Annotated in this window: 47 protein-coding genes (1 of these 47 running past the window's edge); 7 read left to right on the top strand and 40 right to left on the bottom strand. The window is 41.4% G+C overall.

Annotated features, from left to right (window positions below; translation table 11 throughout):
* From QR40_RS15160 to argC, 16 genes are all read right to left on the bottom strand, one after another.
* On the bottom strand, window positions 1-283 hold the beginning of the coding sequence (locus QR40_RS15160) for a sensor histidine kinase (RefSeq protein WP_330373775.1). 1,103 nt of this gene lie to the left of the window's left edge; the window shows 283 of its 1,386 coding nt (coding positions 1-283); it begins with the start codon at window positions 281-283; its stop codon lies off the left edge, out of view.
* Window positions 284-442: 159 nt separating this feature from the next.
* Window positions 443-1,132 (bottom strand): response regulator transcription factor, encoded by a 690-nt coding sequence (locus QR40_RS15155; RefSeq protein ID WP_027294344.1) that lies wholly within the window; start codon window positions 1,130-1,132, stop codon window positions 443-445.
* Window positions 1,133-1,147: 15 nt separating this feature from the next.
* Window positions 1,148-1,768 carry a ComEA family DNA-binding protein gene (locus QR40_RS15150; protein WP_044295908.1) on the bottom strand — a complete coding sequence of 207 codons (621 nt, stop codon included), beginning with the start codon at window positions 1,766-1,768 and terminating at the stop codon, window positions 1,148-1,150.
* A gap of 99 nt (window positions 1,769-1,867) precedes the next feature.
* Window positions 1,868-2,296, bottom strand: a complete 429-nt coding sequence (locus QR40_RS15145) for a DMT family transporter (protein ID WP_027294346.1) — start codon at window positions 2,294-2,296, stop codon at window positions 1,868-1,870.
* A gap of 88 nt (window positions 2,297-2,384) precedes the next feature.
* Window positions 2,385-2,807: a potassium channel family protein gene (locus QR40_RS15140; RefSeq protein WP_027294347.1), complete on the bottom strand. Its 423-nt coding sequence runs from the start codon at window positions 2,805-2,807 to the stop codon at window positions 2,385-2,387.
* A 153-nt stretch (window positions 2,808-2,960) separates the two neighbouring features.
* The gene (locus tag QR40_RS15135; protein WP_044295907.1) at window positions 2,961-3,641 is read right to left on the bottom strand and encodes a D-lyxose/D-mannose family sugar isomerase; all 681 of its coding nucleotides are present in this window, start codon (window positions 3,639-3,641) and stop codon (window positions 2,961-2,963) included.
* A gap of 97 nt (window positions 3,642-3,738) precedes the next feature.
* Complete coding sequence (locus QR40_RS15130; protein ID WP_044289402.1) at window positions 3,739-4,704, bottom strand: ABC transporter permease; 966 nt, start codon at window positions 4,702-4,704, stop codon at window positions 3,739-3,741.
* A 78-nt stretch (window positions 4,705-4,782) separates the two neighbouring features.
* Window positions 4,783-6,267, bottom strand: coding sequence for a sugar ABC transporter ATP-binding protein (locus QR40_RS15125; protein ID WP_044295906.1), 1,485 nt, complete (start codon window positions 6,265-6,267; stop codon window positions 4,783-4,785).
* Window positions 6,268-6,329: 62 nt separating this feature from the next.
* Window positions 6,330-7,394 carry a sugar ABC transporter substrate-binding protein gene (locus tag QR40_RS15120; protein WP_044295905.1) on the bottom strand — a complete coding sequence of 355 codons (1,065 nt, stop codon included), beginning with the start codon at window positions 7,392-7,394 and terminating at the stop codon, window positions 6,330-6,332.
* Between the two features lie 164 nt (window positions 7,395-7,558).
* Window positions 7,559-8,392, bottom strand: coding sequence for a PocR ligand-binding domain-containing protein (locus QR40_RS15115; RefSeq protein ID WP_027294352.1), 834 nt, complete (start codon window positions 8,390-8,392; stop codon window positions 7,559-7,561).
* 189 nt (window positions 8,393-8,581) lie between these two features.
* The gene (locus QR40_RS15110) at window positions 8,582-9,649 is read right to left on the bottom strand and encodes a HAMP domain-containing protein (RefSeq protein WP_044295904.1); all 1,068 of its coding nucleotides are present in this window, start codon (window positions 9,647-9,649) and stop codon (window positions 8,582-8,584) included.
* A 156-nt stretch (window positions 9,650-9,805) separates the two neighbouring features.
* On the bottom strand, window positions 9,806-12,706 hold the full coding sequence (locus QR40_RS15105) for a penicillin-binding transpeptidase domain-containing protein (protein WP_044295903.1): 2,901 nt from the start codon (window positions 12,704-12,706) through the stop codon (window positions 9,806-9,808).
* A 244-nt stretch (window positions 12,707-12,950) separates the two neighbouring features.
* Window positions 12,951-14,150, bottom strand: coding sequence for an aspartate aminotransferase family protein (locus tag QR40_RS15100; protein WP_330373772.1), 1,200 nt, complete (start codon window positions 14,148-14,150; stop codon window positions 12,951-12,953).
* On the bottom strand, window positions 14,134-15,048 hold the full coding sequence (gene argB / locus QR40_RS15095; RefSeq protein ID WP_242858540.1) for an acetylglutamate kinase: 915 nt from the start codon (window positions 15,046-15,048) through the stop codon (window positions 14,134-14,136). The genes QR40_RS15100 and argB overlap by 17 nt, the downstream gene beginning before the upstream one ends.
* Before the next feature lie 140 nt (window positions 15,049-15,188).
* Entirely contained in the window at window positions 15,189-16,409 is a 1,221-nt protein-coding gene (gene argJ, locus QR40_RS15090; RefSeq protein WP_044295902.1) for a bifunctional ornithine acetyltransferase/N-acetylglutamate synthase, read from the bottom strand.
* A 64-nt stretch (window positions 16,410-16,473) separates the two neighbouring features.
* Window positions 16,474-17,514, bottom strand: coding sequence for an N-acetyl-gamma-glutamyl-phosphate reductase (gene argC / locus QR40_RS15085; protein ID WP_044295901.1), 1,041 nt, complete (start codon window positions 17,512-17,514; stop codon window positions 16,474-16,476).
* A gap of 555 nt (window positions 17,515-18,069) precedes the next feature.
* On the opposite strand from argC, the gene QR40_RS15080 reads away from it, so the two are divergent.
* Window positions 18,070-19,293, top strand: coding sequence for an argininosuccinate synthase (locus QR40_RS15080; RefSeq protein ID WP_027294364.1), 1,224 nt, complete (start codon window positions 18,070-18,072; stop codon window positions 19,291-19,293).
* A gap of 100 nt (window positions 19,294-19,393) precedes the next feature.
* Here QR40_RS15080 and QR40_RS15075 read toward each other — a convergent pair whose 3' ends face one another.
* The 5 genes from QR40_RS15075 to QR40_RS15055 all read right to left on the bottom strand — a co-directional run bounded on the left by QR40_RS15075 (window position 19,394) and on the right by QR40_RS15055 (window position 24,565).
* On the bottom strand, window positions 19,394-20,944 hold the full coding sequence (locus QR40_RS15075) for an ATP-binding protein (RefSeq protein ID WP_044295900.1): 1,551 nt from the start codon (window positions 20,942-20,944) through the stop codon (window positions 19,394-19,396).
* 15 nt (window positions 20,945-20,959) lie between these two features.
* Complete coding sequence (locus tag QR40_RS15070) at window positions 20,960-22,309, bottom strand: vWA domain-containing protein (protein ID WP_044295899.1); 1,350 nt, start codon at window positions 22,307-22,309, stop codon at window positions 20,960-20,962.
* Window positions 22,310-22,368: 59 nt separating this feature from the next.
* Window positions 22,369-23,277, bottom strand: coding sequence for a leucine-rich repeat domain-containing protein (locus tag QR40_RS15065; protein WP_052430878.1), 909 nt, complete (start codon window positions 23,275-23,277; stop codon window positions 22,369-22,371).
* Window positions 23,278-23,349: 72 nt separating this feature from the next.
* Entirely contained in the window at window positions 23,350-23,604 is a 255-nt protein-coding gene (locus QR40_RS15060; RefSeq protein ID WP_027294367.1) for a hypothetical protein, read from the bottom strand.
* Between the two features lie 121 nt (window positions 23,605-23,725).
* Window positions 23,726-24,565, bottom strand: a complete 840-nt coding sequence (locus tag QR40_RS15055) for a DegV family protein (protein ID WP_044295898.1) — start codon at window positions 24,563-24,565, stop codon at window positions 23,726-23,728.
* A 315-nt stretch (window positions 24,566-24,880) separates the two neighbouring features.
* On the opposite strand from QR40_RS15055, the gene QR40_RS15050 reads away from it, so the two are divergent.
* Together QR40_RS15050 and htpG are read left to right on the top strand one after the other, a co-directional pair.
* Entirely contained in the window at window positions 24,881-25,384 is a 504-nt protein-coding gene (locus QR40_RS15050) for a DUF5721 family protein (protein WP_044296054.1), read from the top strand.
* A gap of 203 nt (window positions 25,385-25,587) precedes the next feature.
* A complete protein-coding gene (gene htpG, locus QR40_RS15045) occupies window positions 25,588-27,663 on the top strand; it encodes a molecular chaperone HtpG (protein ID WP_044295897.1) in 2,076 nt (691 codons plus the stop codon).
* Window positions 27,664-27,739: 76 nt separating this feature from the next.
* Here the strand turns inward: htpG and QR40_RS15040 are convergent, their stop codons facing one another.
* The 3 genes from QR40_RS15040 to QR40_RS15030 are packed head-to-tail and all read right to left on the bottom strand — an operon-like array spanning window position 27,740 to window position 32,263.
* Window positions 27,740-28,996, bottom strand: a complete 1,257-nt coding sequence (locus QR40_RS15040; RefSeq protein ID WP_044295896.1) for an ABC transporter permease — start codon at window positions 28,994-28,996, stop codon at window positions 27,740-27,742.
* Window positions 28,996-29,664 (bottom strand): ABC transporter ATP-binding protein, encoded by a 669-nt coding sequence (locus QR40_RS15035; RefSeq protein WP_044296053.1) that lies wholly within the window; start codon window positions 29,662-29,664, stop codon window positions 28,996-28,998. Before QR40_RS15035 ends, QR40_RS15040 begins: the two co-directional genes overlap by 1 nt.
* A gap of 10 nt (window positions 29,665-29,674) precedes the next feature.
* Window positions 29,675-32,263 (bottom strand): efflux RND transporter periplasmic adaptor subunit, encoded by a 2,589-nt coding sequence (locus tag QR40_RS15030; protein ID WP_160295822.1) that lies wholly within the window; start codon window positions 32,261-32,263, stop codon window positions 29,675-29,677.
* A gap of 300 nt (window positions 32,264-32,563) precedes the next feature.
* Here QR40_RS15030 and QR40_RS15025 point away from each other — a divergent pair, with 300 nt between their 5' ends.
* Complete coding sequence (locus QR40_RS15025; RefSeq protein WP_027294374.1) at window positions 32,564-33,187, top strand: flavin reductase; 624 nt, start codon at window positions 32,564-32,566, stop codon at window positions 33,185-33,187.
* Between the two features lie 142 nt (window positions 33,188-33,329).
* On the opposite strand, the gene QR40_RS15020 is transcribed toward QR40_RS15025, so the two are convergent.
* On the bottom strand, window positions 33,330-33,716 hold the full coding sequence (locus tag QR40_RS15020; protein ID WP_027294375.1) for a DUF3783 domain-containing protein: 387 nt from the start codon (window positions 33,714-33,716) through the stop codon (window positions 33,330-33,332).
* 286 nt (window positions 33,717-34,002) lie between these two features.
* Window positions 34,003-36,093, bottom strand: coding sequence for an elongation factor G (locus QR40_RS15015; protein ID WP_044295894.1), 2,091 nt, complete (start codon window positions 36,091-36,093; stop codon window positions 34,003-34,005).
* A gap of 228 nt (window positions 36,094-36,321) precedes the next feature.
* Between QR40_RS15015 and aroF the strand changes: the two genes are divergently transcribed.
* The 3 genes from aroF to aroA are packed head-to-tail and all read left to right on the top strand — an operon-like array spanning window position 36,322 to window position 39,752.
* A complete protein-coding gene (gene aroF, locus QR40_RS15010) occupies window positions 36,322-37,338 on the top strand; it encodes a 3-deoxy-7-phosphoheptulonate synthase (RefSeq protein WP_027294377.1) in 1,017 nt (338 codons plus the stop codon).
* Entirely contained in the window at window positions 37,335-38,432 is a 1,098-nt protein-coding gene (locus QR40_RS15005; protein WP_027294378.1) for a prephenate dehydrogenase, read from the top strand. Before aroF ends, QR40_RS15005 begins: the two co-directional genes overlap by 4 nt.
* A 42-nt stretch (window positions 38,433-38,474) precedes the next feature.
* Entirely contained in the window at window positions 38,475-39,752 is a 1,278-nt protein-coding gene (aroA, locus tag QR40_RS15000; protein ID WP_044295892.1) for a 3-phosphoshikimate 1-carboxyvinyltransferase, read from the top strand.
* Between the two features lie 119 nt (window positions 39,753-39,871).
* Here the strand turns inward: aroA and QR40_RS14995 are convergent, their stop codons facing one another.
* From QR40_RS14995 to QR40_RS14930, 14 genes are all read right to left on the bottom strand, one after another.
* Entirely contained in the window at window positions 39,872-40,534 is a 663-nt protein-coding gene (locus tag QR40_RS14995) for a DUF1638 domain-containing protein (protein WP_027294380.1), read from the bottom strand.
* Between the two features lie 27 nt (window positions 40,535-40,561).
* Window positions 40,562-41,371, bottom strand: a complete 810-nt coding sequence (locus QR40_RS14990; protein WP_044295890.1) for a methyltetrahydrofolate cobalamin methyltransferase — start codon at window positions 41,369-41,371, stop codon at window positions 40,562-40,564.
* Between the two features lie 11 nt (window positions 41,372-41,382).
* Window positions 41,383-42,024, bottom strand: coding sequence for a cobalamin B12-binding domain-containing protein (locus QR40_RS14985; RefSeq protein ID WP_044295888.1), 642 nt, complete (start codon window positions 42,022-42,024; stop codon window positions 41,383-41,385).
* 58 nt (window positions 42,025-42,082) lie between these two features.
* Window positions 42,083-43,447, bottom strand: coding sequence for a uroporphyrinogen decarboxylase/cobalamine-independent methonine synthase family protein (locus tag QR40_RS14980; RefSeq protein ID WP_027294383.1), 1,365 nt, complete (start codon window positions 43,445-43,447; stop codon window positions 42,083-42,085).
* Between the two features lie 491 nt (window positions 43,448-43,938).
* Window positions 43,939-44,361: an acyl-CoA thioesterase gene (locus QR40_RS14975; RefSeq protein ID WP_044295886.1), complete on the bottom strand. Its 423-nt coding sequence runs from the start codon at window positions 44,359-44,361 to the stop codon at window positions 43,939-43,941.
* A gap of 31 nt (window positions 44,362-44,392) precedes the next feature.
* The gene (locus tag QR40_RS14970; RefSeq protein WP_242858538.1) at window positions 44,393-46,351 is read right to left on the bottom strand and encodes an EAL domain-containing protein; all 1,959 of its coding nucleotides are present in this window, start codon (window positions 46,349-46,351) and stop codon (window positions 44,393-44,395) included.
* A 203-nt stretch (window positions 46,352-46,554) separates the two neighbouring features.
* Window positions 46,555-47,580, bottom strand: coding sequence for a tRNA preQ1(34) S-adenosylmethionine ribosyltransferase-isomerase QueA (queA, locus tag QR40_RS14965; RefSeq protein WP_027294386.1), 1,026 nt, complete (start codon window positions 47,578-47,580; stop codon window positions 46,555-46,557).
* A gap of 148 nt (window positions 47,581-47,728) precedes the next feature.
* Window positions 47,729-48,460 carry an SIR2 family NAD-dependent protein deacylase gene (locus tag QR40_RS14960; RefSeq protein ID WP_138002472.1) on the bottom strand — a complete coding sequence of 244 codons (732 nt, stop codon included), beginning with the start codon at window positions 48,458-48,460 and terminating at the stop codon, window positions 47,729-47,731.
* Between the two features lie 205 nt (window positions 48,461-48,665).
* Window positions 48,666-50,060, bottom strand: coding sequence for an MATE family efflux transporter (locus QR40_RS14955; protein WP_044295882.1), 1,395 nt, complete (start codon window positions 50,058-50,060; stop codon window positions 48,666-48,668).
* A 466-nt stretch (window positions 50,061-50,526) separates the two neighbouring features.
* Complete coding sequence (locus QR40_RS14950) at window positions 50,527-51,729, bottom strand: class I SAM-dependent rRNA methyltransferase (protein ID WP_027294389.1); 1,203 nt, start codon at window positions 51,727-51,729, stop codon at window positions 50,527-50,529.
* 183 nt (window positions 51,730-51,912) lie between these two features.
* Window positions 51,913-53,580: an alpha-glucosidase gene (locus QR40_RS14945; RefSeq protein ID WP_044295881.1), complete on the bottom strand. Its 1,668-nt coding sequence runs from the start codon at window positions 53,578-53,580 to the stop codon at window positions 51,913-51,915.
* 4 nt (window positions 53,581-53,584) lie between these two features.
* Window positions 53,585-54,415, bottom strand: coding sequence for a carbohydrate ABC transporter permease (locus QR40_RS14940; RefSeq protein WP_027294391.1), 831 nt, complete (start codon window positions 54,413-54,415; stop codon window positions 53,585-53,587).
* On the bottom strand, window positions 54,415-55,311 hold the full coding sequence (locus QR40_RS14935; RefSeq protein ID WP_027294392.1) for a carbohydrate ABC transporter permease: 897 nt from the start codon (window positions 55,309-55,311) through the stop codon (window positions 54,415-54,417). The genes QR40_RS14940 and QR40_RS14935 overlap by 1 nt, the downstream gene beginning before the upstream one ends.
* A 1-nt stretch (window position 55,312) precedes the next feature.
* Window positions 55,313-56,782: an ABC transporter substrate-binding protein gene (locus tag QR40_RS14930; RefSeq protein WP_044296049.1), complete on the bottom strand. Its 1,470-nt coding sequence runs from the start codon at window positions 56,780-56,782 to the stop codon at window positions 55,313-55,315.
* Window positions 56,783-57,671: the final 889 nt, after the last annotated feature.

Genomic DNA, 57,671 nt, shown 5'->3' with positions numbered 1-57,671 from the left:
CAATCCCGTATGTATCTTTGATGACCCGCAGTTGATTATTTACAATCACCACACGTCCGCTGTACAGATTTGCCAGTTGTGCCAGTTCATTATCAATGACAGGCGATGAATTCCCCTGAAAATACATCGAATCGCTTAATTGGTCCGCAATATTATTGCACTGGTTTTGAACCATTTTCCCCCGTTGCTGAATAGACTGGTTTTCATAACTTTTCAGAATCCCGAATTTCAGGACCATAATCGGCAGCATTCCAACCAGACAGAAAATTACAAATATGCGCACTTGAAGGCTCTTGGCATATTTCTTGATAAATTTATTGTTAAAAATCCCTCGCACGTCTCATAATCCCCTCGTTTTTTCTAAGCAGGGACGATGCACACAGATGCCTCGTCCCCTCTTCACAGCCCTGCTCCAGAGCCTGTCTGAAAATGTGTCTGAAAACTAATGCTGAAAATAATAACCAACGCCCCACTTTGTGTGAACATACTTTGGCTCACTTGGATTTATCTCTATTTTTTCACGCAAACGTCTGATATGTACATCCACTGTTCTTACATCGCCCGGATATTCATATCCCCATACGATGTTCAGAAGATTTTCTCTGCTGTATACTTTGTTTGGGTTAAATACAAGCAGTTCCAGGACATCGAATTCTTTTGCCGTAAGATTAATTTCTTTCCCGGCTATGCTGACTCTTCTTCCTTCACAGTCTAATACCAGGTCACCTACTTCAACCATTCTGCCTCTGGTCGATGCCTCTGCCTTTTTAGCCGTACGCCTGATGATTGCCTTGATCCTTGCCTTTACCTCCAGAATATTAAACGGCTTTGTGATATAATCATCTGCTCCATATTCCAATCCCAGAATTTTATCCATATCGTCACCTTTTGCAGTTAGCATTACAATCGGAACACTGGAAAATTCCCTGACTTGCTGGCATACCTCAAATCCATCCAGCTTTGGAAGCATGACGTCTAAAAGCATAATATCATATTCATTCTCTCTTGCAAGTCTGACCGCTTCTTCTCCGTCATATGCACAATCTACATCCATGCCATCCTGCTCCAGACTGAAACGAATCCCTTTTACGATTAACTTTTCATCATCAACAACTAATACTTTCTTTCCCATGCTTCATTCTCCTTATTAAACCACTATTTTATCTTTTATTTTATTAAATACTGCGTCTTTGATTCCACTGATGTTCTTGATTTCTTCTATACTTTTAAAACCACCCTGTTCTGTTCGATATGCAATAATATCCTTCGCTTTTGCTTCTCCTATTCCGGGCAGTGTCATAAGTCCTGCCTCATCGGCTGTATTCAAATTCACAATACTGGTTTCTCCTGGTGCCCCGGGGGCTGCAGGTATCTCAGCCTGCGCCATTGTTTCGGCCTCTGCTGATGTATAAACTCTGATCTTCTGCCCGTCACTCAGCTTTTCTGCCTGATTCAGTGAGTCTTTATCTGCATCGGGAAGAAGTCCGCCGGCCTTTTCTATTGCTTCATAAATTCTGGCATCAGAAGGCAGCTCATAGACTCCGGGGTTTAAAACCGCCCCGCTCACATCTATATAAATTTCAGTCTTTATCTGTACGTCCGTATGCTGCTCTTCGCTTTGACGGTTACTCTGATCCTGACTGCCTGTCTCTTCTGTCCCTATGGTTTCTGTCTCCAGAACCAGAGGCATATCATTATCGTGACATCCGGTCAAAAGGAGTACACTCAGCAGGATGCAGGCGCCTAAGCGTTTGATTCTGAACTTCATATTACATAATCCCCTTTCATCATTTTGATGTAAGGGCCCCCTATGCAATCTCTTATATTTTAACGAACTTTCTCCCCGATTACAATAGCTATTTTTAAATTACCACTTAAATATTACAATTCCTACGATTGCGACGCCCATTCCTAAGAGCTTCCGCCATTCAAAAGGCTGCTTTTCCACACCGAAAATCCCCATCAATTCAATGACATATGCCACAATGAGCTGAGAAATTACAATCAGCATGGCTGCCTTTGCCGGTCCAAGGGAATCCATACTCTTAATTACAGTTATGGTGATAAAAGCTCCGATTACACCGCCCAGCAGAGCAAATTTATTCGGAACCTGTAAAATCGCCCCAAAGCTTTCCCGTCCGGTAAAAAACCAAGCAATCAGGCAAACAATTAATGCTGAAAACTGTACAAAGCTGGTTGCCACCCAAAGACTGCTATTTTTCGTTACGTCCGTATTAAAAACACCCTGTACGCTCATCAGGGCTCCGGATAAAAGTGCAATTAATATTCCCAACATAAAAAGAACTCCTTTTGTTTTTCTGCTTATTATGCACAAAAAGAGTTCTTTGTATGTATTTTATTAAAATTCGTTGCAAGACCCTCATTTATGATGCCGGTTTGCAGGTCAGATGATCATATTCTTTGATGGAAAGACTTACGGGACATATTACTTTAATTTTCATAAAATCCAGGAGGCATTGTTTTTTCATATCCTCCAGTCTTGCAAAAACAGTATCCACTTCATAGATCTGTTTTGCCATCTGTGCCACAATACAATTGATATTGTCGTCATTGGTAGCGGTAATTACCTGAATGGCATCTTTCATGCCCGCCTCTTCCAATATATCAGGATCTGCTGCATTTCCAAGCACCTGGACTCCATTAAAATCCAACGGCAGTTTTCGGAATGCTTCCGGATCCTGATCAATAATTACTACCTGGCTGCCTCCCCTGGACAGCTCCCCGGCAAGGCCAGCTCCGAAACGTCCGCATCCGGCAATTAAAATATTTTTTCTCTGCTTCCACATAACCATTATCTCCTATTTTTCTGTGATAAGAGGATTATATCATAACTTTTTTATTTGTCTTGCGTGGAAATGGAATTTTAAATCTGTTTTCATATGGAGCATGAGATTTTAATCTGTTTTTTATACAGGATGCAAAAATTTCTGCCAATAGTTTCAAATCTTGCTATAATCATTAAAGATCAAATATTTTGCAGGTTCATCCTCTTCAATCTCAGGCAGTCTTCCGGCAGCCGTGTGAAACCGGTTATCGACACGGTCATCATTCACAGATGAAACCTCAAATAACAGCACATCACCGGTTCCGGGTATACCCTGCCAGGTATGATACTGCCCCGTCTTCAGGGTAATACTCTGCCCCGGCTTTAAAATCACATTTCCACCAGCCGGTACGACCTTTTTTTGTCCGTCAATTGTCACTAATACATCTGTATCCGCAAACGCTTCATCTTCATTGGAGTTATAAAGTGTCAGCACAAGATCGCCTCCTCCGCGGTTAATAATATCCTCCATCTTGCTCCAGTGAAAATGATAAGGAAGTATCTGTCCGTCTCTTACAAGAAGCAGTTTTTCAGCATAAGGCTTGGGATAAGTTTCTTTATCCCGTAAGCTTCCGTTTCGAAATGTGAAGATGGTCAAACCAATCTTTTCAAAATCCCCGCTTCCAAAATCGGTAATATCCCAGCCCAGCATATTATCTATAATTTCTCTTTCATCCGCTCCTGCCATCTTCCATTCTTCAGGACCCCACTTTGCAAATGGCGGCAGCGGCAGACCTCTCTTCTCCATCAGTTCCACGGCGTATTGTATGATATTATTTACTTCAGAACGTTTCATATTTTTCCTCCTAATCCGGCAAGACTTCACCGGCTCCCTTAAGTCCTGCCAGTGCTGCAGCACAGGCAGTTTACGGCCTTTTCATTTATAGTACATTTTAAGATGCGGCAATCATTTTACTTCTGACCCGTTTGGAATAGGAAGAGAATGCAACTGCCGCAATCAAAACTAATCCTTTCACTAATTGCTGTACATAATCATTGATATTTAGCATAATCATACCGGTTCCCAGAATTCCCATTAACAATACGCCAATGATAACCATTGAGAGTTTTCCTTCTCCTCCGCTGAGACTTACACCTCCCAGAACAACCGCCGTAATCGCATCCATCTCATAATTCGTTCCGGCGGAGGGCTGTCCGCTATTTGTTCTGGACAGCAGTACCAGACCTGCAATTCCGGCCAGTAAACCGCTTATTGCATACGCGAATAATTTAATCCTGGTCACATTGATACCGGACAATCTGGAAGCTTCTTCATTACCTCCCACACCATACAGATAGCGTCCGATTGTCATTTTCTCCAGTGCATAAATTGCAATGATAAAAATAAGGATCACCAGTATCACCGGATATGGGATCGCGGCTACCGTTCCTGTTGCAAAATTACCAAAGGCTTTATTGAAGCCAAATACCGGCAGACCTCCGGTTACAATATACGCCAGCCCCCTGAGCGCTGTCTGAAGTCCAAGCGTGGCAATCAGCGGCGGCATCTCCAGTCTGGTAACGCAAAAACCGTTGATTGCACCGTAAAAAACGGCAATTATTAATACAAGAATACAGGTCAAAAAAATTGGAACCTTATTCAGCATCAGCATAGCAGCTGTAACGCTTGACACCCCTGCTATAGATCCTACCGATAAATCAATGCCTCCGGTCAGCATAACGAAGGTCATTCCCACCGAGATTATTCCGGTAATGGAAACCTGTTTTAGTATGGTAAACATGGTTGAAAACTTAAAAAAATTGCTGGATGCCAATGCAAAAATACCGATCATGATAACCAAAACAACCAAAATCCCATAATTCAGCAATATGGCTGTTGCTCTTTTATTCTTACTCATTATGTCTCCTCCTGTAGCGTGTCTGAAAAATGCTTGTACCAGACGGATGCAATGATTATTAAGACACGTTCTAAAGCTTTATACCGCGGATGCCATCTCAAGGATAGTCTCCTGCTTAAATTCTGATTTATTTAATTCTCCTGTTATGCACCCGGCTCCCATTACCAGAATCCGGTCTGACATTCCGATTAGCTCTGACATCTCTGAACTGATCATAATAATGCTCTTTCCACGTTCCGCCAATTTACACATTAAGGAATATATTTCATATTTTGCGCCAACATCTATTCCTCTGGTAGGTTCATCAAAGATCAGTACATCACAATTGGTAGCCAGCATCTTTGCCAGCACTACTTTTTGCTGGTTGCCGCCAGAAAGGTTTTTTACGGGTTGATCCTTCGAAGGAGTTTTAATATTCAATTCTCCTATGTATTTTTCCACGTATTCATTTTCTGTCTTTGCAGATATGATCATTCCCCTGGAACACTTTTTCAGGATACTGTATGATGCATTTTCTTTCACGGACAAATTCAGCACACACCCCTGATTCTTGCGATCCTCCGGTATTAAACCAATTCCTGCTTTTAATGCTGTTTTAGGCGTGTGGGGGACGTATGGACTGCACCTTAGCTCTATTGTCCCTTCTGAAATACTGTCTGCTCCGAAGATAGCCCTTGCCAGTTCTGTCCTCCCCGCGCCCACCAATCCCCCAAAACCTAGAATTTCACCTTTTTTAAGTTCAAAGGAAATATGATTCAGATTCTGGTTACACAGGTTATTTACCTTCAGGATGGTCTCCTTTGCTATATTACGGCGGGGTACCGGATAATCATCCGCAAGTTCCCTGCCAACCATACTTGAAATTAACTGCTTCTGAGTGATTTCTGATACCTTTTTAGTGGAAACATATTTTCCATCGCAGAATACAGTCACACGGTCACAGATCTGGAATACCTCCTCCAGCCTGTGAGAAATAAATACAATGGTTACCTGGTCTTTTCTCAGCTTCTCAATGATCCTGAAAAATATCTGTGTCTCATTTACGGTAAGCGGTGCAGTTGGCTCATCCATGATAATAAATTTGGACTTTTGTGAGACCGCCTTTAAGATCTCAACAATCTGCTGATAAGCAATACCCAAATCACAGATCCGAGCATTGATATCGATATCTACTCCCATTTCCCCGCACAACTCCTGTGCTTTTTGTTTCATTGCCTTAATATCCCGTACCCCGTGCTTCTTGATTTCTCTTCCGTAAAATATATTTTCAGCTACAGACAAAAACGGAACGAGACTGAACTCCTGATAGATAACATTGATCCCCAGTTCCATTGACTTCCTTGGAGTCAGTCTCTTATACTGCTTACCTTCAAATTCAATAATCCCCCTGCTGGGTTCATTTGCCCCTGTCAATATTTTAATAAAGGTAGATTTTCCTGCACCGTTTTCTCCGCATATGGCATGTACTTCTCCCCGTCCGATCTCAAAGGAAATCCCATCCAGAGCCTTAACTCCAGGATAATATCTGCAAATATCCTGCACCTTTAAAATTGTGTTCTGCATTTCAAACCTCCCGGATTCAGGAGAGGATATATCCTCTCCCTCATTTCTTACTGATTCACGATTTATTTTTTATAAGTTCCATCTAATAAATCCTTTAGCGGAACTGCCACAGGTTTCAGAAAGATATCCTCCTGTTCTGCCGGTCTTCCATTCTGGACATATTCAAAAAGTTTCTTTGCACTTTCAAAACCTGCCCGATAGGGATAAAGATCAACTGTTCCACGGTATATCGTATCCTCTTCTTTCATCGCATTTAAAGCTTCATCCGTTGCATCACCAGAAAATACCGCTACCGGGTCATCTCCGGTAAAACCTGCTGCAGAGAGTGCCTGATATCCGCCGATTCCGCCTGAATCATTGACAGCAGCTACGACATTCAGGTCAGGTGTCTGCTGCAGTACACCTTCTATAATCTTCATCCCCGCCTCAGGTGTATCCCCTGGCTGTCTTGATACGATCTCTACATTAGGACACATCTTTTCCAGGGTTTCCTGCACACCGTCTCCTCTCGGTATCACAGCCTCAACATTGTCCTGAGAGATAATCGCGACTTTAACTTTATCCAGATCCTTCAGATTTTCATTAATCCAGTTTGCTGCATTTTCACCGATAATGGAGCCATATTCATATTCATTTACAATATATCTCATATCTGCGTTGTCCTGGCTTTGGGCAACACAGCTGACTGCAATGTTTTTTTCTTTTGCCTTATCAATGAGCGCAGAGGTCGCATTCTGGTCAATGGGAGAGATCATGATCCCATTGTAATTATCATTGATTAAACTCTCCAGATCACTTACCTGTTTGTCAACATCGTACTGGGAATCCACAACCATACCGGTTACGCCAAGTTCCTTGCACGCATCCTCAAATCCTTTTTTAACTTCAACAAACCAGGGATTTCCAAGATTCATACAGACAAAGCCTAATTTGATATCTTTGTTTCCGCTTTCCCCCGAAGCTTTTTCCGTTCCGGAAGCCTTATCCCCTGCCTGTGCGGTATCTGTATCCTCTTTGTCTGCGTCTGCAGTTTTTTCTGTGTCTGCCGTTTGGGTTCCTGAACCGCATCCGGTCAGAAAACTTACTGCCATTACCAATGTGATCCCCATTTTTAACATCTTTTTCATAGATTTTACCTCCAGCCATATTAAATTATTAAATTATTTTGTTATCAGTGACGTCCTGTATAACTTATTTGCATTATATCAGTTTGCATATTTGATTTATAGTATAAAATGTCCAAAAAACTTTGCGTATTTCCATATTTACAATTTTTTCAAAGTTTTTTCTGTTATTTTCTATCCCGGTATTTTTTTGCTGTTAACCCTGTCATTTTCTTAAAAACAGCACAAAAATAATTATAATCTCCGATTCCCACCATTTGGGCTATTTCTGAAATGGACAATTCCGTTTCCCGCAAGAGTATTTTTGCTCTGTCGATTCTCTTTTCTTTAATATATCTGGCAATACTTTTTTTCACTCTGTCATTGACAATCTCATATAACTTTGTTTTACTCACTCCCAGTTCACTGCATATTTTATTAACAGTAATCGTCTCACTGATATGCCCCTCAATATAATGATCCATTTTTGATAGAAAATCTGTTTTACTGAGGCGTATCATATCATTATAAATAATGTAGTAGGTACAGGCTTCTAAAATTTTGGCAATTGCCAATATCTCCTGCGTAGTTTTGACGTGTATATTTTTCATCTCAGACTTCAGGTCAATATCCTGCATATTGTATTTTGCACAGGCTTCTTCAATTAGTTGCAGAAGATACTCTTTATCTTTTACATTGGATATCTGTCCGAAAATTACATAGCCAATGGTTACATCTTTGTCCTTAAGCGGTGTGATGACTTCATTCAGCCCCACATGGCATTTATATACGATAGTATTTTCTGCCTTGTTGCAGAGTTTAAATGCTCTCATATTGCTTTTCTGGCATTCCATATTACTGATTTCATTTTCGTGCATCAGCTGGCAGATGCCGGTATTTTTCTCCGGATAAGCAATTATTTTTCTATAATTACTGTCATACACCGCGCTGCGGACTCCGGTAGTGATGTAAAAATTACGCATAAATCTCTTCATTTTTTCCATATTCAATTCCAGTTCCATATTCCCCTCCTGCTTTTGGTATATTTTATTCCATCTGTATTCCTTCAATACAACTTTGTATTGTATTTACAATGCTGTATATTGCAAATAAATGTCATATAGTTGTATTCACATCAATCATATCATATTTCCATTTATAAATATACTACAAAAAACCGCTCCCACCAGACCGGCACAAAAAGAGCATCCTCAAATTTGATGAGGATGCTCTCGTACGGCGTCATCATAGCTTGCCGGGACAATTTTTTGAGAAAAATCTCCTTTGGAGATGCTTCGGATATTTGTAAGCAATAATTTTATATTGGAAGAAATCTGCCCGGAAATCAAAACAGCTATGGCTGCAGAGAGGATTACCCCCAGTAGAGCAGACCAGATTACCGGGGTTAACAATTTAAAAATGCCATCCATAATCACCTTCTCTGAAATGAGGTTCATGACCTGAATTCCGTTCCCTTTTGCCTTCCAGGTTGTGTAGATATATTTTTCATTTTTATAATAGATTTCTTTCCCTTCTTCATTTATAGGTTTATACTTCTCCAAAATGATTTCAGCCAGCTCCCGCCCCTTATTGTCTTCTCCGATTAATATCTGCCTGTCCTGGTTCAGCACTAATATCTCATTTGCCTTTTCGGAAGAAATATTTTTATACAGTTCTTTAAAATAAGCGGTGTCAATCCCTATGGAAATTACCCCCAGGGGTTTCATGGATTCAAAGTCAAAAACCAGGCTGCTGGCAAAAACAAGTTCTTCATTATATGGCTTCCAGTATGTAGTCCCCCACATTTCATAAGCCTTTTGAAATGCCAGGTTATCAGCCTGCTCTTCCAGGCTCATAGAGCTGTAATCCGTTGAATAATAATAAATATTCTCAAAATTATCCTGTACCAGCACTGCTTTGATGTACTTATTAAAATTCATAAGGTTATAACTGAAATTCAAAAGCTTTTTCTTCCGGTCAAATAATGCCTTGCTGTTCCCCTTCTCCGTCTCTTTCCCGATAATGCCGGAAAAATCCTTATTAAATGTCTGCATTAAAATAAAATCCTCCAGAGATTCTATTGCATAATCAAAGTTGGAACTCAGCTGTTCCATTAAATCTACGGAGGATTTTACCGAGGTGGTTATCAGCAGGTTTCTGGATATATAATACCCCGATACGCCTGTCAGACAAACCATAATCAGAATAATACCGATATTAGAAATCAGTAACTTCTGTTTTATTTTTAAATTTGAAAATTTTATCCAATAGTTTTTCATGTCCCTCTCCTTTTATGCCAGGCAGATTTCTACTTTTATCTGTAATCAGACATACTTTACCTTCTCTAATCATATCTGTAATTTTAACATGATTCTATTGGAAATAATTTACTTTATATTAGCTTTTTTTACATCATCCTTACTCAGCCCCCATATCTAATCCATATGTGCATTATCACTAGCCCTGGATGCCGTTCCGGTCAGAATATCCTCCTTTTTCTCAAGTTTAAAATAATATTTAAATATATCCTGGGATACTCCCACTGCATTCCCGGATGCAAATCCATGTGCAATACGGACAGCTACCGCAATTTCCGGGTTCTCCGCCGGAGCGTACCCCACAAACAGACCGTGTGTTGGTCTGCTGGGTGTTTCTTCTGCGGTTCCGGTCTTGCCGGCAATCTTAATACTCAGCTTGCTTAACATTGCATTACTGCCGGCTGCTTCCTCCATTCCGGTGTGAACATCGTTCCATACCTCAGCCGGAAGATCGATCTGATTCCTTAATTTCGGAGGGTTTTCCTCTGTTATGTGACCCTCTTTATCCATCACTTTGTCAAGCAGGGTAAGGTCATAACAGCTCCCACCATTGGCAAGCGTATTCACATACCGGGCCAACTGTACCGTGGCATAGTTATGCGTACCCTGCCCGATTGCAGAAGGAATGGCAAATTTATCCGTGATATGAGGCTCCGACTCGGGAAGCTGAATTCCTGATTTCCGGTCTAAACCGAACATTTTGGTGTAGGATGTAAGCCGCTTCAGGGATTGTTCATCGGAAAATTTACCATTTCCGTCCAGTCCCATCCGGTAGGATATTTCACACAGATAGTCATTGCAGGAATTCTTTATCGCACTTGCAACCGTTGGGATATCCCCATGTCCCGACAGGTTCCAGCAGTGCAGCGGCGGCTCAACTTTATCAAACACGCCGTCACATAATACATCTGTATCCGACCAGATTACTTCTTCCATTAAGCCCGCTATGGCAGTGACCGGCTTAAAAGTGGATCCCGGCGCCGTAAGCTGTTGGGTGGCTCTGTTGTAGAAAGGTACTGATTTATCCTCATAGAGCTTCTGATAATATGCTTCATCCATTTGGTTGGCAAGCCGGTTCACATCATATCCGGGATAGGTAACACATGCCAGCACTTCACCTGTCCCCGGATCTGTGATAACCGCAGAACCTGAGCATGGATCCAGGGCAAGCCAGGACGGCTTTATCTCCAGACTGTTAATTTTATCAATCACAAACTGATAACTTGAAATATTTCCACTTGCTAATCCTTCATAGACCGCATCCTCTTTTGATAAAACCCCCTGTTCATAGAGCAGCAGGCAGATCTCCCGCGGCGCTATCTCTTCCTGCTGCAGCATATACCAGCAAAGTCTTTTTAAGAAACCTTCATCTGCAGCAAGGCTTTCGCTGATTGTCTTGCTCAGTAATTCTAAGGACTGCCCGGAATCCATATAAGTATCTTTTGAAGGTATATGTGACATATCAATCCAGCCCTCTGCAACTGCCTCTGTGAGAAAATCCTTCAGGCTTATATCCCCATCCTTTTTCCAGGACTGGTATCTTTCATTTTCTTTGTCTATTTTCCCTGCATCCAGTAAACCCGTTTCCTCCATAAGCAACGTATCCACAATATAATCCTGATACTCCTGCATTTCTTTATCCAGATCCTTATAGATGCTTCCATCTCCCTTTAGCTCCGAGTTTAATTTCTGCATCACCCGCCCCAGTTTATCCTGTAACCTTGCGTAAATTTCTTTTTCAAAAGCAGTCGCATCCGCCTGTCCAAAATGAGTGAGATCTACCACAGAATTATCCAGAAGAGCAAAATACACATCATAGACCGGAATAACCAAATCTGCCGAATCTGTAATTTTACTGGTATCAAATTCCTTGATATCTGCAATGTTAGTCGTTAGGATGCCTGCGATCCGCTGCTCCAGAATCCGGTACACGGCTTCAGTCAGGTCTTTGTCTATGCTCAGGTAGACATCTTTACCCGGAACCGGGTCTTTGGGGGGTTTTTCTTTTTGGACCACCTTTCCCATATTGTTAACATATACCGTTTCTGACCCCTCTATTCCCTGAAGATACTGCTCCATAGATTGTTCAATCCCCGATTTACCCACCACAGCATCACTGGTATAGTTTTCATTTTCTTTTTGCAGTTCCTCCAGTTCTTCTGCGGAAATTTTGCCGGTATACCCCAGAATATGCCCAAAGGCATCCCCGCCCTCATATACCCGGATCTCCTCATCACTGATCCCCACTCCCTGCCATTGGGATTTATGTTCCAGTACATACGACACGGTATCTTGGGATACATCCACTGCCACCGTAACGGGAATGTAACGCTGAAAAGTGTTAAGAGACAGCATATACCGGATATTTAAAATCTCCAGGGCATCTTTTTTGCTGAGTTGTTTGGGAAGCCCGCTGCTTTCCAGTTCCTCCTTCGTATATGCCTGCCCGTTTTTCTCATATAAAGCAAAACGGTCTTCTCCTGCTAAATATGCCACAATCTCATCTGCCCCGGCTGCCGCTTCCATATCTGTCATATCTTCTATAAAAGCCCTGCCAAAAACGTCTGCCCGAAAACGGTCCAGAGAAACCCCCTCCGTATTAAATACATATTCCCCCTTTTCATCCAACACGATGGCAAGTGCCGTGGTTAATGTTTCCTTCTGGCTATGTACCAGCCGGATCACCTGATAGGCTGTCCCGTTCAGGGACAACTGTTTCTCCCGTTCGGATTGATACGACCCATTATCCTCCATGGTTATCCCATAAGTCATTTTATTCCCCGCAAGAAGATTCCCATTTCGGTCATAGATATTCCCTCTGGTGCTTTTCAGCACACGGGTCTTCTTAATCTTCATAACAAAATTATTCCGATAGTCCTCCCCTCCTAAAATCTGCAGCTGATAAAGCCGGTAAAACAAAATCATACACATTCCAATAAAAACAGCTGTTAAAATCTTTACCCTGGAAACCGAGGTTTGCTTTTTCAAAGCCTTCATAGTCTTCCTGTTTCTTATCATATAATTTCCTCACTTTTCGTACACAACTTGAAATTCATTATATCCTACATATGTAATACTTTATATATTACATCTGTAGGTTTTAAAAGTCAAGTGGCAGCAAAAGGGAAAATACGAACGGGCAGGAGCCCGTCGAGTCTGGGAAATTGTCATTTTCCTAAACTGTCAGGGCACCTGCCCGTCACTGCTTCGTTTCTTAAGGCATACCACCTTATTTCACAAAGTCTCTAATCTAAAACTGTCCTTACACTTCTTCTAATACCGTCTCCAACTTCCCAATCATTTCATCTACATGCTCACGTTCAATCACCAGGGGAGGTACCAGTCTCAGCACATCACTGCCTGCCGAAATAACGATCAGTCCATTTTCAAGAGATTTCTTGACGATATCTCCCACTGGACGGCCTTTTACCACAAGCCCCTGCATCATGCCCTTTCCTCTTCTGGTATCCAGAAAATCATATTTTTCAACCAGCTGGTCTAACTTTTCTTCCAGATAAGGAGCAATTTCATTTACATGATCTATGATATGGTCGTTTTCAAATATATCAAATACTTTTGAAACCGCTGCACAGGCAAATGGATTTCCGCCGTAGGTTGTTCCATGATCCCCGGGAACCAGTGAATTCCCTGCAGTTTTTTCATTCAGAATAAATGCTCCTACGGGAACCCCGCAGCCAAGCGCTTTGGCACAGGTCATAATATCCGGTTTCACTCCATAGTCCTGCCATGCAAACATCTTGCCGGTTCGTCCCATACCGCATTGAATTTCATCTAAAATCAGCAGAATATCCTTCTCCTCACAGATTGCCTTAACTCCTTCCAGAAAATCTTTGTCCGCCGGATAGATACCGCCTTCACCCTGAACCGTTTCCATGATAATCGCACAGGTTTTGCCGGTAATCTGCGCTTTTACACTTTCCAGATCGTTAAAATCAGCAAATTTAACTCCACCCATCAAAGGTTTAAAAGCTTCCTGATAATGAGGATTTCCCGTCACTGATAACGCGCCAATGCTCCTTCCGTGGAAAGAATGATTCATGGCTATAATTTCATGATCGGTACAGCCATCTTTCGTATACGCGTATTTTCTGGCCGCTTTAATGGCTCCCTCAATCGCTTCTGTTCCACTGTTTGTAAAGAACACTTTATCCATTCCACTGCATGCTGCCAGCTTTTTAGCAGCTTCACCCATTGGGACATTGTAATACAGATTAGAAGTATGGATAATTTTATCAATCTGGTTCTTCAGAGCAGCATCGTAGCCCGGATAGTGGTAGCCCAGGGCAAAAACTGCAATCCCTGCTGCAAAATCCAGATATTTTTTTCCTTGCGTATCCTCCAGGTATACTCCGTCTCCCCTTTCAAATACTACGGGGAACCGATTATAAGTATGTAATATGACCTCTTCGGCTTCTTCCATATAACTATTCATTGTCTTCATTATAATATCGTTCCTCCTGATCACCCATGATTGCAGTTCCGATCCCTCTGTTCGTAAAGAACTCTAACAGCAGGCAGTGCTCGATTCTGCCGTCTAAAATATGAACTCTGGAAACACCGGCTTTCATGGCATAGATACAGTTCTGCAGTTTGGGAAGCATCCCGCCGCCAACATTTCCGCTTGCCAGGAATTCTTCCGCTTCGGGAATTGACATCTCTGAGATTAAGGTGGACTTATCCAGCGGATCCCGGTATACCCCTTCTATATCAGTTAAAAACGCAAGTTTTGCAGCTCCTACCGCCGAGGCAATGGCACATGCGGCATCATCGGCATTGACATTATAGGAATGGTATTCATCATCTGAGCCTATCGGGCAGATCACAGGCACTACATCATTATCTAATAAAATATTCAATAACTCCGTATTTACCTTCTTCACTTCTCCTACGTATCCAATGTCCTTACCGCCGGAAAGCTTTTTGTCAACACGTAATACCGAACCGTCTTTTCCACTGATTCCAACTGCCCTGACACCCAGTTTTTCCATCATGGAAACCAGACCTTTGTTAATCTTATTTAAAACCATTTCTGCTGCTTCCATAGTAGCCTTATCTGTTACCCGCAAACCATTTACGAAGTTGGTTTCCAGACCGATTTTATTTACCCATTTCGTAATTTCTTTACCGCCTCCATGCACAATAATCGGACGAAATCCCACCAGCTTTAACAGCGCTACGTCACGAATTACATTTTTCTTTAACTGATGGTCCACCATGGCACTTCCGCCGTATTTTACTACAATCGTTTTGCCGTGAAACCGTTGAATATAAGGTAATGCTTCTATTAATACACCTGCTTTTTGCAGCCAGTTTTCCATTGTTTCCATAATTATACCCATTGCATATTACAGGCTTGCCTGCAATACTGCCACAATAAAACTGGTTGAAAGAATCACACCGTGGCACCTTTCTATATCATAATTTTCTTTCAACCTTATCCTCTTTTCATTTTACTTTTACTATTGTTTGCTTATGAATATCAGGAGCGGTAATCTGCATTGATTTTTACGTAATCAAAGGTGAGGTCGCATCCCCATGCCGTGGCAGTTTCCTTACCCATTTTAATATCTGCTATTGCCGTCACTTCCTGTTCAGACAGGATTTTTGTAGCTTCTTCCTCACTGTAATCCAGTGCAACTCCATTTTCAATAATCTGTAACCTTCCTGCTGCACTTTCAAAGAATAAGTCTACCTTTTCCGGATCAAAGTCAGCTCCGGAATATCCCATGGCACAGAGTATGCGCCCCCAATTTGCATCGTGTCCGAAAATCGCTGCTTTGGTGAGACTGGATGTTATAATTGACTTGCTTAAAGTAACTGCCTGCTCTTTGGACCAGGCACCGATTACCCTGACTTCGAACAGCGCAGTTGCTCCCTCTCCATCTCCTGCAATTTTTTTAGCAAGACAGGTATTCACATAATTGAGAGCCTCAAGGAAAAGTTTATAATCCTCATTTTCTTCGGTGATCAAAGGATTGCCCGCCATTCCGTTTGCAAGAAGAAGCACCGTATCATTTGTAGAAGTATCCCCGTCAACAGATACCATGTTGTAAGTATCTTTAATATCGGCGCTCAGTGCTTTCTGCAGCATCTCTTTTGAAATTGCGGCGTCTGTTGTTACAAAGCTAAGCATGGTACACATATTTGGATGAATCATGCCGGAGCCTTTGCACATGCCGCCGATGGTGACTGTTTTACCCCCTATTTCAATCGCTACTGCAATTTCTTTTTTTACCGTGTCCGTAGTCATAATTGACTCCGCCGCCAATGTACCTGCCTCTTTTGACCCGGAAAGCAGAGGAACCATTTTTCTGATTCCCTCTTTTAAGGGCACCATGGGAAGTTGTTTGCCGATTACACCGGTAGATGCAACCAGAACAGCCTTTGGATCTATATGTAAAAGTTCTGCCGCCGTGTCCGCGGTATCCTTGCAATAAGCCATCCCTTCTTCTCCTGTACAGGCATTTGCCACACCGCTGTTGGCAATAACCGCCTGGGCATTCTGATAATTGTAAACCACGTCCATATCCCATTTAACAGGCGCCGCTTTAACAATATTAGTGGTAAAGGTACCTGCTGCCGCACATGGCACCTCACTGTAAATCATAGCCATATCTTTTTTGTCTTTCTTAATCCCTGCATAAATCCCTGCTGCCTGAAATCCTTTTGCAGCAGTAACTCCTCCATCCATCACCTTCATGATTCTTCCTCCTTATATGTGGAAACTATTTACCTTACTGTAATAACGTTTCAAATATCCCATCTTACGGGAACATGGGCACTAGCTGTAATCCCATAGTTTCATCAAACCCAAAGAGCAGATTCATATTCTGCACTGCCTGGCCTGCGGCGCCTTTTACCAGATTATCCATAGCGCCCATCATAATAATGCGGTTCGTTCTCTTATCGATCTTGAAATTCACATCCACATAATTACTTCCCTCTACCCATTTCGTCTGAGGGCATACATCCTGATCCAGTACACGTACGAAACACTCATTCTCATAGTATTTATCATAAACTGCTTTCACTTCTTCATAGCTGACATCTTTCTTCAATGAAGCATACGCAGTGATCAGAATTCCTCTGTTCATAGGAACAAGATGAGGTGTAAAATTAATCCGGATCTCCTCTCCTGCCGCATAGCCCAGCTGTTCTTCTATTTCCGGAGTATGTCTGTGGGAGGCAACACCGTATGCTTTGATATTTTCATTTACTTCACAGTAGAGATTATCTACTTTTGCACCGCGTCCTGCTCCGGAAGTACCGGATTTAGCATCGATAATAATCGTAGCCGGATCAATCAATCCTTCCTTTAATAAAGGATAAATCGACAATGTACTGCAGGTAGGATAACATCCCGGATTCGCAATCAGTCTCGCCGCTTTCACCGCTTCCCTGTTGATTTCACATAATCCATATACTGCTTCTCCAATAAACTGCGGAGTCTTATGGGAAATATTATACCACTCCTCATAGGTCTTTACATCTTTAATACGGAAATCCGCACTCAGGTCAATGACTTTTACTTTGGAAAGTATTTCTTCGGTAACAAGTGAAGCACAAAGTCCCTGAGGGGTAGCAGTAAAAATCACATCCACCTGATCTGCCAGCTCCTGCATATTGTCATCCATACATTTTGCATCTACGATTTGGAACATATTCTGATATACTTGCGAATACTTTTTATCTATGTAACTTCTGGAACCATACCACGCAATTTCCACTTCCTTATGCCCTAATAATAACCTCACAAGTTCACCGCCTGCATATCCGGTTGCTCCGATAATTCCTGCTTTTATCATTTTCAAAACTCCTTTTCTTCTTTTTTTCCTTTGTTTCCAGTCTAATAGAACTCTTGCTCATTTCTCCAGGCTGCTTTCTTATTAATATATAATAAGATTTCAGCGAAGTAAAGTGTTTTTCTTCTAGTGCCTCCCTGCGTAAACTTATATTGACAGTGCTGAATATCCTGTCATCTGCACGCCCCACTTTGCGGCATATCTGCCGTTCCTGGGTATGGGTTGCGATTTCATTTATTTTAATTCCTCCGCATGAATAATATGCGCATAATTATACATTGAATGTGTATATTATGCAAGTACTTTTTTTAAATTTCTGGAAAAACTTTCTTCCCGGCAATTATATTTCCGACAGCCTTCGATATACCAGAATTCCTTTCTTCCCTATTTATATGCCTTTTCTACTATATAATAGAACTTATGCTTTTTTCCTCGAATCACACAAAAATATTTTTAGAATTTATGTAAATTTACTCTTGCATAATTATGACAGTTGATGTATAGTAGTCATTAGCGAAAAGCAATCAAATAATACATAATATTTAGGAGGATACACCTATGAAAGAAAAAGTTATTCTGGCATATTCAGGTGGTCTGGATACGACCGCAATCATCCCTTGGTTAAAAGAACATTTTGATTATGATGTAGTTTGCTGCTGCATCGACTGTGGACAGGGAAATGAATTGGACGGATTGGAAGAAAGAGCAAGTCTGTCAGGAGCTTCCAAATTATATATTGAAAACATCATTGATGAATTCTGTGACGATTATATTATGCCATGCGTAAAAGCAGGTGCTGTATATGAAAATAAATATTTACTGGGAACCTCTATGGCACGTCCCGGTATTGCAAAAAGATTAGTAGAAATCGCCAGAAAAGAAGGCGCTACTGCTATCTGCCACGGAGCTACCGGAAAAGGTAATGACCAGATCCGTTTTGAGCTGGGCATCAAGGCACTGGCTCCTGACTTAAAAATAATTGCTCCATGGAGAATGACCGATATCTGGACCATGCAGTCCCGTGAAGATGAAATCGAATACTGTAAAGAGCATGGCATCGATCTTCCATTTTCAGCAGACAGCAGCTATAGCCGTGACCGTAACTTATGGCACATCAGCCATGAAGGTCTGGAATTAGAAGATCCTGCAAACGAACCAAACTATGACCACTTATTAGTGCTGGGCGTATCTCCGGAAAAAGCTCCGGAAGAAGGCGAATACGTAACCATGACCTTTGAAAAAGGTACTCCAACCAGCTTAAATGGTGAACAGATGAAAGTATCTGAAATTATTACAAAATTAAATGAACTGGGCGGAAAGCATGGTATCGGTATTGTTGATATCGTAGAAAACCGTGTTGTTGGAATGAAATCCCGCGGTGTATATGAGACACCAGGAGGAACAATCCTTATGGAAGCACATGACCAGTTAGAAGAATTAGTATTAGACCGTGCCACCATGGAAACAAAAAAAGATATGGGCAACAAATTTGCACAGATCGTATACGAAGGAAAATGGTTTACCCCTCTTCGCGAAGCAATCCAGGCTTTTGTTGATGTGACACAGGAATATGTAACCGGCGAAGTAAAATTCAAACTTTACAAAGGCAATATTATCAAAGCAGGCACTACTTCTCCATATAGCTTATACAGTGAATCTTTAGCAAGCTTTACCACAGGTGAATTATATGACCACCATGATGCTGATGGATTCATCACATTATTTGGCCTTCCATTAAAAGTTCGTGCAATGAAAATGGCTGAGATCGAAAAAAATAAATAAAAAATAAATAGATACATGCAAGAAACAAGAAAGCAGGCAGGACATATCGGCAATATATGTCCTGCCTGCTTTCTTGTTTTCATACACTTGCCGAATGCCTTTAAATATTCCCAAGCTCTTCTATTTCATCCAGCTGATGTAAAATCCCCTTCTGTTTCTCAGCAAATAATAACGTTTTATTATATTTGTAATACCGGTCACAGCCATTTTCATCCACAAACCATACACTGTAATAATCCGTATTTAGTTCTGTGATAAAGATAACCATTTCCTGGCTGTCTCCAAATGCAGTTTCCATAAAATCGAACGCGTAATTCAGTGCCTCTTCCGCTTCTTGTATCAAAGTACTGCGGGAATCCGTGATGTCTGCAAATCTTTCCTTTACCGCTTCAAAAGCTTTCCGGCTGTCAATATAGTCTCCTCCTTTTAACAGATTTTCATAGGATTCCAACTGGGCACCCGCTTTTCTGCGGATATGCTCCTGCTCCTTCGTTAACTGCTCTGCAGCAAGCAGTCTGGCGGTGTCTTCTTCCATCTTACGGGTGAGCTTTGTCATTGCCTCGTAAGCAGCACCATTTGCATCCGTATTGTCCCTGGTGCCGTCATAAGTGCCCAAACTGTCTTTAAAATACTTTAACTGCTCATAGACCATTGTCACAAACGCATCGCTGCGGTAACATATCCGAAACAATTCATCCAGCCTGGAAACCAAAAGTCCAATTACACTTAATTTTTCATCAAATGCCGCACGCCGTACTTTATCAATTGCCACATCCGAAATGTGTCCTTTTAAAATATCTGCAACCTGATAGTCCTTTTTATATTTTTGATATAATTCCAGATAATTAGAAAAATCTTTTGCAATCTTCCAATGCTGAATGTACTGGTACACCACTTCCCTGTCAATCCTCTTACCAATTTCTTCATATACCTTGATCAGCTGGGACAAATCCTCCCATCCTCTTGCCGTTGCAAAAAGCTTGCCGTCCACAGTAGTCTCAATACAGTAAAAGTGATTTTTCTTCAATTCCAGATATGACAGCACAGCATGATGAATGCCGGCATGGTAGGCGTATTCTTTCCAGACAGAAAAGTCCGCCTCTACATCTATTTTCTTAATCCGGTCCAGGGTAACCACATCAAAATCTCTCACCGACTTATTATATTCAGGCGGATTTCCGGCAGCTACAATCACCCAGCCCTCCGGAACCTTCTGATTTCCAAAGGTTTTGCACTGCAAAAACTGAAGCATGGTGGGCGCCAGGGTTTCCGACACACAATTAATCTCATCGATAAACAAAATACCTTCCCGGATGCCGGTTTTTTCGATCTTTTCATAAACCGAAGCGATAATTTCACTCATTGTATATTCCGTAACGGATACCTTTTCGCCCCGGAATTCTTTTTCAACGATATAAGGCAGACCAATGGCGCTCTGTCTGGTGTGGTGGGTGATGGTATAGGCTACCAGCCCTACCCGGCACTCTTTCGCAATCTGTTCCATAATCTGGGTCTTACCGATTCCGGGGGGGCCGATCAGAAGCAGGGGCCTTTGCCGCACTGACGGAATCTGATATTCTCCGTATTCATTTTTCATCAGATATGCTTCAATGGAATTTTTAATTTCTTCCTTAGCTCTTTTAATATTCATTTCTATTCTCCTATATCATCTATCATTTTGAACAGGATACCGGTTTGACAGCTCCTCTTCATCTATTATTATTTTTATCGCCCAGGGAGGCACCTGCGTATCATCGTAGTCCTCCCGCATAAATACAAATGCTGTTTCATAGGGCGGCATATTCTTTGGAAAAATCCCAAATCCGTCTGTAAAATACAACAGGCCTTTGAGATTTGTAAATTCTTTTCTTCTGCAAAGCTCATCCACATAAGCAAAAGCCGGACGAAAATCCGTTCCTCCGCTTCCCACGATTTCCATCTCTTCCATATATTTTTGTAATTCTTCTTCCGTTGTAATCTTCCGGTCCTGCTGTACCTTTTCATCGCATTGAATAATGTGAATATTTACTTTTCTAAAAAAGCTGTCATTCTCCTGCAGAATATGATAAGTTTCTTCCAGGAAAAGACGCACCAGATGTCCCGAACAGGACATGGAAGTGTCAATGACAATGGCAAATTCTTCAATCTTCATTACTTCTTTGGATTCAACCGGTTCAATCAGCGGCATATTGCCATACATGGTCATGCCATAGGTATAAAATGCATAGTCAAACTGATCCGTATCCACCTGTATCTCTTCTTTTAACACGGAAAATTTTCTTAAAAACCTTCGGTAATCATCTCCCTGTTTTTTACGGACTTTCAATTGGTCCCGCAAACCTCCGGATGCCTCCACGGATTCTTTAGAGAAAATATCCAGATCCATCTCCATCTGCTCCCTGATATCCTGCCATTTCTGGTTCATTTCACTGTTTTTTTCCGAATCTTCCTGTTTATTCCAGTACTGGTGGCTGTCCCTGCAGAATTCCAGGATCAGTTTATCCAGTTTTCGGTTATTCACGCCAAAATCCATTTTTTGCAGTTCCAGATAAATACCTTCTGCAGTGAGCACCTTCAGGCTCCTGCCTAACTCCCGGTACGTGCTTTCCCGAAGCCAGGACATTCCCTTTTTCAGGCAGCGTATCTGCATACTGTCAATAATGGATTCAACGGCAATGTCGCATGCCAGATTCCAGTAGATTTCCTCACGTTTCTCTGTTTCCACTACGTGGCAAAACAGGCAGTGCAGTACCTGGTGCAGATATGCACGGTTAATTATAGTACGGCTCTCCCGAAATAATCCCCCAAGGAACCGGGCGTTGTAATAAATAACGTTTCCGTCCGTTCCCAGACTGTTCATTTCCATATCCATCTGATATTGAAATGATGACAGTGCCACGTCCAGGAAACGCATATGAATATATAACTCATTTCTGGCGTTAATCAGGATATCGAAACCTGCCTGATAAAGTCTGTCCCATATCTCCTGCTCTCTCGCTGCAAAATCTTCGGTCATATTAACTCCTTTCTAGCGCGTGTTTTATAATTGCTTTCTGACATCTGCGCGCCACAGTATTATAAATCAAAGCTCTTTTTCTTTTTTGCAAAGTGTTCATTTTTATAATCCATCAGATAACCCACCGCTTCCATACGCTCCTGCTCCCCGGCAAAACGTATCAGATGCTCTAAAATCTCCGGCTGCCATACAATCTGGCTGCTTAAAAAATCCAGCTGATGCATCCGGTCAGAACGAATGAGCCACATCCCTGCGGCTATACTGTGTTCGGACAGATATTCCCGGTACTGTATCTCATGCTCCCCCGTCAACTGCAAGGGATATTCCAGGCGGTAAAGTGCCAGGTGTACACAGAAATCCTCGGATTCCCATGCTTTTGCATCATAAAACAGGCGGTCATATTCCAGAAATTTAAATTCTCCGTTATGAAAGCACTGCCGATAAGTATATCCGGAACCATGGATACGGGTTTCTAAAATCCTGGCAGGTGTATTTTCCACAGCTTCTTCGTAATATTCCGGAAACAGCAGCCTGGCGATAGTCTGTCCTTCTCTGCTTAATTTTACTTCCACCTCATGATTTAACTCAGCAATTACATTTTTAAAACAATATCCCATCGGGCCATCCAGACTGATCTTCAGCCTGGATAGTTTTGCACATCCGGTGAATGCTCCGCCGCCAATCTCACGGACGCCCTGATACAATGCCATCTTCTTAAGCTGTCTGCACCCGTAAAATGCATAATCACCGATTGTCTGTACGGTTTCCGGTAAAATTACCTCTTCCGGCATGTCGGCACAAATGGCTTTTTTGCCGCCATCCCCGTCGTACGCCCTGGAAAATATATATTTTCCCAGAGCAGTCACCGGGTATCCTTCCAGCTGTCCTGGGATCACTACTTTTCTCCCCTCCCCAAAACAGCGTAAAATACATACCTCTTTATTTTCTATAATATAATCAAATTGCAACCTTCCGGTTCCTCCTTGTCTTCCTCATTACCAAAAAGTTACAGCCGGAATGCTGCGCACTCCGGCTGTCCATTATTTTGCTGCTTCTGTTTCCGTTTCATTTAATCCCTGTAAATAATCGTCTACGGCTGTAGTCTTCACCTCGTAATTTTTCACCGGAGGTGTATAGAACTTATTAAAAGCCGAAAAACCTACCCAGCCTACAATGACAAGACATACTGCCAAACCGCCCAGCTTCATGAGCATTTTATTGCGTTTCTGTTTTTTAAGAAGCTTTTCACGATTTGCTTTTTCTTGTTTGTAGCGGTCTACTTTCTCCTGACTCATATGTTCTTCTCCTTACTTCTGCTATCTGTCATTTCTTTAAGCATATTTTTTATATTATATCACAGATTTGTAGGAATTGCATGTTTTTTTTACTTGTTTTGACATTTATACGGCAATTATTTTAAACAACAATAATAATGCCACCGTCATTAGCGTACATACTGCTGATACCTGCGGTATCAACAATAAAAATATCCTTAAGTGATAATCTGGACAATAAAGCATCTTTTATCATTTTAGCACGGTCCGGGCAGTTGCAGTGAGAAATGGCCAAAATCTTTTCTTCCGAATTTTCTACCTTCTCGACTATAAAATCTACCATTTTAACCAATGCCTTATTCATTCCTCTAGCCTGATCCAGCTGCACAATGGTACCCTCGGGTGTAGCTCCCATTACCGGTTTGATCTTAAGCGCCGTTGCCACAAATGCCTTTACTTTACTGAGACGTCCATTTTTCCGGAGGGTATCCAGATTCTCCAAAACAAACCAGGTGCTCTGTCCGGCAATATACTTTTCTACGGTATCCACAATTTCTTCAAATTCCATGCCCGCATTTTCGCATTCCTGTATCTTCAAACCGATCAGGGTCTCACCAATAGATGCTGAACGAGAATTAAAAATATGAACCTTGTTATCCGGATGTTCTTCTAAAAATAACTTTCTGCCAAGCTCTGCGCTGTTGTAAGAGCCGCTTAATTCCGCCGACAGCGTAACCGCATAAGCTCTCGGCGCTCCGCAGTCAAAAGCACTCATATAGGCTTCCGGTGATGGACATGATGATTTAGGGCAGTTCGGACTAGCTGCAATCCGTCTTAAAAAATCTGCCTGGTCAAATGTTTCATCATCCACAATTGTGCACTCATCCACCTGCATAGAAAGTGATGCTGTAGCAAAATGACCGTCCTTCTTCATCTCTTCTGTCAATTCGCCGCAGCTGTCAATAATTATCTTGTAATCCATTAAAAATTCCTCCTAAAATCTTGCATCACTCATGCAGAATATTCATCAAGTACAATCTTGTACAGCATTGCATAATTATTGGTAAATAAAATGCCTGGTATCTGCGTCTTTATTCACTGTTAATTGCACAAGGATGTACTAGTACTAATTAGCATATCTTATTATGTAGTTTTTAATACCACATAATCATAGCACATATAAATTCGTTTGAAAAGGGGTTTTTTCCATTTCCGGCTGAATCCCTGCTTGCCGTCTTCTTACATTGCGGTTATAATAATAACAGATGAAATTTTTTATGAAAAAAGGAGCAAAAAATTGATCGCACTACATATATTAGATGTCAAACAATTTATGTCAAAACTATTGCTGAATGATACTTTTGACCATTTTCTGCTGTCTGAAGCCGTTATTACTACTTATAATACCTTTCATATTGACGGCCGCCTGCAAAAAGATTATTACAATCCGGATGAACTGGAAGAACGAGGCCTTTCCAATACCAATTATTCGTCCTGGATGCAGTTACGTCCCTATTGTTTTGAATTAATTAAAGGAAAGCGTACGCCGCTGAATTTTAAATTTGTCTTTCAGCTCTCCCCTGCCAATCTTGAAAAATTGTTAGTTCAGACTAAACTGCCTATGTCCTCTTCTGATATCAACGGCCTGTTTTTAAATTTAAAATATGATGGACATAATCTGAGCTGTATCACCGGTACTTCCATCCGAATCTTTACAATGGATAAAACACTGGAGCAGTCCTGGGATACCATGGTACAGAAATTTCTCAGGCAGAAAGAAATTGCATTTGAGCTTCTCTGATCATTTATCATTATTCTTTCCAACTCAGGTATTTTTTATGTTTATATCCAAAAAATGGATGAGTTTATAATTTGTTTATAAAGTTTATAGAAATTTGTTAGCACTCATCTTGATCGAGTGCTAATTTTTTCTTGACAATTTATTTTTCCCGTATTAAACTAGCTTTAGATAAAAATGAAATAATTACAAAAGGAGTGTTACTTATGAGCAACAAAAAAGGAAGCTTATCAATTAACAGCGAAAACATATTTCCAATTATCAAAAAATGGTTATATTCTGACCATGACATCTTTTTCCGTGAATTGGTTTCCAACGGATGTGATGCAATCACAAAGTTAAAGAAACTGGAAGTAATGGGTGAATACTCATTCCCGGAAAAACACAAAAACAAAATTGAAGTAATAGTAAATCCGGAAGCGAAAACATTAAAATTTATTGATACCGGTCTTGGTATGACAGCTGATGAAGTAGAAGAATACATCACACAGATCGCATTTTCCGGTGCAACCGATTTCCTTGAAAAATACAAAGACAAAACAAACGACGACGAAATGATCGGTCATTTCGGTCTGGGCTTTTATTCAGCATTTATGGTTGCTGAAGAAGTACACATCGATACTCTTTCCTATAAAGAAGGTTCTGTCCCGGTTCACTGGGAATGTGACGGCGGCACCGAATATACTTTAGATGATGGGAATAAAAATACCGTAGGTACGGAAATCACACTCTTCTTAAACGAAGAAAGCCTGGAATTCGCTAACGAATACCGCGCTCGTGAAGTATTGGAAAAATATTGTTCTTTCATGCCTGTAGAAATTTTCCTTTCCAAGGAAAATGCAGAGCAGGAATTCGAAACCATCGATGAAGCAGATCTTCGTGAAGATGATGTGGTTGTAGAACATATCCACGAAGAAGCAAAAACGGAAGAAAAAGAAAAAGAAAACGGTGAAAAAGAAATCGTGGAAGTTTCTCCTGCAAAGGATAAAGTAAAAATAAACAAACGCCCTGTATCTTTAAGTGATCCTGCTCCTCTTTGGACCAAGCATCCAAATGACTGTAAAGAAGAAGAATACAGAGATTTTTACCGTAAGGTATTTATGGATTTCAAAGAACCTTTATTCTGGATTCACTTAAATATGGACTATCCATTTAACTTAAAAGGTATCCTCTACTTCCCGAAAATCAATACGGAATATGATTCTATTGAAGGTACCATTAAGTTATACAATAACCAAGTATTCATCGCAGATAATATCAAAGAAGTAATTCCTGAATTCCTGATGCTGTTAAAAGGTGTCATCGATTGTCCGGACTTACCGCTTAACGTATCCAGAAGTGCTCTTCAGAACGATGGCTTTGTTAAGAAGATCGCTGATTATATCTCCAAGAAAGTAGCTGACAAATTAAGCGGCATGTGCAAAACAGACCGTGAACAGTATGAAAAATACTGGGATGACATCAGCCCATTCATCAAATTCGGCTGCTTAAAAGACGGCAAGTTCAGTGATAAGATGATGGATTACATTCTTGTAAAAAACCTGGAAAGCAATTATCTGACTCTGCCTGATTTCATTGCAGAGAACAAAAAAGACGAGCCGGAAACCGAGGAAACTGCTGCTGAAGAAACCAGTGCCGATAACACAGAAGATGCAGATAAAAAAGAATCGGAAAAGCCAAAGACTACACTCTTCTATGTTACGGATGAAGTACAGCAGAGCCAGTACATTAATATGTTCAAAGAGGAAGGTCTGGATGCGGCTATCTTAAAGCACAACATTGATTCCGCTTTCATCAGCCATATCGAACAAAAAAATGAGGAAGTTAAATTCCAGCGCATCGATTCCGACGTGACAGAGCACTTCAAGGAAGAAGTAAATGCTGAAGAATTAAAGGAAACTACAGATACACTTACTGAATTATTCCGCAAAGTTCTTGGCAAAGAAAAACTGGAAGTCAAAGTTGAAAAGCTGAAAAACGAAAACATCTCTTCTGTAATGACTCTTTCTGAAGAAAGCAGACGTATGCAGGATATGATGAAGATGTACAATATGTACGGTATGGATCCAGGCATGTTTGGATCTTCCGAAACCCTTGTATTAAACGCTAATAATCAATTAGTAAAATATATCTTTGAAAACAAAGATTCTGAAAATATTCCGATGATGTGTGAGCAGTTATACGATCTTGCACTCTTAAGCCACAAACAGCTGGCTCCGGAAGAAATGACAAAGTTCATTTCCAGAAGCAATGAAATCATGATGATGTTATCAAAATTATGATTTTGAAAACGTCCAGATAATAATGTCTGGACGTTTTTATTTGCTTATTGACAAAGCTCCTGCTCATTTATAGTTGTCACCCGGAATATCTGAGCGCTTCTATCGGATGCTTTTTTGCCGCCTTATTTGCCGGATAAATACCGAAGACTACCCCGATAATGCTGGAAAAACCTACAGCGATCCATACTACCTGATTGGACAATTGGAAACTCATGGAATCCATAATCATACCGGCTGCCTGCAAAATAACCCAGGACAAAAATATCCCAAACAGACACCCTAAAAGGCTGATCATCAATGCTTCCAGCATAAACTGCAGCATAATGCTTCCCCTGCCTGCCCCGATTGCTTTTCGGATACCGATTTCTTTCGTACGCTCAGTTACGGATACCAGCATAATATTCATAATCCCAATACCGCCCACAACTAATGAGATCGCTGCGATACCTCCCAGCATCAAAGCAAGGGTGTTGGTTACGCTGTTCATTGTTTCCATAAGCGTAGACTGGTTTTGTATGGTAAATGCATCCTCATCCTGTCCAAAACGCTTTAACAGCATTTCTGACATGGCATCTTCTGCTGCATCCAGACTGTCTTCACTGGTAGCTGTGGCATAGAACGTCGTGATTTCTGATGATATATTGCTGGCAATTCTTGTCAGCGTTGTATAGGGAATATAGGCGTCCAGGCTTGCATAAGAGGTGCTGGTAGACGATGAACTTTTAGAAGAAGCACTCCCCCTGCCTGATCCAGAGCTTCCCGATAATCTGGATGATGATTTACTGCTGGTCTCGTCACTCTTGATAATTCCTATAATTAAAAAACTTCTGCCGTCTAAAGAAATACTTTCTCCCACTGCATTAGCACGCCCAATAATCTCCGTAGCCGCATCCTCATTTAATACCACTACATTCGAATGATTGTCAATATCTGCCGCTTTTAAGAAACGCCCATAAGCCAATTCCTTGCCTTGTATATCCAGATAGGAGCCTGTTGTTCCATATGTGGTAACCGTACTGCTGGTATATCCGCTCTTTGCTGTTATGCTGCTTTGGGCTATTGGTGCTGTCAGAGCAATTTCCTCATTTTCCGTAAAGTCTGACAGTTCGGATAACTTCAATGGATTTTCTTTGTTATCCTCGATCCGAATCGTTAAAAGATTCGTTCCGATATTCGAAATCTCATCTGTTACAGAAGTGGTTGCGCTATTTGCGATAGAGACCAGTACTACCAGCGACATTACACCGATGATAATTCCCAGCATGGTTAAAAAAGATCTCATTTTATTCGAGGTTATGGCACTCCATGCCATTTTTAAGGACTGAAAGACCATCACTCCACCTCCTTTACATGACCATCCAGAATATGAATTCTGCGCAGTGCCTGTTTTGCCACTTTGTTATCATGGGTAATTAACACAATGGTATTCCCCTGTTCATGCAGTTCATGAAACAGGCTCATGATATCGTCTCCGGTTCTGGAATCCAGATTTCCGGTAGGCTCATCTGCCAGAAACAGAGAGGGACTTGTTACAAGTGCCCTCGCTATTGCAACTCTCTGCTGCTGCCCGCCGGATAACTCTGTGGGTTTATGATGCATCCTGCTGGAAAGCTCCACTTTTTCTAATGCTTCCATAACCCTTCTCTTACGCTCAGAAGCATGGATACCCTGATAGATTAAAGGGAGTTCCACGTTCTCTTCTGCCGTCATCTTCTGAATCAGATTAAAATTCTGAAAAATAAATCCGATTTTATGATTCCGTATCCTGCCCAGTTCCCGTTCTGAATATTGTTCTATCTCCTGTCCGTCCAGATAATACTCCCCGCAATCAGCTACATCCAGACACCCTATAATGTTCATAAGCGTGGATTTACCGCTTCCCGAAGGTCCTATAATGCTGACGAATTCTCCTTTTTTAATCCTCATATTCGCATGATCCAAAGCCCTCACTTCTTCCCCGCCAATCTGATAATATTTACAAACATCCTGAAATATAATCATTGCCGTCACCTCACTGTCCGCCCGGTGCCTTCATCTGGCCCGAACTTCCACTTGGTCCTCCGCCTCCGGATGGCATTTCACCGCCAAAACCTCCGGACGGCATTTCACCACCCTGCATACCTCCCATGAAGCCACCCTCTGTATTAGAGGAGGAAGATCCTGTTTTATTGTAGTAGACGGTATCTCCTTCACCCAGTCCGCTTACTACCTCCACATTTGTTCCGTCTGACAATCCTGTTTCAATCTCTGTTTCTCCGGATAATGCACCTTCTTCGTCTTCGCTGGTATAGACAAATACTTTATTTCCCCGTTCCTGAAGGGCATTCATCGGTATCAGCAGAATATTTTCTTTATTCTCAATTGTAATAGTTGCTGACGCATTCATTCCGATGCGCATTGACGCATCTTTCGGTATAGTGATCTGTACCGGATATTTTGTTACTCCGCCGCTGGAGCTGGCCGAGTTGGAAATCTTTGTTACGCTGCCTTTGAATGTCTGATCTTCGATGGCATCAAAGGTAATCTCCGCTTCCTGATCCAGACTTACCGATAAGATGTCTAATTCATCTACATTTACGGTAAGAATTACGTTATCCTGGGGCGATACCGTCATTATGGAAACATTCGAACCGGATGATGCGGTGGAAGTTGTGTCGTCTGAACTGGATTTACTTTCTGTGGAACTGTTTTCGCTTGCAGTTGTCTGTGCTGCATTTCCACTGCCGCTTCCACTATTCCCGGAACCACTGTTGTTATTCCCATTTGTATTATTTGTTAAGTTACCATTTGTTAGATTATCCGAATTTTCACTGCTCTTTCCATTGGTCTCCTGTCCGTTGTTTTTGTCCGTATTTTTCTGTGACTCAGACTGCTTATTGCTGTCCTTTTCATTCTTCGTATCTGACTCTGTCTGAGGCTGTGTTTCTTTTGGTTCTGTTGAAGGCTGAGGATTTGTCTCTGTTTCTTTTCCCCCGGAAGTTTCCGTTACCGGGTCTGTCTGTGTATCTGTCGGCTTCTCTGTAGCCTCTTCTGCCGTAGCCGGAAAAGCAACGGAAAACGTTAGAATACTATTATCTGCGCTTAAGGTTATTCCGGAAATGACACCTCCGCTTAACTGTGGTGCAATACCGGCAGCAAATTGATATCCTTCCTTTGCCGTCAGCGTAATTGCCGCCGTATAGGTAGTGGCAGGCTGAAAGACACTGTCTGAAGGATTCCATACTATGCTTCCGGCATAACTTTGTGTTTCCTGCAGTATGTTCTGAGGTGAAGCCCCTTTTACAGGCGCTGTGATATCCGGTGTGCATTCCGAAATCTCCGTTTTATTTTGCTCTGTCTCTGTGTAAATAGAGATCTGTGTTTGTGCCGGCTCCTTTGTGGACTCCGATGTGTTTACGGCTGTCACAGCTGTTCCGACTATCTTGGCTGTTCCAACTGTCTTGGCTGTTCCGGCTGTCTCTTTTTTAGCGGAAGCGGTCACGAAGACTGGCTGGCTGCCTGAGTTTGAGGAATAGGATGCTCCTGTCATTCCATTCGAGGAATTGGAACTCCCCGTGGAATTGCTGCCGGAAGTACTGCTATTGGAAGAACTGCTGCCCGCCGTTACATTTACCGTCTGGACGATTCCATCAAAATCAGCTGTAATGGTTGGGTTTGCAGACAGATTCATTAACTCCTGCAGTGACTGTGCCAGTTCTTCCCTGGCTGCCAGCAGTTCCTGGTAAGTTCCCAGTGACGCACTTTCTTTTAATTCAATCAGGGTCTCGTCTGCATCTACCGATACATTCAGCGAAACATCCACGGAACTTACTGTTCCTGCAGTACCTGTAATTGCCAGCTGCTGATGAATATAAAGCTTCCCTGTTCCCAGTTCCTTTCCATCAGAATCCTTAACCGAAACTGTATCATTCAATTCGGGTCCGTAATCGGTCAGGGTAATTACACCGGTCTTCCCGGAAACACTTTCGACGGTTCCTGTTTTCTCTGTACCGCTGGATAGCGTTACAGTTACACTGTCTCCTGCTGCAATGCCGGACACATTTTCCAGTTTCAGTGCCATCTTTCCATCCAGTGAAAGCAATATCAGTGCCCCGTTTTCTAACATTACATCTGTTATTTTATCACCTGATGCGGCATAAATTTTTTTGACACGGCCACTGACACTGGTAGTAATGGTATCTGCATCTGAATCTTCTTTTGCTTCATTAATTTCTTTATCCAGTTTTGCAATTTCTTCCTGTGTATCTTCGATTTTCGTTAACAGTGACGCCTGATTGATTACAGCCAGTTCATCGCCTTTACTTACACTGTCACCACTTTCCACTTTCACTTCATCTATGACAAGCCCGGAAGGTATTTCAATTCCACTTGCAGTATCCGCTTCTAAAGTTCCGGTACCCACAATGGTATTGGAAATATTTCCTTTCTCCACTGTTGCCGTCTGTGACTTTTGGACCGCCGCTTCTACCGGCATTCTTTTTCTGGTCATGAAAAATGCAGTACCGCCAGCTCCGATTATACAGACTCCCAGGATGATCAATATCCATTTCCGCTTTTTCTTGTCTTTCCAGATTTTCATTTTTTTGTTTTTCTGTTTCATTACCATATTTCCCTCCATTAGTGATCTCTTCATCTGTCTTAATTTTTCTTAAAATCTTATGCAACTAGAATAATCGATAAATGTGTTGAATCCATGGATGATAAATGGTAGTTTTGTGATGGTAACCCAAATTAACCTGAAACAATTCAATATTAGTAATAATTATTGTTATTGACATTTGGAAATTTATGCTATATAATACGAATATAGGAATACAAAAACATTTTCCGTGGAAAGATATGATATAGCAATAGCTGTAAATTCTGATCACCGAATTACATTAAGAAAGGGAATTTTACAATGAATACAAAAGCTTTTTTTAAACTCAGTTATGGTGTATATATCGTTTCCGCCAATTACGAAAATAAAGACGGCGGCTGTGTGATTAACACTCTGGCCCAGGTGACTTCCTCACCTGCAAGACTATCTATCGCCTTAAATAAGAATAACGAAACCCTGCGTCTGATCGAGGGTGCCGGATCTTTCTCTGCTGTCGTACTTTCCGAAGAGGTAGATATGGAACTCATTAAAACCTTTGGTTTCCAGTCTGGCAGGGACGCCGAGAAATTTGAACAGGCATCTTATGAGCGTGACTTAAACGGAAACCCCTACCCCACAGAGGGTATTGCAGCAAGGTTTTCCTGTAAAGTAACAGACAGACTGGACGTTGATACCCATGTGATTTTAATTGGAGAAGTTACAGAAGCTGATATCCCTTCTGATTCCCAGGTTCTGACTTATGCCGATTATCATAGCAAAAAGAAAGGTACTACTCCTAAAAATGCTCCTTCCTATCAGGAAAGCCAGACAAAGGGCTTCCGCTGCAGTGTCTGTGGATATATATTAGAAGCAGACGAACTTCCGGAAGATTTTATATGTCCGGTATGTGGAAAGGATGCATCTTATTTTGAAAAAATAGATTGATTTTATTAGCTTACGGCGGAATTGTAATGTCATCCGCAGGCACTACAATTCCTATACTATATATGGTACCTCCTATTTACATAAAAAACAGCCCCCTTCCTGATTTTTGCGGGCTGTTTTTTATTGGTTTAACTAATATGCCTTATGGATTTCGCCTGGTCATTGTTTCATGCTCCTTATGCAGTTCTAAATAAAGCTGCAGGGAATTCCAGGAACGGTTGAATTCTGTAATGATTGCTTTCAGGTCGATACGCTCTACTCCTTCCTGTCGAAACCTGGCTAAAAGGGCATCTACCTGGCTGCTGTTTAAATGCATCACCATCATCTCATCCGGAAATCCACCTCCGGTGTATTTTCTTTCTTCTTTTTGAAATCCCGGAATTCCTGCCAGCAGACCTATGGGCTGGTAGTATTCTTCTAATGGAATATCTTTGGCTTCAATGCCCATCTTTTTCAGAACTGCTTTGACTTTCTCTCCTTTTGGCGTATCTTTTAATCCATATAATAATACACATGTACTGCTTTTCATTTTTACTCTCCTATAATTCTCTTTTCCTTGCTTAGGGTGCTGACACCAGATATGATTTCATCTGCCCCCCCCCTGGGCGTTTTTGATTCCGTAACCTGGCTGCTTCACTTCAGCCAATATATAAGGTATCATTTCATTATTGGCATAAATATATACAACAATATCTAGAAATCCTGTTTTAGAAAACAGCTGCACCCGCTATTCTGTATCCGGTATATTTACAGGATAGGTATATCTCTAATTACAAAAAGGGGGCAAAATTTCTGCCCCCTTTTCCTATTCCAATTTATTCTTCATTTGTATTTACTTTACTTGCTCTGGCTTCAACTTCTTTTGCCTGAATATCAGATGGTGCCTGCTCATAACGTGCGAATTCATATGAGAAGGTTCCGCTTCCGCCTGTCATTGAGCGAAGTGCTGTGGAATATCCATAAAGTTCTGTCATAGGTATGTCGGCTTCAATAACCTGGTTCCCCTTAGAATCCGGGTTCATTCCAAGTACACGGCCGCGGCGCTTATTCATATCGCCCATAACGTCACCCGTATACTTATCGGGAACAATTACTTTCAATGATGCAATTGGCTCCAGAAGTACCGGGGAAGCTTCCATAAAGCCCTTCTTGAATGCCTGCACTGCTGCTGTCTTAAATGCCATTTCAGAAGAATCTACCGGATGGTAGGATCCATCATAGAGTACCGCTTTCACACCCACAACCGGATATGCTGCTAACGGGCCTTTCTGCATAGAATCCTGAACTCCCTTTTCTACTGCCGGGTAGTAATTCTTTGGTACGGCACCGCCCACTACGACCTGTTCAAACACATATGGCGTTTCCAGATCACCCGATGGCTCAAAACGCATTTTAACATGACCATACTGTCCATGTCCGCCGGACTGTTTCTTATATTTAGATTCAACATCGGAACTCTTACGGATAGTTTCTCTAAATGCAACCTTTGGTTTATCCAGGTCAATTTCAATTTTATATTTACTTAACAGCTTGCTCTGGATAATATCCAAATGCTGGTCTCCCATTCCATAGAGCAGAGACTGTCGGTTTTCACCATCATTTATTGCTTTCATGGTCAGGTCTTCATGCATCATCTTCGTCAATGCCTGTGAGATCTTATCTTCATCGCCTTTGTTCTTTGCCTTATATCTCTTATATGTATAAGGAATGGACAGATCCATTTTGCCAAACTGGATTGGAGTTGTCTTTGTAGACAGCGTATCACCGGTACGTGCATGGGACAGTTTTCCGATTGCCCCGATATCCCCGGCATGCAATTCCGTTACTTCAATTGGCTTACTTCCTTCAAATACATACAGTTTATTAATCTTCTCTTCTAAATCTTTATCATAATTAAACAGAGTATCATCATTCTTAATAACGCCGGAGCATACCTTTATCAAAGAATATTTTCCAATAAACGGATCTACAATTGTCTTGAAAATGTATGCAGATTTTGCCTTGGCGAAATCGTAATTCGCTTCGAAGATCTCTTTGGTCTTCATATTAATTCCAGCAAAATTTCTTTTATCCGGACTTGGGAAATATTGTACGATGTCATCCAGAAGATTAGCGACACCCTGGATATTTACCGGGGAACCCATAGATACCGGAACAATGGAACCGTCGGAAACATTTACGGTCAGCGCTGCCATAATTTCATGAACAGAAAATTCTTCTCCGCTAAAATAGCGGTCCATGAAATCTTCACTTGTCTCTGCAACAGCCTCTAATAAGATTTCTCTGTATTTCTCCAGATATTCTAATGAATATTCAGGAGTCTCACAATCAACCTTCTGACCTTTATCCACCCATTTCCTGCTCGCTTTGCGAACAACATTTACATATCCTACAAATTTTTCATTTTCACGTATAGGCAGATGGATTGGCGCAATCTTTTTTCCGTACAAATCGGTAAGCTGTTCTACTACTTCACGGTAGCTGGCATTATCCAGATCCATATTCGTTACAAAGAACATTCTGGGTAGCTTATACTTCTCACAGAGATCCCATGCCTTCTGTGTACCTACTTCCACACCGCTTTTACCGTTAATAACAATCACCGCCGCATCTGCTGCTGCAGCTGCCTCTTCCGCTTCACCTACAAAATCAAAGTATCCGGGGGTATCTAAAACATTCACTTTGACATCATTCCAAATAATCGGTACAACGGATGTGCTGATTGAGAATTTTCTTTTGATCTCTTCTTTATCAAAATCACTTACGGTATTGCCTTCTGTTACGCTGCCTAATCTGCTGGTAATTCCTGATAAATAAGCCATTGCTTCTACTAAGCTGGTCTTACCTGCTCCACCATGCCCTAAGACAACTACGTTGCGAATCCTGTCTGATGTGTACACTTTCATATTAAATTCCTCCAATACTAGTTATTTGCGAATGACACTGCTGTCATCCCTTGTTTAGTCTATGGATATATTTTACTAAAATTGTCACAATATTTCAAGTATTTTATTCACTTTTAACAAATATTTTTTTAACCCCAAATTTTCGCCGCGTTAAAGCGTCAAAGTATTGACAGAAGAGCTTTTCAATAGTAGAATAACAGGAGCTAAACATAGAAGGAGAATAAAATTATGATCATTGTAATGAAACCTCACGCACCCCAGGAAAATATTGACCACGTGGTGCAGTTAATAAAATCCAAAGGATTAGAAACCCATTTGTCACAGGGCCAGGAAGTAACGATTATCGGTGTAGTTGGAGACAAAACTAAACTATCCAACCAGAATCTGGAAATCGCTCCCGGTGTTGATAAGATTGTTCCTGTAACAGAAACGTACAAATTATCCAACAAAAAATTTCATCCGGAACCCAGCGTAATTAAAGTAGGCAATACAGAGATCGGACCAAATAACTTAACAATCATGGCTGGTCCCTGCGCGGTTGAATCTGAGGAACAGCTTCTTTTAATCGCCCACGCTGTTAAAAAAGCAGGCGCAACATTTGTTCGCGGCGGTGCATACAAGCCACGTACCTCCCCATACTCATTCCAGGGACTGGAAGAAGAAGGACTCCGTTACATGCAAACCGCAAGGGAGGAAACAGGGCTTAACACTATTTGTGAAGTAATCAGTGAAAAAGCTATCGAAGCTGCTGCCAGGTATGTGGATATGATCCAGATCGGTGCCAGAAATATGCAGAACTTCCAGCTTCTGAAAGAAGCAGGGCGTTCCGGACTTCCGGTATTATTAAAACGTGGTCTTGCTGCAACAATTGATGAATGGTTAAATGCTGCGGAATATATTATCGCGGAGGGGAATCCAAATGTGGTTCTCTGCGAGCGAGGAATCCGTACCTTCGAAACTGCCACCAGGAATACACTGGATATCAGTGCTGTCCCTGTAATTAAATCCAAGTCCCATCTGCCAATCATCGTTGATCCAAGCCACGCTACCGGAGTAAGAGCCTATGTAGCACCATTGGCTAAATGTGCAATCGCTGCCGGAGCAGACGGACTGATGATCGAAGTACATAACAATCCTGCCTGCGCGCTCTCCGACGGACCGCAGTCACTGACTTTTGAACAGTTCGATGGACTTTCTGACGAACTGATACCATTTGCAAAACTTGCAGAAAGGACATTTAAATGAATGATGTAACCGTTGGCTTTATCGGCCTTGGACTCATTGGCGGGTCGATTGCCAAAGCCATCCGCTATTTTTACCCGGAAACGAAAATAATCGCCCATACCAGAAGTCAGTCAACCATTGACTATGCTCTGGCTGAAGGCATTATTGATGCTGCCTGCGAAGGAATTACACAGGAGTTTGGCAGCTGCGACTATATATTTTTATGCGCACCGGTTGAATCCAATGCCGCTTATCTTTGTCAGTTAAAGGATTTCATAAAAAAAGACTGCATTCTGACAGATGTAGGCAGCACTAAGACCGATATCCACGAGAAAGTCATTGCCCTTGATATGGAAGATAATTTCATAGGAGGGCACCCCATGGCGGGAAGTGAAAAGACAGGGATTCGAAATGCTAAGCGTCATTTAATTGAGAATGCATATTACATCCTTACTCCATCAGCCACTGTCCCTGCAGAAATGGTACAAAAGTATAAAACATTTGTATCAGCATTAAAAGCAATACCCCTTGTGTTAAATTATGAAGAACATGATTTTGCTACAGCTGCCATCAGCCACCTGCCCCATATCATCGCTTCCACTCTGGTAAATCTGGTAAAAGATTCTGATACGGGGAATGAAACCATGAAAACAATTGCAGCCGGAGGCTTTAAAGATATTACCAGAATTGCTTCTTCTTCTGCAGAAATGTGGGAACAGATCTGCATGACGAACAGCGGTAATATCCTGACTGTTCTAAACCGCTATATTGATAGTCTGAACCAGGTAAAAACTGCTTTAACTGAAAAAGATAACCAGGATATCTATCAATTATTTGACAGCTCCAGGGAATACAGGGATTCTATCTCGGACTCTTCCAGCGGTCCTCTGAAAAAGGTTCATATGCTTTACTGTGATATGGTAGACGAAGCCGGCGGGATCGCTGCTCTTGCAACCATTCTTGCCACCAATGGCATCAGTATTAAGAATATCGGGATCGTACACAACCGTGAATTCGAAGAAGGTGTCCTGCGGGTAGAATTTTATGAAGAAAACGCATTGAAAAAGGCCGTAGATTTATTAAGAAAATACCGCTATACCATTTATGAGCGATAGGATTTTACTTTTCTAAACGGATGATTTACATATGGAGGTTTTATGGAATTCAAAAAAACAAAAGCTTTAAAAGGAGAAATCACAGTTCCCGGTGACAAATCCATCTCACATCGTGCCGTTATGTTCGGCGCACTCTCCTTAGGAACTACAGAAGTGAGAAATTTTCTGCAGGGAGCTGACTGCCTTTCTACGATCAGCTGTTTTAAAAAGCTGGGTGTTGATATTGAAAATACCCCGGACTGCATCCGCATACATGGAAAAGGGCTCCATGGACTGACAGCTCCAGCTGATACCCTGGATACCGGTAACAGCGGTACAACTACACGTATGATATCCGGTATTCTGTCCGGACAGTCATTTGAAAGTATCTTAAACGGTGACGAATCGATCCAGAAACGTCCCATGAAGCGGATTATTGATCCGTTATCCATGATGGGGGCTGAGCTTATCAGCATCCGGGATAACGGCTGTGCTCCTCTTCGGATCATTGGAAAGCATCTGCACGGGATACATTATACTTCACCCGTGGCTTCTGCCCAGGTAAAATCGGCCGTTCTCCTTGCCGGACTATATGCAGATACCCCTACCAGCGTTACAGAACCATTCGTTTCCCGTAACCACTCAGAAATTATGCTGAATTATTTCGGTGGAAATGTTACCTGTAAAGGAACTACTGCAACCATCCTGCCAAATCCCGTGTTAAAGGGACAAAGCGTATCCGTTCCCGGAGATATTTCATCCGCTGCGTATTTTATTGCAGCAGGATTGATTGTACCTGGTTCTGAAATACTGATTAAAAATGTGGGAATAAATCCTACCAGAGATGGTCTCCTCCATGTCTGCCGGGAAATGGGCGCAGATTTAACACTGTTAAATGAAAATTGTGACAACGGCGAACCTACTGCAGATATCCTAGTCCGTCACAGCAGCCTGAAAGGCATTACGGTGGGCGGTTCCATGATACCTACACTTATTGATGAACTTCCCGTGGTAGCCGTTCTGGCTTGTTTTGCCAAAGGCACAACTGTTATTAAAGATGCTCAGGAATTAAAAGTGAAAGAATCTAACCGCATTGACGTAATGGTGAATAACCTGGCCTCCATGGGCGCAGATATACAGGCAACGGAAGACGGTATGATTATAAAAGGCGGAACCGGGCTTCATGGCAGTACAATAAAAAGCCATAAAGACCATCGTATTGCAATGTCATTTGCAATTGCTGCCCTGGCAAGCAGCGGCACGACGCATATTGAAGATGCGGACTGTGTAAATATCAGTTATCCTGGATTTTACCAGGATCTTGCAAGATTAAATAACTGAGTTTTGTTTTCCAGGCACGCATCTATGAACTTATCCGTGACCGGCACAAAGGAAATGTAAAAAGGCGGTATCCGCATTTACGCAGATGCCGTCTTTTTGTAGGTCCTGTGGCGCAAGTCCTATTTCAACCACAAATCCCGATATTCAATAATTGCATTCGGGGCGACTGTAAGAAATTGACCTGCAGGCCAGGGGCCTTCCAATAATTTCACCAGATAATCCACAGATGCACTCAGTTTTTCCTGTTCTAATTCAAGTGTAGCTGCTATTTCTTTTGTTTCTTCCATCAGCTTCTCAATGGGATAGCATCCGGTATCCAGTATACCAAGCCTTTTGTAATGCTTTAAGATTTCTCTGTAAAGTGATTTTGTCCTTCTTACCCCGTATTTCTTCTGGGCATACTGATATTCTGCCCATATATTCTGTTCCCCGTTCAGCCATCCTTTGCTGAGAAAATATGTTCCCTTTTGTCTGGCTATCTCCTCTCTTCGCTGAACCGATCCCAGTAAAAGGGTAATACAGTCATCTACTCTTGGAATAATAACTTCAAAGTTTCCTGCTTTTAAGTTCTGCACGGAATTCCCGCAAAATCCCATCGCCACAAGCACTCTTTCGGCATCTGTAATTTTACTGAATATTTCCTGTAACCGTGCTCTTAATCTATCCGGAGTATTGTGAAGTCCCGACTCAACCCAGATGATCGGATAAGATAATCCGGTTTTTTGGAGGGCGGTTTCCAGTTCATCCTGAAGGGTTTTACAACCTATAATTGTAGTTTTCATAACTTTTCGAAACGCCTCCTTCTCTGCTTACTTGTCTTTTATTGGTCCAATTCTCCCAGCCCGGTACGCTTTATTATACTTCCGGCAGAACCGATCCTGATTAAGCAGGGCTTCTGCAGCTAAAATCGTTGCATAAGTATCCCGGTTTGTCGGGTCTACAATTGCAGAATCCATTCCTGCAGATAATGCCAGTGCAAGGAAATTCTGATTTACTATTTTCCGGTAAGGCATCCCATAGGATATATTGGATAAACCTGAAGTTATTTTTACTGTTGGATATTTTGCTTTAATATTTCGGATTGCTTCCATAAAATTTAACATAGAGTCATTTACTGCGGAAAGCGCTAATACCAGCGGATCAATATAGATACGTTCCGGTGCGATGTTATAAGCAGACGCTTTTTCAATTAATTCGAATGCGATCTCCGTCTTACGTTTCGCATCTGCCGGAATGCCTTTATTATCACAGGTTAACGCAACCACTTCCCAATCATTATCCTTTAATAATGGGAAAATAACTTCACATTTATCTCCTTCTCCGGAAACAGAGTTAATAATCCCACTCTTTTTAGCCAGAGGCATCACTTCCTTAAGAATCTGAGGATTCGGACTGTCGATACAAAGAGGGGTATCTACGGTATCCTGAACAATCTTCATGAGCCAGGTCAGATCATCTAACTCCTTCTCCGGAGCTCCGCCTGCACACACATCCAGAAAATCAGCCCCTGCTTCCGTTTGGCGGATTGCCAGATTACGTATAAATTCTTCATCCCTGGCTGCTATTGCTTTCGCAGTAGAGGGTATAGCACCGTTAATTTTTTCTCCGATAATTATCATATATTCACCACCTATGCTGCACTGCCGGACCATTCACGACAGGTTCTAATTGTATCTGCCGGATTAATTGCCCAGGCATCTGCACCCACCAGTTCACATACTTTATCTGTAACCGGTGCTCCGCCGATTACGATCTTAACATCTTCTCTCAATCCTGCCTCTTTAAATGCTTCGATTGTGGCTTTCATAGAATCAATTGCCAGTGTAAGAACACCGCTCAGTCCGATAATATGAATGCCTTCCTCTTTTGCTTTTTTTACAATTTCTGCTGCCGGAACATCAATCCCCATATCCACAACATCAAAGCCGCTGGCTTCCAACATGGCTTTTACAATATTTTTGCCGATGTCGTGGAGATCTCCTTCCACGGTACATAAAATCATTTTCCCTGCTTTTTCACTGGACTGCGACAAAAGTGCAGGACGTATAATATCCATGGCTTCTGTCATTAACTCACCGGAAAAAATCAGATCAGATACAAAATACTCCTGGCTTGCAAAGCGTTCGCCAACAATGTTCATACCTTCCTGGCAGGCTTTCATTGCCTCACCAGCCTGAGAACCGCCGTCCTCCATTACCTTCTCCAGCATCTCTAATACATCATCTTCCTCCAGATCACCCATTGCATCCTTCAATTTATCAAAATCAGCCATAAAAAATCCTCCTATCCATCCGCATTATTTATTTCGTTTGTTTTATATTCCCGCAATTTTATTCACATAAGAAATACAGATATTTTATAATATCGTTTTCCAGATTCATAACAACTTCTCTGGCACTTTCCGGTGTCTCCGGATTTAATTCCCGATACTGCTCCCAGGTTCTGTAATACTTACTCTGAAGAGGTGCCACTTCTGAGTGCGTATAATCTTCTTTATTAAACTGCATGCCTGCAGTCTCACCCGCATTTTTGTATACCCCATAATCCCGTACAGTCTCGCAGACAGCAATCAGATTCTCAAGGTTAATATCGTTATATGTTAATGCTCCCTTGTCAAACTGGAAGATAAATTTACCATCCGGCATCATGATATCCAGGAATTCTTTTGTATAGTCAATGCATTCCTGTTTGGTAGCCGTTCTGAGCATTCCCAGAGGAAATAGACCGGCAAGTATATGCTTCTTACCAAGTTTTTCTTTTACCAGCTTCGCATCACCCATCTCGAATGTCAGGTATGTATCGGTAGGCATTTCATAGAGATAATCCAGGTAACGCATCCAATCATGCTCGCAAAATGCATTTATGTGAAGTCCAAGGGATGCATAGTCATTTGCCTGGCGAAGGAATGGTTCCCACCACAATTTTTCAAAATCTTTTTCTTTCATATAAGTCGCCAGATGCAGTGGGAAGAATACCTGTCCGTAATTACTGATCTTCTTAGGAATACCGACCATATAATTAAACGGATATACTGCTTCCACCGCAGCTGCGATTTTATCACGTTTCCTGCGAAGATCCATACACATGCCGCTTAAGCTTCTCATATTGTCAGTCAGAATATCAAGCGGTGCATAACACATGCCTTTCGTTGCAGGATCTGCCGCGTAAAAGCCGTATTTCTGAGTCAGAGCTCCGATAATGGCGCCATTTTTCATCATATACTGATTTCTTGCGGTCATCCCCTGATTTAATGCAAACATCGCTCTGACCGGGTCTTTTTCAAAATCCAGTGCACTATAATTTCTGGGTAGAATCTTCTCAATCAGACAATCCAATGGATTCTCAATAAAATCATCATATTCTTCCGGCAATAGACCTACTGTGTTGGGATGCTGCATAAGCCCGGCTTTATTCATTTTAAAGTTATTCGATTCAAGCGCCTGATAAGAATCCGGCATACGGATCGTACCGCCGAAAACACAGATATCGGATGGCACTTTCTGGCACAATTCATCTGCAGCCTGCATCAGAATCTCCGGATGCCATGCTGCTTCTTTTCCATCCACTCCCGCATATCCCGCAACAACTTCCAGCGTCAGACTTACATTAATCGGTACACGTTTTGGAATCTTGTTATCAAATACATCCTGAAATATCCGGGTTCTCTCCTGCCTTAATTGTTCAACATCACCCATTAATAATACCTCCTTTAAATTGATCCGTTTTTAGTTTCCACTAACCCTGCAAATCTTATAAAAGTATTAAAAAAAAGACACCCCGCTGTGCCATTTTCCTTTTACTCATACTTTTCTGTTAGTGATTATCACTTATTTTTCAAATCACCACCCATTTCATTTCGGTATTTTGTATATAATTATTCTATCACTCGCTTTAAATTGTGTCAAGTTATATATTATTTTAAATATATTGCAAAAAATCTGTTATTATATTAACAATTATATCAAATTATCCCTCCTTATTTAAATTGCACCTCTTCAACACAGTCATTTTTAAAGTTTTCGACCTATTTTGATTATTTCATTAAAGCAAAAATCCGGTATTTTCCATATTTCCATGAGCATTATTGCAGTTGGAAATCTTCCAACCCCAAAATCTGCTTCTTCACAGACAATATAAAAATACCGGACTTATGATAACAAAAAGCTGTCCCTTACTTATAATTTTATCAATCCCTGCATAAGATCTCCCGAAACATCTGATCTAAAACAGGATTACTTTTTTTCAAGGATAAAAGCTTTCCCTCTTTCGAAAGAAAACAATGCTCACTTTCTCCGTTGCAGCGGATTTCTTTCGTCTCTTTATCCCGTACTATGTATGACAGTGTCATTTTAATGCCATTATATTTTTTTAACCTGGCCTCAATTAATACGATGTCGTTAAAATGTACCATAGTTCTGTATTGGCATTTCACAGATAGTACAGGGCTTATAATCCCCGCATCTTCCATTGCCTGATATCCAAGCCCCGTCTGTTCCATCAGGTCAATTCTTGCTTCTTCAAACCAGCGGATATAATTGGAATGATGGATAATCCCCATCTGATCTGTTTCATAATACTGAGCTTTATGCTCATAGCTTTTAAAATTCATCAACTGTCCTGCTCTCCTGTCATTTACTGCTTCATTTTTCTGCCTGTAATAATTTCAGCATGTCATCTCCCGGCATAGGTCGTGCATATAAGAAACCCTGAATATAGTCAATACCGGATTCTTTTATAAACTGATCCTGCTCCGGCGTCTCTACGCCTTCCGCCAGTACCTTTAAATCCATGTCGTGAAAAATGCCTGTCATACTGCGCAGCATCCCTGCTGATTTCGGTACTGTCATAGAAGACCATACCAGACTTTTATCAATTTTAATTACATCCAGAGGCGTTTCCATGACAGATACAATATTTGAATATCCTGTCCCAAAATCATCTAGTCCCATCATTACGCCATGCTTATGCATCTCCTCCGCAAATCCGATTACTAACTGTGCACTTTCAGCCAGAACACTTTCTGTTATTTCAATCTTAATTTTTGAATATGGTGTGTGATGCTCTTCAATAATATTCAAAACCTTCTCAGCCAGGTCAATCTGGGTAAACTGTACTGTTGAGAAATTCACATGAATTCCATCCAGTTCAATACCCTGTTCCATCAAACGATTTATATAACGGCATACTTTTGCCAGAATCTGATAGGTCATCTCAATAATCATTCCTGTCTCTTCTGCAATAGGTATAAACTCATCCGGATAAACCGCACCAATGGGTGAGCTGGGAATTCGCAAGAGCGATTCCGCCAGGACAAATTTATTGGTTCTGGTATCTACTATTGGCTGATAGTACACATCAAAATCATTGCTTTCTAATTTTGCTTTCAGGATCTCAGCGATTTGTATTCTGCGTCTTAATTCCCGCATCATTTCCTGTCCACAATAACAGACTGCCTTTGTCCGGTCCTGCTTTGCCTTAGAAACTGCATATTCAATTCCATTAATCAGACCTTCCACACTATCCGCCGTTTCGGGATAACTCACGATTCCCATTGCAGACTGGATTATACAGCTATATTCTTTTACCGTCCAGGGAATAGTCATTCTCTCCTTAAGGGTATCGATAATGTGATAAATCTTTTCCTTCTCTGTGTTTTTTTCCAAAATGGCGAATTCGTCACCGCTAAACCGGAACAAATACTGTTTTTCAATAATCGTATGCAGATATGCGCTGACTGCTTTTAAAAATGCATCACCGCTCTGCTGTCCAAAGGTATCATTAATTTGCTTAAAACCACGCAGTGATAATACGATAATCGTAAACGATGTTTTTTCATTCTTCCGGATCATCAGCTCCAGCATTTTCAAAAATTCCTGCCGGTTTGGTATATCCGTGAGATAATCAAAAGAAATCTGCTTATTTTGCAGATAAAGGTAAATCAGCAGCAAAGCACTGGTTGCCGCAGATCCCGACAGCAATATATTAGGAAATAACTGCTGAATTACAATAACAATCATAGCTATAAACGGAAAGATCGCCAATATCCGGCGTATTTTTTTCTCTATCCAGGAATGCTTAATCAGTACAATAACCATAGCCGCAAGGGAATATATGTAGAATACCAGATAGGTGGTAATTATAAGCGGTCCCTGCGTATAAGTGCCGTCCGGCATTATATTAAACAGTAATTTACACGGCAGGTTAGCAATCGCCAGAAGCAGATATAATATGCCTGGTATACTTGACCAACCAATCACTTTCGAAATACCCTTGTGATTTTCATATACTGTGGCTGTAGTATAGAAAAAATAAGCCATTCCCATTAATGGAGTTGAAATAAAATAAATGATTGTCACTGCCCAGGAAAACTGATATGGGACATACTGGGGGAATGCCAACGCTGCCGTAGATAATATATTCGAAACCATAGCACAAAACGTCGCCAAAAAGCAGCATTGAAATAAACGATTCTTCAAGGATGGAATCAAATCCCCTTTTCTTGCATAAGACCAGATGATAACGAGAAAAACTACGGAAATACATTCCGCTGCCACATTCCACCTCAAAACTTCACCTTCTTCCTCTTTATCATCTAACAAGTATTCCTGGGTATTTGTCTTCCATGAACTGTTGTCTGTATTTTATAATTATTAATGATTATAACCGATATTTGGAAAGAATTCAATCTAAACTACATCACTGATATTTCAACTTTTTTACTACTAAAAGCAACACCATACTTGAATATTTTCTTAACGCCTTTCGCTCTCATTTCCGTATCATATCTGTATCATATCTGCGGTCATACTATAAACATTGCATCCCCAAAAGAAAAAAACCGATATCTTTCTTTCACTGCCGTCTCATAAGCATTCATAATATTCTCTTTCCCTGCAAGTGCAGAAACCAGCATCAAAAGAGTGGATTCCGGCAAATGAAAATTCGTGATCAGATGATCTATCATTTTAAACTGATAACCCGGGTAGATGAAAATCTCTGTCCATCCGCTTCCCGCTTTTAAGATGCCATTTTCATCAGTGGCTGATTCCAGAGTTCGGCAGCTGGTAGTCCCAACAGAGATAACTTTCCCGCCGTTTTTCTTTGTATCATTGATCAATTTTGCCTGATCTTCTTCTACAATGTAGAACTCGGAGTGCATATGGTGTTCCGTCACATCTTCTACTTTAACAGGCCGGAAAGTTCCAAGTCCAACATGAAGTGTAACGTGAGCTATTTTAATCCCTTTCCTTTGAATCTCTTCCAATAGTTCCGGTGTAAAGTGCAGTCCTGCTGTAGGGGCTGCTGCAGATCCGTCATGTTTTGCATAGACTGTCTGGTAACGGTTTTTATCTTTCAATTGATGTGTAATATACGGAGGAAGCGGCATCTGGCCCAACTGATCCAGGATTTCTTCAAAGACCCCTTCATAAGAAAACTGAATCAAACGATTGCCTTCTTCAACCACATCGATGACTTCACCCATTAATAATCCTTCGCCGAATGATATCTTTGTACCTGGTTTTGCCTTTTTTCCCGGTTTGACTAATGTCTCCCAAATATTATTTTCTTTCCGTTTGAGTAAAAGTACCTCAATCTTTGCATCTGTTCCCACTTTCGTCCCAAAAAGACGTGCCGGAATTACTTTTGTATCATTTACTACCAGACAGTCCCCGGGATTTAAGTACGCAGCGATGTCCTTGAAAATTTGATGGCGGATTTCTCCGGTCTCTCTATCTAATACTAAAAGTCTGGAACTGGAACGGTCTTCCAATGGATCCTGAGCAATTAATTCCTGAGGTAAATCAAAATAAAAATCTGAAGTTTTCATGTGCAGCTCTCCTATGTTTTCTGATTATGTATGGTTTTTCTTAAACTTTCTATAGTATAGCATCGTTCTATCCACCTTTCAAGAGCGTATAAAAAGGCCTTAGCAAAATATGCCAAAGCCTGTTCTTATCCCTGCTTACTACATCATACTAATATCCTAACAGAGGCAATACTTTTCTTGGTTCTTCAATGATTACCAGATCTGCTTTTGTATCTGTATAGTGTTCCTGATCGTGGATGATGACAAGGTTACTGCCTTCAAAATATTTAATATAATTGACAAATACTTCAGATGTAAGCGTTGTTCCCAGCAAAAGCAATACGTCTGCTTTTTCGATTTCCTCCGTTGTTTTCGTCATCAGCCTACTGTCCACCATTTCGCCAAACAAGGAAACCATGGGGCGTATGGGAATCTTGCAAGTCTCACAGATCGGCATACCTTTGGCATTTAACATATAATCTAGGGTGTACTCTTTTTTACAGCGCGGACATTGGTTATGATAAATGCTCCCATGAAGGTTAATGATATTTTTGCATCCCATCTGCCTGCCGTGCTCGTAGATATTTGCAGTGATGATGCACTGGAGTTTTCCTGCCTGTTCCATGGCTGCCAGCGCAGGACCGGATTCTGTAATTACCGGCGGATTCTGCAACATTTCATGAATATAAAAATCAAAGAACTGTTCCGGTCTGGTACTGTAAAAAGCACTTGAGAAGATTTCTTCCGGTGATGCATCATACTTCTGTTCAATCTCATATGCCCGCAAAGGTTTTTTTACACCCGTGTACCCTCCTTCTTCCATCATCCCTGATCCACATAATGCTACCGTATACCGGCTTTCTTCCAGTATTTTTTTCAAATGCTCAATCTTGGTCATAATCGGTACCTCCTTCCTCTTTTATATCAGGCATTACAGACTCACTGTATTAAGATGCCGCCTGATGTTATTCTGTTAAAATAATTATACAATTATTTTATATAAAATACCATTGATACTATATTAATTTCAAATCCAAATTATTTCCAATTTCTTAAAGAAGGTGGGTTTTCACCTAATCATGACCATCTTATCCATCAATTTACACTTACATAACTGTCTGTGTGCTTATTTGCTGACCCAGCTTTTTCATTTGAATCGCTATAAGCGTAAAACAAATCAGAAACGTAAGCAGATCTGCAATTGGACCGGACCACAGCACGCCATCTAATCCGATTGCAGATGTTAAAAGGACTGCCGACAATATTTTAAACACTAACTGATATGACAGGGAAATAGCCGCTGCCTGAGCCGGTTTTCCAATCGCCTGGAAAAATACACCGGTTATTGTCTGAAACCCAAAGAAAATATAGAACAGGAAATACGTCTGGAAAAATTTCTTAGAAAACTCCATATATAATTTATGCTCTGTATTTCCAAATAACTGAATTATGGGCTCCGGGAAAAATACGAACAGTGCCGTAGCTGCCACCGATGTGACAGTCCCGATTATAATTGCCATGTGATATGTCTTTTTTACACGTGCATAATTTTTTGCACCATAGTTATAGCCTGCAATTGGCTGCATACCTATTCCAATACCCAGAAGCACCGTAAATAAAATTTCCTGAACTTTCATGGAAATTCCATACGCCGTCAGGGGAATTTCGCTTCCATATACCGTTGCCGCACCATAATGGACAATTAAATTATTATTCACAACCATGACCATGGAAAATGCCAGCTGGTCTATAAAGCTTGAAATGCCTAGCCCGCATATTTCACGTACCGTCTGAAACCGTAATTTTAAAATTTCCTTTGTAATTTTAATGCAGCGAAACTTCCGCAGATAACAGACAGATAAGATAAATGAGATCATCTGACCGATAAATGTAGACCAGGCAGCTCCTTTTATCCCCCATCCAAAGCCAAAAATAAATACCGGATCCAGACATCCGTTAACCAATGCCCCAATGATCATGGACGCCATTGCATATTTGGGACTCCCATCTGCGCGAATGACCGAATTTAAAGACGTACTGACCATAATAAAAGGAAGCCCCATTACTATGATGTATCCATAATCCTTAGCATAAGGCATCAGCGTATCCGTTGCTCCAAATCCTCTGAGAATCGGCTCTAAAAACAGCATACCCACAGCCATTGCCAGAACACTGACGGATGTAATCAACAGAATCGCATTGCCCACACCCTTTGCTGCATCCTCTTTTTCGCCTGCTCCCAAACGGAGGCTAAAGTACGCTGCTGTTCCATCTCCAATGAGCAGCGATAGTGCAAGGGTCACCAGCGTTATGAGAAGAACCACATTTGCGGCTCCATTTCCCAGATAACCAACTCCTCTTCCTATAAAAATCTGATCTACAATATTGTACAGGGCATTTACCAGCATCGCCACAACACTGGGGATTGCAAATTTCGCAATCAACTTGCCGATAGACCCTGTTCCTAATATATTTTCTTCTTGATTTGATTGATGTTCCATCTCTTCTTCCTCCTGCACGGTGCTTTACTCTGCCCGCAATTCCATTCTTTCATATTTTTGCCCACAAAAAGAAGGCCGCCTGAGACCGCCTTCTATCCGGAAATATTTTTCCAAACAAAAGGCTGCAGACAAAACATCGTCCACAGCCTCTTGCCGCATGCATCTGTCACCGGAAAATGGTACACAAAAAAGAAGTATAGCATCCTACACTTTTGCCCATTTCCGATGAAACCAAGCATCTGCTTATCTATTATCAGGCTTTGCACAACGTTTCATCGTTCTGTTTTGTCCAAAGCCTTCTCTTCTTCTCATTACATTACTTAAAATGCATATCATAAGAACATTCCTTTTCCTGACTAATTTAATGTGCTTTTACACTTCATTTATTATATTGCAGTACTTAGTCTATGTCAACATAAATTCAGACTGCCCAGCAATTATATGATTCAGGCTTCACAGCAATTCCCTACTTTTCGTCACAAACCTGAAAGATATAAAATTTCAGATAATATGATTCCTGTGCTGCCCAGAGTATCGGATGATCTGCTGCCTGTGTCCTGTATTCCACCTGCCGAAGCCTTTTATGTACATTGCCTGCCGCTTCACGGATTGTCTTGGCAAATAGTTCCGGATCCATAAAATGGGAGCAGGAACAGGTAGCCAGGTAGCCGCCGTCTTTTACCAGCTTCATTCCTCTGAGATTGATCTCCCGATAACCTTTTACCGCATTTTTAATAGAATTCCTGGACTTTGTAAATGCCGGCGGGTCCAGTATGACAACGTCAAATTTTTCACCGTTTTTCTCAAGTTCCGGAAGCAGTTCGAATACATCCTGACAAAGGAAGCAGACACGTTCTTCCAAACCATTTAAAGCAGCATTTTCTTTTGCCTGTAACACCGCAAGTTCGGATGCGTCTACCCCCAGGACCTCTGATGCTCCTGCCACTCCCGCATTTAACGCAAAGGAGCCGGTATGGGTAAAGCAATCCAGAACTTTTTTGCCTTTACACAGTTTTTGGATTGCAAGGCGGTTATACTTCTGATCCAGGAAAAATCCTGTCTTCTGTCCGTCTTCCACATCTACGATATATTTTACTCCATTTTCTACAATCTCCACCTTAGTATCAAAAGGATCTGAAAGAAAGCCCTTCGTTCTTTCAAGGCCTTCCTGAAGGCGCACTTTTGCATCACTTCTCTCATAAATACCACGAATATCTATGCCATCCTCTTTCAGAACTTTCTTCAGCAAATCCAGTATCTTTACTTTTAAACGGTCAATGCCCAGTGCCAGTGACTCCACTACAAGAACATCCGCAAATTTATCCACAACGAGTCCCGGAAAAAAATCTGCTTCTCCGAAAATGAGCCTGCAGCTTGATGTATCCACAGTTGCCTTACGATACTCCCAGGCATCTCTCACACGCATCTCCAAAAATGCATCATCAATCTGTGTATCTTTCTTTCTGGACATCATTCGGATTGTAATTTTTGATCTGGTATTCAAAAATCCACGTCCAAGAAAATATCCGTCAAAATCTTCTACACAGACGATATCCCCATTGATAAAATCTCCCTCAATCCGGTCAATTTCATTATCAAAAATCCACATCCCTCCGGATTTCAATAAGCGGCCTTCGCCTTTTTTTATTCTCACAACTGTCTGTTCCATTTTGTTGTTCCTCTCCATTAACTTTCTAATTTAACTCCGGACTACAAAACAGTCCCATGAAGTCAGCAGCATTTTATAAAACATACTCTTGTGCTATTATATTTCATTTAGAGCAGCATGTAAACATAATTCCATTTTCTTAGAGAGGAACATCTATTTTAAAAAGTTTCTGCGCAGCACTGACTACTTTCTTCCAACTGCTAATGCCTCATATGCCCTCAGTAAAACCCGGTCTCCTTCCAGCTTCATCTCTCCATAATTACTCAGAATATTTTCCCAGCTGCCTTCCAGTACCATCTTGGCTTCTCTATTTTGATAATTATGTATAGCTAAAATCTCACCCTCTGCAGTCACTCTCCTATAGGCAATTACATTTTCATCTTCTGTATCAGCGGGAATGAATTCCCCTTCTGTCAGAATTTCTTTATATTCTCCGGATTTTCTCAGCTGAATTAATTTTTTGTAATAGTTCAGAACGGATTTATCATCTTTTAACTCACACTCCACATTTACTTCGGGGTAATTTTCATTTACTTTGAGCCAGGTTTTATCTGCATCGGAGAAACCCGCATTTTTCTCATTACTCCATTGCATTGGTGTTCTGCTGTTATCGCGGCTTCTTTTGCCTGCCAGTTTAAATGCCTGCTCTGGTGACATTCCTGCTTCCACCGCACGCTGATACTGGTCCTTTGTTGCAGGATCATTATAGTCATCCATGCTGTCCATGGGAATATTGCACATACCGATTTCCTGTCCCTGATAAATAAAGGGTGTTCCGCGAAGCAGCATAAAGAGCGAAGCCAGCATAGTGATACTATGATAATTTATCTCTCCCTGTGGCAAATATTTATTAACAGAACGAGGCTGGTCATGATTTTCCAGATAAAGGGCTCCCCACCCTCTTTTCTGAGTTTCCAGCTGGCTGTGGAAAATATTGTGCTTTAAATCCTTCAGTGTCCAGTTTGAAGGCTTATACCATTCCCCGGTCTGTGGAATATCAATATCTGCATAACTGAAATCAAACACCATGGAAAAGAACCCATTGTCACCAATAAACTGATCCAGCAGATAGTCCGGGACATTTGCTTCAGCTACCGTCATACTGTTGTGGGGCTGAAACGTTCTTTCTTTTAATTCAGATAAGAATACCTCTATCCCTGGCTGATTGGCGATGCCTTTTCCCACAAAGCAAAGTCCGTCTTCTCCGTCCGGTTCAAAGTTATTGGCTTCAAAATTTTTCTTAATATTGGATATGGCATCGATTCTAAATCCGCCAATGCCTTTATCCAGCCAGTAATTGATCATTTTATAGATCTCTTCCCGCAGTTTCGGGTTCTCCCAGTTCAGATCAGGCTGCTTTTTACTGAATGCATGTAAATAATAACGGTTATCTCCTGCTTTTTCCCAGGCGGAACCGCCAAAATAGGAACGCCAGTTATTAGGGGGACCCCCATCGGCCCCTTCTTTAAAGACATAATAATCTGCATATTCACTCTGGGGATCTTTCAATGCTTCCTGGAACCAGACATGTTCATCAGAAGTATGGTTTACGACCAGATCCATTAATATCTTTATACCTCTTTTTCCTGCCTCCGTGATCAAAAGGTCCAGATCCTCATCCGTGCCAAAGCTTTCGTCTACGTGATAATAATCAGAAATATCATAACCATTGTCATCCATAGGAGACTTATATACCGGACAGATCCACAGGACATCCACTCCAAGATCCTCCAGATAGTCCAGCCTGTCTATAATTCCCCGTATATCCCCAATGCCATCATGATTGGAATCCTGAAAACTTTTCGGATAACATTGGTATACAATCCCGCTTTTCCACCATTTCTTTTCCATGGTATCATCCCTTTACTGCCCCATCGGCAATTCCTTTCATAATATATTTCTGTAAAAACAGGTATACGATAATAATTGGAATAATCGTAACCAGTACCGCCGGGAAAATCAGTTCCCAGGAGTTACTGTATTGTCCTGATACCATTTTTGCAAAATAAAGCTCCAGGGTCAGGGTCTTATACTCTGAATTACCAATAGTCAGAAATGGCAGCAGATAATCATTCCAGATCCAGATACCATTTAAAATAATTACCGTAACCGTGGTGGATTTCAGCATGGGAAATACCACCTTGAAAAACATCTGAAAAATGGTCGCCCCATCGATGGCAGCCGCTTCTTCTAAAGACTGGGGAACGCTTTTTAAGAAACCATGGTATAAGAAAACCGACATGCTCAGTCCAAAACCACAATACATTAGAATCAATCCTGCCAGATTCCGAAGCTGCAGCATATCAAATACACTGAGTAGCGGATACATGACAGATTGAAACGGAATCAGCATGGCAGCCGTGAACAGTAAAAATGCTGCCTGAGACCATTTCGTTTTATTTCTTACCATCATCCATGCAGCAAGTGAAGATACGATAACCAGGACAAACACAGAAACTGCAGTGATGAAAAGGGTAATTCCAAATCCCTGTACAAAATGAATCTGATTCAGGGCACTTTTAATATAATCCAGGGTCCATACCGCCGGAAGCGCCATAGGTGAATCTACAATTTCAGCCTGGCTCTTAAAGGAGTTCAAAACCAGAAATGCGATTGGAAACAAAGTATATACTGCCATAATGACCAGTAAAATGCGTACGAGAACTGCTCCTGCTTTTCTTTTCATTACATTTCAACCTCCTTTTTCTTAGTGTAGGATACCTGTATCAATCCAACAATTGCAATTAAGATAAAAAATATGACTGCCTGTGCCTGTGCAAGACCGTAATCCGGGGGTCTGGTATCCTTTGTCGTTCTTAAGATCTGTAATGCCAGAAGTCTGGTATTAAAGTTACCATCTGTAAGCGCTACGTTCTGGTCTAACAGTTTGAAGCAATTAGATAAGGTCAAAAATAATACAATGGTAAAGGACGGCATCAGCATTGGCAGCGTGATTTTTCTGAACTTTGTAAATGCTCCTGCTCCGTCAATAGAAGCCGCCTCATACAAATCACTGGAAATATTATTGATTCCGGCTACGAAGATCAGCATCATATAGCCCGCCATCTGCCAGACTACCATGATGACCAGGGCAACCAGGGTTTTTGTGGAATCCTGGGTCATATTCGTTAAAAATGGAATATGCAGAAGTCCCTCTTCTCCAAATAACATTTTTGAATATACGATCTGGAATATAAACTGCCAGATAAAGCCAAGCGCAAGCCCGCCAAGAAGGTTCGGCATAAAAAAGATCGTACGGTAAACACCGCTGCCCTTTCTTAAAATACTGATCATCATCGCCATAACAAGGCCTGCCACACTCACGGCAATCACTGCCATAAGGGTGAATTTTAAAGTATAAATCAAAGCGTCCAGAAACTGGCTGTTCTGAAATACTTTAGCATAATTACGAAGTCCTACAAAAGATTCAAATGCATTTGCCCCGCCGTGGAAATAAGTTCCCCTCCATGCGGAAAATGAATAGAACACACCTATGATAAAAGGTATAATAATAACTCCTACAAACAGTATGACTGCCGGAAGCAGCAACGGCTTAAACCATTTCTTATAATATTTTTCCATCTTAATCTTCCTCCCCTAATTTTCTTAAGGCTTTCCATTGGCTGATACATTCATCTGCAATCTTTTCATAAGCATCCGGTTCCCAGTCTTCCTTGATAAAATACTGTTCCATCAGGATCTTGCCATACACTTCCTGCCCCCAGGTAGGCGGTGCTCCGTTAAATGGGTTTGACAACACATTTCCCTCCCTCAGATATCCAATCAGTGCATTATTTAAGGGATTTTCAAATTCTACGGATGCATCTGCGGTAAATGGGATGAAAGCAAAATCATTGATAATAAAATCCTGGCCTTCTTTTGATGTATTCAGCCAGTATAGGAATTTTTCTGCTTTTTCCTGCTCTTCGGGCTCTGCTTTTTTATTGATGGCATAGTAACTGGGAACAAATTCCGGTACTGAGCTGTTAAATTTTTCTACAGTCATTCCCGGTATCTTGATATCCTCCTGGGTAAATGGCATTTTCACAGGCAGCATGGTAATGGTTTTGACAATTTCCGGATTAATCTTCTCTATATTGCTGTATACCCAGTTTCCCTGCTTGATAAAAATAGATTTATGATCTGCGAAAATCTGGATTGCCTGATCATATCCGCTGGTTGTGGAGTTAATAAAATCAGGACTTCTCTTTAATGTCCCCTTTGCCCCTGCCGCATGGCTAGTCATCAGATCCTCCACCTGTATGGATTTTTCCAGGGGTGTTTTTAATTCATCCACCTGTTCATCGGTAGCATTCTGCGCTGCTGACAGGCTGTCTAGCACTGCGTTTAATGCAAAATTGCTCATGTGGTCACCATAAGTCCATTTCTCAGCTCCTGCCACGGAGAAGACACCATTGAGCTGACTTGAAATTTCATTTTTTTCCGGCTGGAAAGAATATTCATTTCCGCTCAAATGAACAGTTCCACCTGTACCATTTTTTATGTAATCGTCAGCGGCTGTTACCAGTGCTTCAAATTCATCATAGGTGGCTGTTTTAAAATCTTCCAGCCAGTTCATGGTGTTCTTCTCCCCAAACAAAGCATCTACCATCTTCGTATCTATAATATATCCATAACCTTCCACATTATAAGGTATGCCATAGTTCGTTCCGTTTCCGGAAGACAGCTGCATCCCCTGGGGAATACTTTCTGCAAGCTCCCGCATCTCAGGAGTGGATGCTTCCCGAAGATCTTTTAAGAATCCTCCCTCTTCCCATTCCGGCACTGTTTCCGCATTCACGGAATAGATCGCCGGTTTGTGATTGGAATTCATATCTGCCCTTAAAAGGTCTATACCGTCTGTGGTACCAATCGAAAAGACTTTAATTTTCTGACCCGTCTCTTCTCCATAGGCCTTGCATACTTTTTCCAGTGCATCCGCATTTTCACTTTTTACATTGAAAATATAAAAATCATAATCTTTCCCGCCGCATCCGGTGAACAGTCCCATGCACAATAATAGCGTGGCTCCCAATAGAAATTTTCTTTTCATGTCCTTCTCCTTTTCTTCTAAGTGAAACATGTTTCATTTCTCTTATAAAAATATGCTATGGTGATCCTCATGAACCATAACATATTTCTAACACTTATCTTTTAAAATGATGAGTTCCTAGATTCAAGTTTATTTTAATGATTATTTCCATGAAACATGTTTCTTATGTATTTCATACTACTCTTTTTTGGGATTACTGTCAATATATTTGAGGATATTCCAACCGTTTCATCGAAATATACAAAATCACTGTTTCTATTTTAGTACATTTGCATCACTGTTAATTGGTGCAATGTTGTCTGGAGCGAACAATTTCATATTGAATTTGGGTTTAGCTGAGTAAGGACGCTTTGTAGATGTAGGTAGTGTACGGAAAGAGAAGGGGGCGGGCCAGGACATTGGTTTGAAAGGCTTACCGCAGAACTGGCATTTTCTAACCTTCCCGGAGCACTTTTTGGCGGCACGCGGGCATTCGCTCCGAAATCCTGATGCATTTCGCAGCTCACTGCCCGCTTAGTATCCGATGGGAGCCAGTCGAATACTATCCGCCAAAAAGCACTCCGGGAAGGTAAGTAAATGCTCAGCTCTGCTATACGCATTCCAAACCAATGTCCTGGCCCGCCCCCTTCTCTTTCCGAGATAGCATTCGTTGATACAAAGCTGGTTTTCTCAACATGATGGGACCCTGGGGTTGTGGCATGCTGTACGCTATTGGCATAGAACACTTAAAAACCAATAAACCAGCTGGATGTTATCACTGTGAACTGTCTCTAAATTCTACTACAGTATATTTGTGGTTATAGAACCTACATCCAGTTAAGTCTGTGATCAGGAAAGCAGGTAAAATTTCGTCTTATCATCCCCCTTTCACACTGAACTGCCGTAACAC

The organism is Robinsoniella peoriensis, assembly GCF_000797495.1.
In the GTDB taxonomy this organism is placed as follows: domain Bacteria; phylum Bacillota; class Clostridia; order Lachnospirales; family Lachnospiraceae; genus Robinsoniella; species Robinsoniella peoriensis.
The sequence above is the reverse complement of the archived record's forward strand: the minus strand, read 5'-3'. Positions and strand labels throughout refer to the sequence as shown.

Coding starts and splice junctions, on each gene's coding strand:
- QR40_RS15155 (WP_027294344.1), bottom strand. CDS start 1,132: ATGGGAAAGAAAGTATTAGTTGTTGATGATGAAAAGTTAATCGTAAAA.
- QR40_RS15150 (WP_044295908.1), bottom strand. CDS start 1,768: ATGAAGTTCAGAATCAAACGCTTAGGCGCCTGCATCCTGCTGAGTGTA.
- QR40_RS15145 (WP_027294346.1), bottom strand. CDS start 2,296: ATGTTGGGAATATTAATTGCACTTTTATCCGGAGCCCTGATGAGCGTA.
- QR40_RS15140 (WP_027294347.1), bottom strand. CDS start 2,807: ATGTGGAAGCAGAGAAAAAATATTTTAATTGCCGGATGCGGACGTTTC.
- QR40_RS15135 (WP_044295907.1), bottom strand. CDS start 3,641: ATGAAACGTTCTGAAGTAAATAATATCATACAATACGCCGTGGAACTG.
- QR40_RS15130 (WP_044289402.1), bottom strand. CDS start 4,704: ATGAGTAAGAATAAAAGAGCAACAGCCATATTGCTGAATTATGGGATT.
- QR40_RS15125 (WP_044295906.1), bottom strand. CDS start 6,267: ATGCAGAACACAATTTTAAAGGTGCAGGATATTTGCAGATATTATCCT.
- QR40_RS15120 (WP_044295905.1), bottom strand. CDS start 7,394: ATGAAAAAGATGTTAAAAATGGGGATCACATTGGTAATGGCAGTAAGT.
- QR40_RS15115 (WP_027294352.1), bottom strand. CDS start 8,392: ATGGAACTGGAATTGAATATGGAAAAAATGAAGAGATTTATGCGTAAT.
- QR40_RS15110 (WP_044295904.1), bottom strand. CDS start 9,649: ATGAAAAACTATTGGATAAAATTTTCAAATTTAAAAATAAAACAGAAG.
- QR40_RS15105 (WP_044295903.1), bottom strand. CDS start 12,706: ATGATAAGAAACAGGAAGACTATGAAGGCTTTGAAAAAGCAAACCTCG.
- QR40_RS15100 (WP_330373772.1), bottom strand. CDS start 14,150: ATGAAGACAATGAATAGTTATATGGAAGAAGCCGAAGAGGTCATATTA.
- argB (WP_242858540.1), bottom strand. CDS start 15,048: ATGGGTATAATTATGGAAACAATGGAAAACTGGCTGCAAAAAGCAGGT.
- argJ (WP_044295902.1), bottom strand. CDS start 16,409: ATGAAGGTGATGGATGGAGGAGTTACTGCTGCAAAAGGATTTCAGGCA.
- argC (WP_044295901.1), bottom strand. CDS start 17,514: ATGATAAAAGCAGGAATTATCGGAGCAACCGGATATGCAGGCGGTGAA.
- QR40_RS15080 (WP_027294364.1), top strand. CDS start 18,070: ATGAAAGAAAAAGTTATTCTGGCATATTCAGGTGGTCTGGATACGACC.
- QR40_RS15075 (WP_044295900.1), bottom strand. CDS start 20,944: ATGAATATTAAAAGAGCTAAGGAAGAAATTAAAAATTCCATTGAAGCA.
- QR40_RS15070 (WP_044295899.1), bottom strand. CDS start 22,309: ATGACCGAAGATTTTGCAGCGAGAGAGCAGGAGATATGGGACAGACTT.
- QR40_RS15060 (WP_027294367.1), bottom strand. CDS start 23,604: ATGAGTCAGGAGAAAGTAGACCGCTACAAACAAGAAAAAGCAAATCGT.
- QR40_RS15055 (WP_044295898.1), bottom strand. CDS start 24,565: ATGGATTACAAGATAATTATTGACAGCTGCGGCGAATTGACAGAAGAG.
- htpG (WP_044295897.1), top strand. CDS start 25,588: ATGAGCAACAAAAAAGGAAGCTTATCAATTAACAGCGAAAACATATTT.
- QR40_RS15040 (WP_044295896.1), bottom strand. CDS start 28,996: ATGGTCTTTCAGTCCTTAAAAATGGCATGGAGTGCCATAACCTCGAAT.
- QR40_RS15035 (WP_044296053.1), bottom strand. CDS start 29,664: ATGATTATATTTCAGGATGTTTGTAAATATTATCAGATTGGCGGGGAA.
- QR40_RS15030 (WP_160295822.1), bottom strand. CDS start 32,263: ATGAAACAGAAAAACAAAAAAATGAAAATCTGGAAAGACAAGAAAAAG.
- QR40_RS15025 (WP_027294374.1), top strand. CDS start 32,564: ATGAATACAAAAGCTTTTTTTAAACTCAGTTATGGTGTATATATCGTT.
- QR40_RS15020 (WP_027294375.1), bottom strand. CDS start 33,716: ATGAAAAGCAGTACATGTGTATTATTATATGGATTAAAAGATACGCCA.
- QR40_RS15015 (WP_044295894.1), bottom strand. CDS start 36,093: ATGAAAGTGTACACATCAGACAGGATTCGCAACGTAGTTGTCTTAGGG.
- aroF (WP_027294377.1), top strand. CDS start 36,322: ATGATCATTGTAATGAAACCTCACGCACCCCAGGAAAATATTGACCAC.
- QR40_RS15005 (WP_027294378.1), top strand. CDS start 37,335: ATGAATGATGTAACCGTTGGCTTTATCGGCCTTGGACTCATTGGCGGG.
- aroA (WP_044295892.1), top strand. CDS start 38,475: ATGGAATTCAAAAAAACAAAAGCTTTAAAAGGAGAAATCACAGTTCCC.
- QR40_RS14995 (WP_027294380.1), bottom strand. CDS start 40,534: ATGAAAACTACAATTATAGGTTGTAAAACCCTTCAGGATGAACTGGAA.
- QR40_RS14990 (WP_044295890.1), bottom strand. CDS start 41,371: ATGATAATTATCGGAGAAAAAATTAACGGTGCTATACCCTCTACTGCG.
- QR40_RS14985 (WP_044295888.1), bottom strand. CDS start 42,024: ATGGCTGATTTTGATAAATTGAAGGATGCAATGGGTGATCTGGAGGAA.
- QR40_RS14980 (WP_027294383.1), bottom strand. CDS start 43,447: ATGGGTGATGTTGAACAATTAAGGCAGGAGAGAACCCGGATATTTCAG.
- QR40_RS14975 (WP_044295886.1), bottom strand. CDS start 44,361: ATGAATTTTAAAAGCTATGAGCATAAAGCTCAGTATTATGAAACAGAT.
- queA (WP_027294386.1), bottom strand. CDS start 47,580: ATGAAAACTTCAGATTTTTATTTTGATTTACCTCAGGAATTAATTGCT.
- QR40_RS14955 (WP_044295882.1), bottom strand. CDS start 50,060: ATGGAACATCAATCAAATCAAGAAGAAAATATATTAGGAACAGGGTCT.
- QR40_RS14950 (WP_027294389.1), bottom strand. CDS start 51,729: ATGGAACAGACAGTTGTGAGAATAAAAAAAGGCGAAGGCCGCTTATTG.
- QR40_RS14945 (WP_044295881.1), bottom strand. CDS start 53,580: ATGGAAAAGAAATGGTGGAAAAGCGGGATTGTATACCAATGTTATCCG.
- QR40_RS14940 (WP_027294391.1), bottom strand. CDS start 54,415: ATGAAAAGAAAAGCAGGAGCAGTTCTCGTACGCATTTTACTGGTCATT.
- QR40_RS14935 (WP_027294392.1), bottom strand. CDS start 55,311: ATGGAAAAATATTATAAGAAATGGTTTAAGCCGTTGCTGCTTCCGGCA.
- QR40_RS14930 (WP_044296049.1), bottom strand. CDS start 56,782: ATGAAAAGAAAATTTCTATTGGGAGCCACGCTATTATTGTGCATGGGA.